Here is a 56,850-nt window from a genome sequence, read left to right as displayed (position 1 = left end):
CCAGGCGTCCCGTCGAGGGGCCGCCAGAAGGTCTCCCGGCGGCGTCGGGCGCGGCTGCGGGCACGGGAGGGGCGTTCTCCGGCGGAGCTGACGTCGCCTGCGGCGGCTGTATCTGTGTCATACGAGGAATCTCGCGGTGGGGTGGGGAGGCGGACCATCCGGCAGGCTTCGGTGGCACCCCCGCCGACCGGCCGGGACCACCCCGCCGACCGACGGACCGGGGCGGACGGGCTCGGAGGTGGCGGTCGACGGCGGACAGGAGGTCCTGGCAGGCGGCCGCCGAGGCGGGTTCGCCGAGGGCGGTCGACTGCGGAGCCCCGTCGACGCGGGAGATCGCGGCCGTGATCCCGACGGCGGAGGCCACCGACCCCACGGGACGGGCACGGCGGGCGCCGGCCGCCGAGCCCCGCCCGCCGGCCTGCCGACCGGCCGGAGCGCACCCCCCGAACGGCTGGAGCCGACCCGCCGGGTGTCCACCGTCGGTGGGTGATCACGTCACCGCGTACCCTGCCCGGCGTACGGTCGACGTCAGGCGAACCCTCACAAGCACGCGGGGCCCCCGAATGCGCGGGTCGCCGGGCGACGGGACAGCGCAGACGACAGTGTGAGGCGGGACGCCGGTGATCCGGGTGGTGGTGGTGGACGACGAGGCCCTGGTGCGGTCCGGTTTCCAGATGATCCTGAACGCGTCGGACGGCATCGTGGTCGTGGCGACCGCCGAAGGCGCGCGGGCGGCCGAGGTGATCCGGCGCGAGCGGCCGGACGTCGTGCTCCTCGACATCCGCATGCCGGACGTGGACGGCCTGACCGTCCTGCGGCAGGTCCGGGAGCTGCCCGAACCCCCGCACGTGGCCATGCTGACCACCTTCGACACCGACGAGTACGTCCTCACCGCGCTGCGCTCGGGAGCCTCCGGCTTCCTCCTCAAGGACACCGAGCCCGAGCAGCTCGCCCAGCTGGTCCGCACCCTGGCCGCGGGCGGCGTCGTCATGTCGCCGAAGGCGTCACGCGCGCTGCTCCGCGGCCACCCGGGTGCCGGAGCGCCCCAGGACGCGGACGTCTCGCGCGTCGGCCTGCTCAGCGACCGGGAACGCGACGTCCTCGTCCTGGTCGCCGAAGGACTCTCCAACGCCGACATCGGCACCCGCCTCCACCTCAGCGCGGGCACCGTCAAGGACCACGTCAGCTCCATCCTGACCAAGCTGCGGGTCTCCAGCCGCGTCCAGGCCGCGCTCCTCGCCGAGCGCGCCGGACTGCTCACCCGCCACGACGACGGCACGGCACGGGGCGACGGACGATGAGCACGGGCCGGGCCTGGTGGCGGCGCGTACCGCCCTGGGCCGTCGACACGGGCCTCGTGGCGCTGGCCGCGCTCGACGCCTGGATCAACCTCCTGGGCGAGGGCACGCCCGTGATGTGGGCCTGCGCCGCCGCGGGCTCCGCCGGCCTGATCCTGCGCCGGCGCCTCCCGCTGGCCGTGTTCCTGCTGACCCTGCCCATGACCCTGTTCATGGACGTGGCGGTCGCGCCGATCGCCGCCCTCTACACCCTCGCCGCCTCCACCCGCAACCGCCCGCTGCTCGCCGGCTGCGCCCTGCTGAACGCCACCGCGGCCACCCTCCTGTGGCCGTTGTCCGACGCGTTCGACGGCGACCGGACCTGGACGCTCGTCCAGTTCGTCTACACGCTGGCCACGGCCTTCGCCCCCGTGCTGTTCGGCCAGCTCGTGCAGGCCAGGCACGACGTGGCCCGCCGGCTCGTCGAGGTCAGGGAGGCCCGGGAGCACGAACGCGCCCTGTACGCCCAGACCGTCCTCGCCCGCGAACGGGCCCAGCTGGCCCGGGAGATGCACGACGTCGTCTCCCACCAGGTCAGTCTGATCGCCGTCCAGGCCGGAGCCCTGCAGATGGCCGCGAAGGACCCCCAGGCCCGCGAGGCCGCCCGCACCATCCGCACCCTGAGCGCGAACACCCTTGACGAGCTCCGCCACATGGTCACCCTGCTCCGCGCCTCCGGCGGCAGGACGACCGAACTCACGCCCCAGCCCACCCTCGCCGACCTCCGGCAGCTCGTCGCCAACAGCGGCATCGAGACCACCCTGACGGGAGAGCTGCCGGCCGACATCAGCACGACCGCCCAGCGCACCGTCTACCGCACGGTCCAGGAAGCCCTCACCAACGTGCGCAAACACGCCCCCGGAGCGCGCGCCGACGTCCGCCTCTGGCACGACGCGGACCACTTCGGCGTCACCGTCACCAACACCGCCCCCACCCGCCCGACGGTCCCCCTCCCCAGCGCCCGCCACGGCCTCATCGGCCTGAAGGAACGCGCCGAACTCCTCGACGGCACCCTCACCGCCGAACCCACCCCCGAGGGCGGCTACACGATCGAACTGCGAGCCCCCGCCCGACCCGCCTGACGCTGCTGCCGTCGCGCCCGGCGGCTCATGCCTCCCGTCGTGCCGTCACCAGGCCCGTCTCGTACGCGGCGATGACCGCCTGGGCCCGGTCGCGAACCCCCAGCTTGGCGAAGAGGCCGGTGATGTGGTTCTTCACGGTGGAGGCGCTCACTCCGAGACGGTCGGCGATCTCCGTGTTGTCCGAGCCCCCGGCGATCAGCCGCCACACCTCCCGCTCGCGCGGGGTGAGCCCGTCGGTGCCGGAGGGCGCAGGGGGCGCCGTCCGGTGGCCGGGGGCCGTGACGTGCGTGGAGATGAGCCGGGTCAGGAGGCGTGGGGCGAGAATCGCCTCGCCGTCGCGGACCACGCGCAGGGCGGCGACGAGGTCCTCGGGCGAGATGTCCTTGGGCAGGAAGCCGCACGCGCCGGCCCTCAGGGCTCCCACGACGTGTTCGTCCATGTCGAAGGTGCTCAGGGCCAGAACCCGGCAGTCCGGCAGTTCGGCGGTGAGCCGCTCGGTGGCCGCGATGCCGTCCAGTACCGGCATGCGGATGTCCATGACGACCACGTCGGGTCGGTGCTCGTGCGCGAGGCGGACCGCCTCGGCACCGTCCGCGGCCTCGGCAACGACCTCGAAACCCGGTTCGGGGGCGAGCATCAGGGCGAGGCCGTGGCGGACGAGGGGCTGGTCGTCGGCGATGAGGACCTTCACGGTCGCGCTCACGCGTACTCCTCCTGACGGTCGGTGGGCAGGGGCAGCCGGGCGCGCACGGCGAACCCCTCGCCCTCCGGTCCGGTCTGCAGGGTGCCGCCGTGGAGGGCGACGCGTTCACGCATCCCCATGAGCCCGTAGCCGGATCCGCGCGCGACGAGACGGCCGGGACGGGGACCGTCGTCGGTGACGGCGACCCGCACCTCGTGGACGGCGAAGGTGAGCCGTACGTCGACGTGCGCGCCGTCGCCCGCGTGCCTGCGGGCGTTGGTGAGCGCCTCCTGGACGATGCGGAAGACGGTGAGCGATACGCCGGGCGGCAGCGAGCACGGGTCACCCTCGGTGGTGAGGGTGGTGGGGAGGCCCGCGCGGCGACTGTCCTCGACGATGCGGTCGAGGTCGCCGACGCCCGGCTGCGGTGCGGTCGACTCCCCCTCGTCGCTCTCGTCGCCGGCCCGCAGCACGTCGAGCAGGTGGCGCATCTCACGCAGGGCGGTGCGACCGGAGCCTTCAAGGGTGACGAGTGCCTCGCGGGCCGTGTCCGGGGACCGGTCCAGGTTGGCCCGGGCGCCCCCGGCGAGCAACTGCATGGTGGTCAGGTGGTGGGCGACGATGTCGTGCAGCTCCCGGGCGATACGACGCCGTTCGTCCGCGACGGACCGCTCGGCGAGCAACCGCCGCTGGGTCTCGGTGTTGCGCTGCCAGCGGCCGACGGTGACGGCGGCGCCCACCACGAACAACGCGGACGCGACGTTGGCGGCGAACTCCGTCGGGGACGGGGCGGGGAGTCCCGGATGCACGAACTGGAGCACCGCGACGCAGCCGGCCACCGCCACCGCGCCGACCGCGGCGTTGTGGTGACGTACGGCCGTGTAGAGGGCGACGACGGTGGCGGCACCGTAGTGCTGCCCCAGGGAGCTGAACCAGTTGAGCGACAGGTTGACCGCGAGGACGCACGCGAGGACGCCCAGGGGTGCGCGACGGCGTGCCAGGAGGAACAGCGAGGCGACGACCACGACCAGGCACCCGGCCACGGGCACGTGGCCCTGGTCCATCTGGCTGGTGATGGTGAAGCCCACGAGATCGAGGGCCGCCGCCCCGGCGGCGACGAGTCCGTCGTGCTGACTCCACACTCCCCGCGTACGCCGTCCGCCCTCCGTCCCGGCCGCACGGGGACGTGTCCCCGTCGCGCGGCCCGGAAGCCCGGCTCCGGACTCGCCCGCCTCGTCCCGTGACCGGCCGGGGCACGGTTCGTCCGCGCGCCGTTCCACATCCGCCCCCCGTGCACATCCACGCTTCCCTCGGGCCGCCGCGGCGGCCCGGTGATCTGCGGTTCCTCCACCGAGTCTCCCATGGTGCCGGGGCGGTGGGGACACCGCGTCGGGCCCGGGAGGGAGCGACGACTGGGAGCGGGCTCCCAGAGACCCGGCGGTCCGGGGCCGTGCTCCCAGCGGGTTTCTCGTCCACTGCTCCGAGGTGCGGGCCTGGCGCCGCTGATGTGCTGGACATGTGCCGGGACCGCCCGGCACGGGGGCCGGCTCGGACGTCCACGGTCGTGCGGCCCCCGTTCACCCGTACCCTTCCGGAGGCTTTCCGTGATCCGTGCCCTGACCGGATTCTCGACCCGCAGACCATGGCGGGTCATCGCCGTGTGGGCGGTGGTCGGCGTCTTCGTGGCGCTCATGGGCCAGGTGCTCGTCTTCCGCGTCACGCACACCGACAGCGCCGGCTTCCTGCCCCGGGAGTACGACGCGGCCGCGGCGCTGCGGATCGCCCGGGAGAAGTTCGGCGCGGAGCCCGACGCCGACGCCGTGACGGTGCTGGTGGCCCGGCGCGACGGCAAGCCTCTGCGGGACGCGGACAAGAAGCGCGTTCAGGAGGTGGCGCGTGAACTGAGCGCCACGCGCGTGGAGATGCCGTGGACGGACGAGCAGATACCGGGGCTCTCCGAGGACTACTCCCAGACACCCCGCGTCGCACCCGCGATGACCGCTCCCGACGGGTCGTTCGCCCTGCTCGGCGCACGGCTGCTGGGCAACTCCACCGACCCCGGCATGCACTCCCTGTACCGGGCATTCCAGGACCGTGCCCAGCAGGAGTTCGGCGAAGCCGGGCTGCGCACGGGGTTCACCGGGGGCCTGGCGGACACGGTGGACCGCGCCGACGCGGAGAAGACCACGCAGACGGTGGTCGGTCTGGCGATGGTCTGTCTGATCGTGCTGATCAACGTATTCGTGTTCCGCAGTGTCCTGGCCGCGATCGTCCCGCTGGTCGCGGTGTCCGTGGTGGGCGGCGCCGCCGCCGGCACGGTCGTGGGAGCGGCCCTGCTGACCGGTTTCGAGCTGGACCCCGGCACCCCGAGCATGATCGGAACCGTCCTGATCGGCATCGGCGTCGACTACTTCCTCTTCCTGCTGTTCCGATTCCGTGAGGAACTGCGACGCCGCCCGCAGGAGCACCACCGCCTGGTCGCCGCGGACGTGGCCGCACGGGTGGGCACCGCGGTGACCTCGGCGGCGCTGACGATCGTGGCGGCCTTCGCGACGCTCGGCGTGGCGACGTTCGGCCAGTTCCGGGTACTCGGCCCCTCGGTGGCGGTGTCGGTGCTGGTGATGCTGGTGGCGAGCCTGACCCTGATGCCGGCGCTGCTGGCGGTGACCGGGCGGAAGATGTTCTGGCCGTCGCGGGCTCTCGCGAAGGCCGAGCGGACCGGGTCGGCGGGCCGTACCGGCGAGCTGGTGGCGCGCCGGCCCCTGCTGGTGCTCGTCGCGTCGCTCGCCCTGCTCGGCTCGCTCGCGGTCGGCGTGGCGGGCGTCCGCATGGACTTCGGCACCGGCGGCACCCCACGCGACACGGCGGCCGCCGCGACGGCGCGGGAGATCGCCGGCGCCCTGCCGCCGGGGGTGTCCGACCCGACGACGGTGTACGTCACAGCCGACGACGGACGGGCTCTGGACCCCGCCGCGCTGGGCGGCCTGCACCGGGCCGTGTCCAAGGCGGCCGGAGTGGGCAGGGTGGCGGCTCCCGTGTTCGACGCCGAGGGGACCGCCGCCCGGCTGGACGCCTATCTGACCGTGGACGCCCAGTCGCAGCACGCCCGGGACATCGTGGTGGGGCCCCTGCGCCAGGCCGTGCGGGACGCGACGCCTGCCGGACTCACCGCGCACGTGGGCGGCACGGCGGCCGTCTTCGCCGATGTGGAGACGGCAGTCGACCGGGACCTGCGCACGGTGTTCCCGGTGGCCGCGGCACTGATCGCGCTGATCCTGATGGTGCTGCTGCGCAGCCTGGCGGCCCCGGTGGTGCTGCTGCTCGCGGTCGGCCTGTGCTTCGCGGCGACGTTCGGCGCCTCCACCCTGGTCTTCCAGCACATCGGCGGAGAGCCCGGCGTGAACTTCGTCCTGCCGTTGGTGCTGTTCCTGTTCGTCGTGGCCCTGGGCACCGACTACAACATCCTCATCAGCGACCGTCTGCGCGAGGAGATGGCGCGTGGGGGCCCGGCCCGCGCCGCCGTTGCCCGCGCTGTACGGCACACGGCTCCGGCCGTCGCCACGGCCGGCGTGGTCCTCGCCGCGTCCTTCGGCAGCCTCGCGGTGAACGCCGATCCCTCCACCCGTCAGCTGGGCTTCGCCACGGCTCTGGGCATCCTCCTGTCCGCCTTCGTCGTGTCGCTTCTGCTGGTCCCGGCGGCCGCGGCGCTGCTGGGCCGGGGCATGTGGTGGCCGGTGCGCGGAGCACGAGGCCGGCGGGACGAGACCTGACCCACGGCCCGGCGCCGAGCCGGACCCCTCCGCGGCTCCACGCGCCCGCGAAGGGGAAGGCGAGACTGTGCGGGACAGCCTGCCGTCCCCGGGGACCGCGCGGTCGCGTAGGCGCACCGACGGACGGAGCCGCCCGGGAGCGGGCGGCTCGCGTTCAATCGCCGTGACCGGTGCCGCCGCTTCCGAAGCCTCCGCTGGAGATGCCGCCCCACTTGCGCTTCTCCTCACCGGGAGGGGCGAGCGACGCCTCGCCGCAGTTCCGCAGGTTGTAGGGCAGGAGGCGGTGTTCCCCGTCGGTGTGCGGCATCTCGGAGGGCTCGCGGTACTCGTACACCTCACCGGGAAGTCGGTCGGTCTCCGGCCGGTGCGGCTGGCTCTCCGGGTCCGGAGGGGGAAGTTCCCGCCGCGAAACCCGGATGCCGAGGGCGAAGGCGCCGATGAGCACGGCGACCAGGACGAGGCCGCCGATCACTTGGGCGAGACCGGACTGCCAGACGCCTGCGCCGAGTTGCCGCTCTGCGAGGGCGAGGGTGTGGGTGCTCATGAGGTGTCCCCCTTCGTCGGACCGTCGCCGGCGGGGCGAGGACCCGGTCGGGTGGTGCTCGGTCGGAAAGCGCACGGGGCCAGGGGAGGGCCGGCGCGGAGGCGCGGCGGGGCCGCGCGACGGGTGCTGCGGTGTGCCGGTGGTGGACCGTGTCGCCCTCCGGCTTCGGTCGGCCCCACGGGTGTCGCGGGAGCCGGTCGACCGGCGCCCTGTCATCGTCTCGCCGCCCGACAGGGGAGGCGAGTCGCATCGTTCGTGCGTCGTTGCCGCCGCCCGTACCCGTGCCTCCCCTCCGCTTCGGCCGGCGTCGTGCGCCCGCTGCCGCGCCTTCCGGCGGGACTGGGCAGATTCCGTAACGGGCGGTACATTCGATCCCTGAAACTCACTGATCTGAAACGTGGCAAGCCGGAGGAAGCGGCCTCGACGACGGCCGTCCGCCTCGGTGGTCCCACGCCGCAGAAGGGGAAAGCCATGAGCGCCACGCTGGCCGACGAGATCCGCGGTCGGCTCGGAGAGCTGAGTCCGGCGGAGCGCAAGGTCGCGCGGGTGCTGCTGGCGGGGTATCCGGCCGCGGTCTTCGAGACGGTCGCCACGATCGCGGAGCGGGCGGGCGTGTCGGCACCCACGGTGCTGCGGTGCGCGTCCCGGCTCGGCTACCGGGGCTTCCCCGATCTCCAGGCCGCCCTCCGCTCCGAGCTCGACGCCCGCAACGCCTCGCCGATCACGCTCTACACGGCCGCGGAGACGTCGAGGCAGGAGCGGACGGAGGCTCCGCAGGACGCCGCCGCCACCCAGCTCGGCAAGCGCTCCTCGCTCGTGCGGCAGGCCGTCGCCCGGACCTTCGACGAGGTGGCCGCCCACGAGTTCGAGGACGCCGTCGGCCTCCTCGCCGACCCCCGCCGTCGCGTGCACCTGGCGGGCGGACGCTTCACGCATCTGATGGCCGAGTACCTGGGCCTGCACCTGATGCAGTTCCGCGACCAGGTGGGCGTCCTGCCGCACAAGGACGTCGAGCGGACATCCTTCCTCACGCAGATCGCCCGACGCGACGTCACCGTCCTGTTCGACTACCGGCGTTACGAGGCCGACAAGACGCTGATCGCCGAACTGGCCCGGGAGCGGGGCGGCAAGGTCATCGTGTTCACCGACCCGTGGCTCTCCCCTGCCGCCGCCCACGCGGACGTCGTGCTCATCACCCAGGTCTCCTCGGACTCCCCCTACGACAGCCTCGTACCGGCCCTCGCGGTCGTCGAGGCGCTCGTCGCCGCCGTCCTCGACCGGATCGGCGGCAGCGGTCACGAGCGCATGAAGGAAGCGGAGAGGATCGCCCGGCGCACCGGTCTGCTGTGAACGGACCGCGCGCCGCGGTCCGTTCGGCGCCGCGAGAGGAGCCGGCCCCGTCCTGGGACCGGCTCCGTGTCGTTCGGCCGGTCAGCGCGGCGCGATGTCGATCCGCAGGTCCACGAGGGTCAGGGCGGTGAGGGCGTCGTCGGTGAACGCGGCGAAGCCGGGTGCCTTGGTGAAGGTCACGGTGAACCGCGGTCCGGTCTCGTAGGTCGTCGCGGTCGCGCTGTTCTGCGCGCGGGTCGCGGCGAGAGCCCGCGCGGTGGTCCGGAAGACGTACGGGACGCCGTCGGGGTTGGCCGCTGAGTGGAAGACGTCGGCGCCGGCGGGGACGGGCGCCGTGCCGACGGGGCTCAGGGGCTGCTTGGCGGGGTGGACGCGCGGGGTCCAGGTGCGGGCGTCGTACCGGTCGCCGTCGGTGAGGTAGCTGTACCGGGCGCGGCGCAGGGTCCAGCCGTTCGCGGAGTCGTGCGCGCGGGCGTCGCGCAGGTCGAGGACGGCGACGCCGTTCGGGCCGAGGACGCTCAGACGCTCGTGCGGGGTGCCGGGGCGGTCGACGACGAGGGCGGTGTTCTCCTCCAGTGCGTAGACGCGGTCGTGGCCGGTGTCGGAGGCGAGGCGCAGGGCCCGGCCCTCGCGTCCGTAGGCGCCGGTGTGGGTGTCGATGAGCCCCGACCTGAGGAAGCCGAAGCCGCCCTCGGGGAGGTGGCCGAGGCGGGTCGGATCGTCGAAGTAGCCGGGTGTGCTGCCGTCCCGGAGCCCCTCGTACGATTCGCCGCCGGTGACCATGTCGGGGCCGGAGGCGATCTGGGCGCCCGCGGAGGACCCGGCGACGACGGCGCCGCGGGCGAGCTTGGCGCGGATGGCGGCCAGGACCTTGGAGTCCTTGTGCTCCTCTCCGCGCAGGAGGGTGGTGACGTAGCGGTACTGGTCGCCGCCACCGAAGAAGAAGCCGGTCATCGACTCGACCTGGGCGACGACGGCGTCGGAGTCGGCGTTGGCGACGTGGTCGGTGTCGAGGGGGATCCATTGGGCGTCCGCGGCACCGTGCCGCTTGAACACGTCGGCGTAGTAGGCGCCGTTGCAGGCGGAGTTGCTGCAGCGGTCGGGGTCGCCGGCGTGGGGGTCCCGGCTCTCGGGAACGGAGGCGGCCGTGATGATTCCGATGCGGGCGCCGGAACCGCCGGCGCGCTTGACGATCTCGCCGTAGACCTGGGTGTTGCTCTCCTTCAGGGCCCCGCCGACGAGCACGAGGGAGCCCGTGCGGGTCGGTTCCGGCCCGGGTCCGGCATGCGCGGCGGAGGCGCCGGCGAGGAGGGTGACGGCGAGGGCGCCGGCGAGGACGCTGCGACGGGCGGGGACGGGCGGAACGCGCATGGGTGCCTCCGGTCGGTTGAGGGGTGGTGGGGTCGTTCTGCCTGCCGGGCGGACCGGACCCGTACAGGTCCGCCCGACGCGGCCGGTGTCGGCGGGGAGAACGGCGGCCCCGTGTGCCGGGGCCGTTCAGCTGCCGCCGGCCTCCCCGAGGGAGGCGATCAGGTCGGCGAGGAGGGCGATGCGCTGGGGGACGCTGGTGACGTCGAGCCACTCCTGGGGGGTGTGGTCGGCCCCTCCGACGGGTCCCAGGCCGTCGAGGACGGGGACTCCCGCGCCGGCGATGAGGTTGGCGTCGCCGACTCCGCCGGTGGCGGCGGCGCCCAGCTCGATGCCGGCCGCGTGCGCGGCGCGGCACGCGTGGTCGAACATGCGCCGGGAGGCGGGGGTGTCCTCCATGGGCGGGCAGAGGTCGAGCTGTTCGACCTCGACGGTGACTCCGGGGACGCCGGGCTGGTCGGCGAGTTCGCGGATGGCCCGGGTGACGCGCCGGATGTCGACGGTCGTGGCGGCGCGGACCTCGATGCGCAGTTCCGCCTGGGGGCAGACGATGTTGGCGCGGGTTCCGGCCCGCACGACGCCGACGTTGACCGTCACGTCGTCCCAGTGGCCGTTGAGGGCCTGGAGGGCCACGGTGAGGTGGGCGGCGGCGAGGGCGGCGTTGGCTCCGCGCTCGGGTTCGATGCCGGCGTGTGCGGCCCGGCCGGTGACGGTGAGGCGGAAGTCGGCGACGCCCTTGCGGGCGATGACGAGGTCGCCGTTCTCCCGGGCGCATTCGAGGCCGAGCCCGAAGTGCGCGCCCGTGGCCGTCGCCTCGATCAGCGGCCGGCTGGCGGGCGAGCCGATCTCCTCGTCGGGGGTGGCGAGCAGGACCAGCTCGTCGTACGCGTCGACGCCGCACGCACCGAGGATCTCCAGGGCCGTGAGTCCGGCGAGCAGGCCGCCCTTGTCGTCGCTGACGCCGGGGCCGTACGCCGTGGAGCCCTCGATCCGGAAGGGGCGGGCGGCCGCGGTGCCGTCCTCGAAGACGGTGTCCATGTGGCCGGCGAGGAGGATCCTGCGGCCTCCCTCCGACGCGGGGAGTCCGCCGCGCTTGCGGCCGACGAGCGCGTCGCCGGTCCTGTGTCCGTCGGGCGCGGCCGGGAAGCGGACGCGTTCCACGTCGAAGCCGAGCCGTGCGAGCCGGCGTTCGATCCAGTCGGCGACCCGGTCGACGCCGTCGGCGCTGTAGGAACCGGAGTCGATGGAGACGAGCTCCTCCAGGTCGCGCAGGTAGTCGGCACGACGGGCGCGGGCCAGGTCCAGGAGGTCGTCGAGCCTGTCCCGGCGGCGGGTGGGGGTGCTCACAGGACCTTGGACAGGAAGGCGCGGGTGCGGTCCTGCTCCGGGTCGACGAGCACGCGGCGAGGGTCGCCCGCCTCCACGACGATTCCCTCGTCCATGAAGACGGCGGTGTCTCCGACCTCCCGGGCGAAGCCGATCTCGTGGGTGACGACGACCATGGTCATGCCGTCGGCGGCGAGCTGCCGCATGACGTCGAGGACGTCTCCGACGAGCTCGGGGTCGAGGGCGGAGGTCGGCTCGTCGAAGAGCATCAGCTTGGGCTTCATGGCCAGGGCACGGGCGATGGCGACGCGCTGCTGCTGTCCGCCGGACAGCTGGGCCGGGTAGTGGTGCCCCCGGTCTCCGAGACCGACCCGCTCCAGGAGTGCCTGGGCCTGTTCGCGGGCCTCGCTCCGTGGCACCGAACCGACCCTGACGGGGGCCTCCGTCACGTTCTCGACGGCGGTCATGTGCGGGAAGAGGTTGAAGCGCTGGAAGACCATGCCGATGTCGCGGCGGCGGTCGGCGACCTCGCGTTCGCGCAGCTCGTGGAGCTTGTCGCCCTGCTGGCGGTAGCCGACGAGCTCGCCGTCGACGGTGAGCCTGCCGCCGTCGACCTTCTCCAGGTGGTTGATGCAGCGCAGGAAGGTGGACTTGCCCGAGCCGGAGGGGCCCAGGAGGCAGCAGACCTGCCCCCGTTCGACCGTGAGGTCGATGCCCTTGAGGACCTCCAGCTTCCCGAAGTGCTTGCGTACGCCTTCGGCGCGCACCATGGGGGTGCTCATCGGTTCTGCTCCTTGCTGTTCTTGCCGAGCCGCTGCGCCGTTCCGCCGAGCAGGCGCCGGAAGGGCGAGACGTGTCCGGCGCGGGTGGTCCCGCGGCCGTAGCGCCGCTCCAGCCACGCCTGGGGCACGCTGAGGAGGGTGACCAGGGCCAGGTACCAGATGCTGGCCACGACCAGCATGGGGATGACCTGGTAGTTCTGCGCGTACACGTCCTGGATGTTCGACATCAGGTCGTGGGCGGAGATGACCGAGACGAGCGCGGTCATCTTGAGCATGTTGATGGTCTCGTTGCCCATCGGCGGGATGATGACGCGCATGGCCTGGGGCAGCACGATCCGGCGCATGGTGAGCGCGGGCCGCATGCCCAGCGAGTGCGCGGCCTCCGCCTGGCCGGGGTCGACGGACTGGATGCCGGCGCGGACGATCTCCGAGGCGTAGGCCGCCTCGTTCAGGCCGAGGGCCAGGAGGGCGGCGATCGCCGGTGTCAGCAGGGCGTTGGTCTCGGTCTGGAAGAACGTGACGCCGGTGAAGGGGATCCCGATCTTGACGTAGGTGTAGAGCGCGGCGGCGTAGCCCCAGAAGATGATCTGGACGAGCAGCGGGGTGCCGCGGAAGACCCAGACGAAGGCGCTGGCCAGGCCGTACAGCACGGGGCTGGACGAGAGCCGCATGACGGCGATCAGCGTGCCGAGGGCCAGGCCGAGCAGCATGGCCGCGGCGGTGAGCCAGAGCGTCGTCGCGAGACCGTCGAAGATGAGGTCGGCGAAGAGGTAGTCACCGACCACGTCCCAGCGGAGGTTGTCGTTCCTGGCGAGGGAGCCGACCAGTCCGACGAGGGCGAGGACCGAGGCGACGGCCGCGATCCAGCGCGCGTAGTTGCGGACGGGGACGATCTCGAGTTCCCCGGCGGGGGGCCGGTCCGTGGCGGTGGGGCCCAGCGGGACCTTGGTGGTGCCGGTCATCTTCAGTCCACCGCCGCGTTCCTGGTGGCTTCCTTCACCGCGATCGACGCGACGCCGTACTTGTCGCAGATCGTGGTCAGGGTGCCGTCGTCGATGAGGGCCTGCAGCGCCTTCTGGACGGCGTCCGTCAGCTCGGGGAGCTGCTTGCTGACGGCGATGCCGTTGGGCGAGGCGTTGTAGCCCCCCGGGGCGGCGGGGTCCTCGACGAGGTCGAACGCCTTGCCGCCGTCGGCCGTCTTGGCGACCCAGCCGGCGGCCGGCTTGGTCAGCACCTGGGCGACGACCTTGCCGGAGCGCAGCGCGAGCTGGGCGTCGGAGTCCTTGGGGAAGGTCTGGACGTCCATCTTCCCCGTGCCCGCCTTCGCGCAGGCGTCCTGGTGGGACTTCAGCAGGTCGAGCTGGTTGGTCGCGGCCTGGACGGCGATGCTCTTCCCGCACAGGTCGTCGAGGGTGGCGACCTTCGCCGGGTTGCCGTCGGCGACGAGGATGCCGGAGCCGGACTGGGAGTAGTCCACGAAGTCGACGACCTTCTGGCGCTCCTTGTTGTCCGTGATGGCGGACATCGCCACGTCGAACTTGCCGGCCTGGAGGGCGGGGACGATGCCGTCGAACTTCTGCGGGGAGAAGGCGAAGGTCACGCCGAGCTTGGCGCCGAGTGCCTGGCCGAGGTCGTAGTCCAGACCGGTCAGCGCGGTCTCCCCCTCCTTCACGTACATCTCGAAGGGCGGGTAGGGCACGTCCGTCGCGACGCGCACCTTGCCCGCCTTCTTGATCTTCTCGGGGAGCAGGTCGTGCAGCTTCTGGTCCTTCACGATCTGCTTACCGCCGATGACGACCTTCTCCGACGGGGCGGCGGGCTCGTCGCCGCCGCAGGCGGACAGGGACAGGAGCATGGCCGCCGCGACGGCGGCGGCGGCCGCGGGGCGTGCGATAGGAGCGTTCATCGCCTGGAACCTCTCGGTGGCTGTCTGCCGGCGGATTCTGACCGCCAGGCACTGCTGCGAAATTACAGATGAACCCATGCGATGGCTAGATGTAAGCCTCATTACGTTCACGTAACGCGAGCTTCAGCCTCACCGCTGGCACGATTTGAGCGCTTTCGGCCCGTATTCGGGGCTCGATCATGGCGAGATGGGTGCGGTTCCGGTCTTACATCTTCTCCACCAAGGACATTACTTGTATGTTCCGCTACCAACCCCGCAGCCCTCGCCCGAGGGCCGCGGCATCGAGTTCGCCCCCCTCGCAGGAGTGCATATGACACACCGCTCCCTCACGCCGCCCGCGGCAGCCGCCGTCGTCCTCACCGCGATGGCCTCCGTACTGGTGGCGCATCAGCCGGCGCAGGCGGCGGCCGACCGCATCCGGCTCGGCAGCGCGTCCGACGTCAGCCGCAGCATGTGGAACGGTCCGGCGTTCACGATGAACGGAGCCGGCGGCATCGTGACGGCCTCGATGAGCCGGGCCGTCGACGAGATCCGCGGCGGCACCGGGAGCCTCGACGTGGTCGTCCTGGCCGGGTCCGCGCCGACGTCGGGCAGCAGGACTCCGGAGTGCGACACGATCACGGGGCTGCCCGGCGTCAACTCCTGTACGACGTGGACGCTCACGACGGCGGGCGACGGCGACAACAGCCAGATGAACACCGACGTCCGCAACGCCGAGTTCGTCTACTTCGCCGGTGGCGACCAGTGCCGCTACGCCGCGTGGAAGGGAACCGCCCTGGAGACCTCCGTCGAGGCGGTCGTCGCCAAGGGCGGAGGCTCCGGCGGCGGCAGCGCGGGCCACCACATCAACAGCCCGATCGTCTACGACGCCTGCAACGGCAGCGTCACCAGCGCGGAAGCCCTCGCCAACCCCTACGACCGATACGTCAGCTTCACCACCGGCATGTTCACATGGGCGAACTACGGGGCCGTCATCAACGACTCCCACTTCGTGACCCGCGACCGCATGGGCCGCACCATGTCCTTCCTGGCGCGCGCCGTGAAGGACGGCCTCGCGCCCGGAGGCTCCGCCTGGGGCGTCGGGGTGGAGGAGGGCGGCGGGTCCCTGTTCCTCGACCGCAACGGCATGGCGACGCAGTACGGCAAGGACGCCTACGTCGTCCTCGCCGACCACCAGCCAGAGCAGGCCGTGGAGAGGAAGCCGCTCACCTACAGCGGCTTCAAGATCTGGCGCCTGACGCCGGGCTCCACCTTCGACTTCAGGAACCGCCCCACCTGCGGCTACTACCTGCGCAGCGTCACGAACGGCGTGACCGACGCCAACCTCTACAACGGGACGCCCGTGACCGACTGCGGCACCCAGGGCGGCGGGTCCACGGTCGCGGAGAGCGAGCCCAACGACACGCGCGACACGGCCGACGACGCCACCGCGCTCGCCTCGCCCGGCACCCTCACGGGCAGCATGAAGTCGACCAGCGACCGCGACTACTTCAAGGTCTCGGCGGCGGCCGGCCAGACCGTCTCGGTGAACTGCGCCGTTCCCACCGCCTACGACGCCGACGTGTACTGGCTCGACGCGAACGGCGGCACCCTGACCCGGTCCGTGAACGACGGGGCGGGCACCGACGAGTCACTGTCGTTCACCAGGACCGCGAGCGGAACGGGCACCTACTACCTCGACGTGGAGGCATACAGCGGCTCCGGCACGGCCGCCTACTCCTGCACCCTCACCAGAAGCTGAGGCGGTCGACGCCCGCGGGGCCCTCGCACCCGCGCCCGGACCCCGCGGGCGTCCCGCGCCGCACACGACGGAGAAGCTTGGCCGCCGTGGGATACACGTCGTTGGTGCTCTGGGAGCGGTTCACGTCGCCCTGGGGGGGGCAGGTACTCGTAGCCGCCGCGCGGGTGCCCCAGGATTTCCAGCGCCCGATAGGCGACGACCTCGTTGGCGTTCGTGTTCGCCGAGGTGCCCGCGCCGCCCTGGAAGACGTCCACGACGAACTGGTCGTGGAGGCGGCCCGCACGGATCTCCCGGCATGCCGCCACGATGGAACGGGCCCGTTCCTCGGGAAGGGTCCCCAGTTCCAGGTGGGCCGGCGCGGCCGCCTCCTTCACCGCGGCCAGCGGGACGACGAGTTCGGGATGCGACGACCGTGAGGACGAGTGCGCCCCCACAGCGGTACGCCTCCGGTCGGGGCCGGGGCGCCGTCCCCCCCGGCGGTCACCGGGGCACCTCCACGGCTGTGACGACCAGGTTGTTCTGGTAACCGCCCTCGTCGGGCAGGTAGGGACCGGCGCACGTGACGAGGTTCAGTACCGCGGGCCCGTCCCGGTCGAAGACCGCGCTGCTGACCAGGGCCGCCTTGCCGAGGGTGCGGCGGGCGGTGACCTCGTACGTGAGGGTGGTGCCGTCGTCGCGCGCCACCCGCACCCGGTCGCCCTGCCGGACCTCGGTCAGGCCGAACAGCACACCGAGGCCCAGGCCCTTCGCGTCGACGTGCCCCACGACGACCGAGGAGCCCCGATCGGCGCCCGGAGCGGGCGAGTAGCGGTACCAGCCGACCCGGTCCGGATCCTTCGGGACCTCCATCTGCCCGTCGCCGGCGACGCCCACCGGGTCGATCGGGGCCCGGAGGCCCAGCCGGGGGATCACGAGCTCGCGCGGCGCCGGGACGACGGACGCGGCCGGGGCCGGGGCGGCCGGAGCGACGGGGACCGCGGCGGTACGGGAAGGGGTGGGGCTCGCGGACCGCTCCGTCTCCGGCGCAGCGGTGACGGCCGGCGTGGCCCCGAAGTCCCCGGTACCGGCGGAACGGTCGGCCCGGGCGCCGGCCAGGAGGAGCGCCGCCGCGGTGAGGACGATGCCGAGCAGAGCCATGACGACACCGAGGAGGGTGCGGCGCTGCGCGCGGGCCGTGCCCATGTCCGGCCTTTCCGGTGAGGCGGTCGTCCGGTGCGGTCGGCCACGGAGGCTGTCGGCACCGGACGACCGATGGGGGGCGGGGACGGTGCTAGCGGCTCAGGCGGCGTCGCCGCGGCGGCGCAGCAGGTAGCCGGAGGCGCCCAGCGCGACGAGTGCGCCGAGGGACAGGGCGGCCGGCACGCCGTCGTTCTGCACGACCGCGGCCTCCCCGGTCTCCCCGGCGGGTACGCCGCTGGGCGCGGAGTGCATGCCGGTGATGCTCTGGGTCTTGAGCGCGAGGTTCTTGTCGGTGGCGCTGCCCCAGGCGTAGACGACGGTGTTGGCGCCCTCGGCCAGGTCCAGGGTCGCCGGTCCGATCGCCACCGTATCCGTACCGGCCAGGACGACGTCGGCGGAGACCGACCCGGCCGCCACCTCGCCCTTCGCCTCCTTCGGGTTCTCCAGGTTCTTGAAGACCGCGGTGCCGTCGGCGCGGACGTCCACCGCGGGGGCGGCGGCGACGTGGCGGACGGTCACCCGGGCCTTGCCGGCGGGAACCTTGGACGTGTCGTTGACGAAGGCGTCGAGTGCGGGCTTGCCGTCGGCGGTCAGATGGGCGACCAGCGTGGCGTCGGCCCCGGCGGGGACCTCGACCGTCTTCTCGATGGCCGGGGTGCCCTCCGGGCCCTCGCCGTCCTTGAAGATCTTGATGTCGTACGAACCCGGCTCCAGCTTCATCGGATCGGTGAGCGTGCCCGGGGCGAAGTCGGGGAGCAACTCCTTGTCACCCGCGTAGACGTCCACGGTCAGGCCGGGAACGCCGTGGAACACCGACACCGTGGCCTGCTCGCCGGCAGCCTGCGGCTGGGCGAACGCGGGAGCGGCGGCGGTGGCGGTCAGGACGGCGGCGATGCCGGCGGCGAGAACGGCACCAGCAGAACGAGTGTTCATGACGTTGATTCCGATCATCCGGTCGAGGAGGTCTCGATCCTCTGGTTGAGGAGGCATTCCGCCGGCCCCCGCCGATCGGTTGCACCCGCGCTCGAAATTCGTCGCCGCAGCGGGCCGCCTCACCCCCCGGGAAGGACGACAGCGGGGACACGGTCGGACCGCGCGTCACCGCACTCCTCATCCGGGAGGCGAGGTGGGCCGAGGAGAGCCCTACCGGGCAGACGGGTAGCCGAAGAGCGGAAGGTCCGCGGTGAGGGCGTCGGAGAGCAACGTCGTACCGAGTTCGTTGGGGTGGAAGGACTGCTGGCTCATCGGGGGGTTGATGCCCGGAAAGCCGCCCTGCTCGCCCTCGCCACGGGTGGGCTTGGGAATGCCCGCGTTGACCGCCTCCGGGTTCCCGCACACCCCTCTCGCTCCGAATCGCTCGATCGGATCGGTGAAGTGGACGTCCAGCCGGTCGGGTCCCTCCCGGAGGTCCGTGACGACGGCGGCGACGCGGTCGCGCAGGTGGACGGTGATCGCGCCCATCCACCCGACCTCGCCCTCCTCCGGATTGAGGAGGGCTGTCTGGCCGGGCTGGGAGGTCTCCTTGCAGGCGGCGGTGAACAGCTTCACGTAGCCCATCACGACGATCTTGGCGTGGGGTGCGGCCCTGGCGATCTGCTGCAGGGCGGTCTTCACGGAGGGTGCCACCTTGTGGGTGATCCGCTCCCTCGTCTCCGCGTCCAGCAGCGGATCCTCGTGACAGCGCGGCCTCAGGAAACACGTGGTGAAGATGTCCGTGAACCCCGCGTCGTTTCCTCCGATGGACAGCAGCACCAGGGTCGTGTTCGCGTCGAGGAAGCCCTTGTCGAGCTGCGGAGGCTCGCGGTACTGCCCCTCGGCCGCCAGCCCGAAGGCGTTGCGCACCGGTTCCTGCCCGGGGGCGGCCGTCGGCAGGAGCATCTGGGTACGGGCGCCGCTGCATGCCAGGAGGTGTGCGTCGACGTCCGGATCCCAGACGTCCGTGCGGTAGCCGAGGGTATGCCGGCTGCCGGGCAGACGCGTCTTGCGCGCCCAGGCGGCGTACGAGCGGTGGCAGGCGTTGCGGTAGTCGGTCAGCCCCATGCGGTCGGATTCGGGGTAGTACTTCGATCCGTCGATCGGCGACGCGCCTTCGCCGGCCGCGAAGGAATCGCCCAGGGTCACGACCTGGTGCCGGGGCTTGCCCGGCAACGGCTGGAAGGCGATCGCGTCGAAGGCGATGTCCTCCTTGCCGTCGGGCGCACCCCCGGTGATCGAGGTCAGTTCGACACGCGGTCGCCCCGTGAACCGGAAGGCCCCCAGCGGCACCCAGCGGTTCTCCTCCGTGCGCTGGAGCAGCGTACGGCGCTTGGGGCCGTCCGCCGTGTGGACGGTGTACGCCGCCTGCTGCGTGTGGGCTCCGTGGTTCGGCATGTGGACCATGACGCGGGCCCAACCGTTCAGCTCCCGCCCGAGTTCCCAGCGCCCGGTCACCTTCAGGCGGTCGCCGAGAGCCCCGGATCGGCTGTGCGTGAACCAGAAGTGACCTCCGAAACCTCCGCCGATCTGGTGGAGGTCGACCTTGGAGAGGAAACCCCCCGTTTCGGCGTCCTTGGCGAAGTCGAAGGCGAACGTGCCGTCACTGCGCCGCGGGCATGCGGCGGGCGTGACGGCCGGCACGTCGGCGGGGACGTCGTCCACGACGAGGACGCCCTGGGGAAGGTCCTCGATCTGGCAGTTCGGTCGGTGGACGGACACGTCGGGCGGGTTGGCGTGCTGGCCCGCGTCGAAGCGGATCTTCTCGTTGCCGCACTCCCTGGCGCAGTCGTCCTTCCACTCCACCGACTCGTGCCACCAGCACTTCAGGTCGTACTTCCCGGTCGCGGGGTTGACGTGGCCGCAGTGGCTGGCGGGTTCGGGCTCCTCCCCGGGTTCCGTGGGCATCACATCCGGGTCGTCGGGCACGAACGTGCGACGCTGGTCACAGTCGTTGGCCTCCACCAGGCAGAACAGCAGCCGTGGAGGCTTGACCGCGGCGCGCTGCTCCTTGGTGTTCCACCAGGCGGGCTGGAACCCGGCTCCGGTAGGCGTGGCCTTGCCGATGGAATGCGCTGCCCAGCCCAGGACCTTCTCCGGATAGGGCCACTCCTGGGGGTGCGAGGCGTCACTGGGCCGCCCGTCGAGGAACGGCCGGCGGTTCACCGGGTAGTGGGCGTTGGCCGGGTTGTTGATCCAGCCGAGCCCCCACGGCTCGCCCGGTCCCTTCTTCGGGTGGAAGCCGCTGTTGTACGCCCAGATCGCCATGAACCAGTTCTCCATCCGGGAGGGGTCCCCGTCATGGACCTTCATCCCGTACGCGGCCTGCTCGTTCCACTTCTCCGCGAGGATGCGTGCCCCCGCGGCGAGGTTCGCGGCGTAGTCCACGGCGATGGCGCGCTGCTGGTCGGGCGGCAGGGCGACCTCGTCGGGTTTGGTGCGGCCGGCCATCCGCATGCCGTCGGTGACCTGGGTGATGCCATAGCCGCAGTCGGCGCGCGACCACTTCACCTTCCACTGGTTCTCGTCGCCGGCGACCTTGGACGGGATGCCGTAGTAGTTGCCGATGAGGGGATTGCCGGCCAGCCCCTCCACCGTGTGGCGGGACGCCTGCCACATGTTGGACTCCTGGGCCGTGATGCCGAGCAGGATCTGTGCCGGAATCCGCCCGCCGCCCGCGAGGGGGACGGGCGGGAACATGCGGTGCGGTGCGTACGCGGGCAGGCCCGAGCCCTTCCAGTTCGCCGGCCGCTCCAGGTCGAGACGCCCCTGGGCGAGCATGTCGGCGGCCCACTCGACCTGGTGCGGGGTCGGCTGGTAGACCTGCGTTCGGACGTCGCCCCGGGGGACGGAGCAGGTGCGGTCGAGGTCGACGGGGTCGTGGGGGTCCTCGACGGCACGCGGACCGGCCACGAGGTGCGCGCCGGGGAGGGGCGACGGCGCATGTCCCTGTTCCGGGTGGGCGGGCAGGCGCCGCTCCGCCGAGACGCCGGCCACTCCCTTCCGCCCGGTGCGTGCGGTCACCGTCGTGATGCGCGGCCCGTCGGCTCCCCGGCGCCCCGTCCCGTACTCCGTGTCGACGACGGCGAGCGCGCCGGTCGAGGAGGCGGCCGCCGTGGCCGGCACGGCGAGCCAGGACGCGGTCGCCGGCAGAGAACGAGTCGGCTCCCCCGGACCGCCGGTCGTTCTCAGGATGCCCCTCTCGCCGGGAAGGCCCGTCAGGAACACCCGGCCGCCGGCCGCCGGCGAGAGACCCAGGCGATCGGTCGCGCCGACGGCGTAGGAGCGGGTGCCGCCGTCGTGGTGGCGACGGACGCGCACCTGGTCGTGCGTGTGGTCCATGAACCACACGCCGCCCTCGCCGTCGGGGTGGAGCTCGAAGGGTGTGCCCGTCGCCCGGGCCAGGGTGTGCAGCGATCCGTCGGGGTCGACCCGAACGACCCGGGACGCGTCGGCGGCCACCAGCCCGTGAGGGGTCGGCACGGCGGACGTGACCTGTCCGGCCACCGTGACGGGATCCCCGAGGGTGGCCGTTGCGGTGTCCAGGCTCATCAGGCGGGTCTGGCCGAGGTCGCTGTCGCCCGCCTGCGTGAGCACGGCCTCTTCGCCGGCGCCGCAACCCGGATTGTGGTACGCCAGAGTCGTCCGCACCGGCAGCTTCCGCACGGCACCGGTCTCCAGATCCACGACCGCCGAGAACCCGCCGCGCAGGAAGAGCTCGGCCCGGTTGGTGAAGGCCCGAGGGGCATAGACGACCACGAGCCTGCGCCCGGAGGCCGTCAGGCAGGCGTTGCCGATCCACTGGTCGGTCTCGATGCCCGGCTCCGAGAGCGAGGTGACGGCGCGCCAGGCGTGCCCTTCGGACTCCCGGGCGCCGAGGACATGGAAGCCGTCCGCGTCGCCCACGGTGGTCCAGGCGAGGTCACCGCCGGACTCCTTCCGCTCCGCTGTTCCCGGCCGCGGGCTGTTCTGCGGCGCGGGCTCGGGGATCGTGGGGGCGACGAGTCCGACGGCGACAGCGCAGGCGAGGGCAGCGCCGAGCAACCGCATGGAGACCTCCCGGGACGAACACCATGAACCCTGGCAACGCTACGGAGCGTCACCACAGCTGGCCATCACCCGCACGGGTGGCCAGGTGGCGAGACCTCGCCATGCACCCGGCGGCGCGCCCCTTCGACGGGCGACCGCCACCCGTCGGTGCGTCAGAAGTCCCACTGCATGTGGTTGGGGACGATATAGGGAACCCCCCACTGCTGCGCCCGGGCCCCGTTGGCCCGCGAACCGTCGGCGATCTCCAGGGCTTTGCCGCTGTGGAAGTTGTAGATCATCGTCCGCCGGTGACTGGCGTACGGGAAGTCCCAGATCTGGGAGGCGACGTTGGCGCACGTCCACTGCTGTGCGCGAGCGCCGTCGGCCCGCGAGAAGTCCGCGATCTCCAGACACTTGCCGCTCTCGACGTTGATCAGACGGTAGTTGTGGCGCTCCTGCTGCCACTCGTCGTACCAGACGCCCCTCAGCTCCCACCGCCAGGACTGGTGCCGCACGCCCACGCAGTCCCACTGCTGAGCGCGGGCGCCGTCGGCGTGCGAACCGTCCGGGATCTCCAGGCACTTGCCCGTTCCCACGTTCACCAACCGGCCGACGTGGCCGTCGGGAGGGAAGATCGCGGGCAGTCGACCAGCGGCTGCCGCCGGGCTCGGCTCGGCCGGTTCGGCGGTCGCGGGGGTGACGGCGACCGCGGCGAAGAACGCGGCGCCGGTGAGCACGCGGAGGAAGCGGGACAGCCGCGCACGATGCGACATGGTGACTCCTGGTGACGGCGACAAGATCGGCACGGTGAACGTACTGGTGGGACGAGGCACGGGTCATCGGCCATCCGTGTGAGCCGCGGGCCCCCATGACCTGGGCCTCACAGGTGCGGCACGAGGACGCCCGCGACTCCGGCAGCGACAGCGACCGCCACGGTCAACTGTGTGAGGGACATGCTCGACTCCGACCTCGGTTCGGGAAGGTCCGGGGCCGTCCGCGGGCCCTCGGCCGGCGCCATCTCGTGATGCGTGGGAACGCCGCGGTGCCAGAACAGGCAGATCCTCTTCCATTGGTCCCGCTCCGCCTCCGGACCGGGGCGCCGTTCCTCGCCGAGCACCGCCAGGAGGTCGCCGCGGTGCAGATCGAAGGCCACCCGGACGTGCTGGCCGTAGACCACCGCGGCGTTCAGGGCGCCTCGGTAGGACGCCCAGGCCAGCAGGCCACCGCCCCACAGGCAGATCAACAGCAGGGCTGACGGGCCGCCCTGCACGGCCACGTAGCCGGCGCCGACCACGGCGAAGACGCAGGAGAGGAGGGCACGTACCAGGAGCGCGGACAGCTCCGCCCGCGCGGTCGCCAGCGCTCCGCCCAGCCCTCCCGGGAGCAGCGGGAACAGCCGGGGCCACACGAGCACGGCGTCGATTCCGTAGCGCAGCTGCGGGTACAGCTCCGCGGACGTGAGGATGTTCCCCAGGCGGGTGGGCCTCACCTCGTGCAGTCGTGTCGTCGGCGGGTAGAGGTGGTGCGTCGGTTCACCGGCCTGTCTCAGGAGCCGCAGCCGGTGGCAGCGGCGTCCGATCCGGCCGAGCGACCGATCGGCGATACGGCCCCAGTACCCCTCCGCGCACCGCAGCAGGGCGGTCTGAGCGGAGTCGAGGAACGCGGAGACGAGCAGGACTCCGGCCAGGAAGCCTGCCGCCAGAAGCGCCTTGACCTCGATGGGCTGGGACTTCCAGGCACGCAGCAGGGCGCCGGGGGGCCGCTCTCCGCCGAGCGCCGCGACGACGACCAGCAGGAAGCAGAAGACCAGGCTGGGCAGCAGCGCGACACGGACGAACCGGCGGCCCGCCACCTGGGCGGCTTCGCCCAGCGTCATCGTGAACATCGCTCACCCCGCCCTCATGACCAGCGGATGCGGCCCGTCCTCCGGCCCCGCTCCGGAGCAGACAGGCGGGAAGTCGGGGTCGTAGGCGGTCAGCGTGGTGAGCCGGCCGCAGCGGCAGACGACCCGCGCGACCGGGGTGGCGTAGCTACCGGCGAGCGTGGCGTCCGAAGGCGACGGAGCGTCGCCGCGCAGCGTGCCACGGGCCGACAGAGTGACCAGGTACGCGGAGACGGTGTGCCGTTCCAGCACGCCCAGCGTGCGTCCGCGGTCATGGACCAGCGCACCGTACGGATTGAGAGCCAGCAGGTCGAGACCGTCTCCGGTGCACAACGCCGACATGGTCATCGGTGCGGGCAACAGCACGGCCGGCGGGAGCCCGACGTCCAGGTCCTCGGACCTGCCGAGGGCCGTGGGCCGGCCCTCCGCGTCCACCGTCATGACGTAGCCGTGGTCCGGTGCCGCGTCGGACGCGAGGGTGACGGGAGTCAGGGGTACTTCTTCGAGCGTCATCGCCAGTCTCCTACGAGGGTGAACGGGGCCCAGAAGAACGGGGCGGCGAAAGCGCGCGCCGAGTAGTCGGCGGCGGGCAACCGGCCCTGCTGGAACCGGACCTGGCGCCTCAGGTCGACGAGGGCCTCGCGCTCGCGGGTGCCGTGCGCCGCGTCCGGCAGCAGCCGCGCGATCTCCTCCAGGGCACCTGCCGTGTCACCGGCCCGTAGGCGCAGTCGAGCGAGGTCGTGCCCCAGCCGCGCGGCGAGGGACAGGTTCGCCGGCAGGTCCCTGATCCGCTCGCACTGTGCGAGGGCGTCGCGGAAGCTCATCACGCGTACCTCGCTCCTCGCCGCGGACAGAGCCTTCCCGACGGGGCGGCCGCGACCGAGCTCCCGGTAGAGGGCTGCCATCAGCAGCGCGGTGGACAGGTCGTTGACCGCCCACTGGCTGACGACCACCGCTCTGGCACCGGCGTACAGCAGGGCTCTGGTGAGGCCGATCAGTTCGTTGCCCTTCCGGTGCCGCTGGGCCCCGGTGTCGCAGCCGCTCACGACGACCAGGGAGGCGTCGAGCCGCACGGAGAGGAAGTCCTCGACGGTCAGCCGGCCGTCTGCCAGACGGACCGCCGACCCGGAGGGCTGTGCCCGGTCGACGCCGTAGTGGCAGGCGAGGTGGAGCACGTCGTACCGCTCCGATCCCAGCCTCTCCAGCAGTCGACGGCGGGTCGCGGAACCGCCGGTGTGCACCTCGACCCGGGGCAGCAGGGCGCCGATGAGATGCGCCTCGGCCCGGGCATGCGGCAGGTCGCCGTCGGGATCGGCCAGGATCAGCGCCTGTCGCACCGCGCCTTCCGGGGCCTGGCCGAGCCGGTGCCGCAGCAGGGAGGCGCTGGGCGTGACGCAGAGCGGATTGCGCTCGCCGAGCGGGGTCCCCGCCACCTCCACCGCGTGCAGGGGAAGGTCGTGCAGCGTCCCGTCAGGCACCAGCCACAAGGTCTCTCCGGGGGCGCAGTGGCCTGCCACCGCCCGCATCAACGGCTGCAGCGGCTCCCCCCAACGGTCCGGCCCATCAGGCGCGGGGAGGCTGAGCAGATCCGGGTTCTCGTCCAGCGGCACCGCGAGAAGCGTCGGCGCCGGCCGGTCGGCGCGCACCATCAGCACGAGCATCCGCGAACCGCGGCGGACGAGCTCGCAGAGCACGACGCCCGACGGCAGCACCGCCCGCAGTTCCTCGAAGGTGGCGGGGGCTCCACGCCGGTGCCGGACGTATGCCGCGCCGAGCGGCCCCGATGCCTCCAGTTCCGCCCAGACGGCTTCGCGGGCCGCGCGGTACCGCCGCTCATGGGCGGGATGGATGTCCAGGTGCGCACCGGTCCGCCTTCCCGGGTGCGGGAGGACGCCCTCGTGGACCCGTCCTTCGTCCGTGCCCCGCTCCCGGTCGCGCAACGCCGCCAACCGGCCGGGGAGTTCGGGGGAGACAGCGGAGCCGAACACCTCCAGCAGCAGTCGGGACCGACAGCGTTCGGCCAGCTCGACGGCGTCGGTCGGCTTCAGCTGGGGAGCCTTCCCGTCGACGACGAGCTCGATCAGCCGTGTGCAGGAGGGGGTGAGGTCCAGGTCGACCCGTGTGTCGCCGTCACCGACGCGTTCCCGCATCCGCTCGACGACGTCCGCGACGGCCAGGAGTCCGGCGGAGAGCTCCTCCCAGCGGCGGCCCGTCTCGGCGAGCCGGGAAAGCAGCTGATGGGCGTCCGCCTCGATCGGAAGGTCGCCCAGGGAGCGGGCGGCGTCGACGACCTCCTCGCCGATGGCCCGCGCGGTGGAGGGCGCGCTCCTCTCGCACAGCCGCGCCCGCTGCAGCGCCTGGCGGAGATCATGGGCGGCGGGAAGCTCGTAGCGGTCCAGGACCGTGGTGTACATGCTCCGCCACCGGGCCTGAGCGGGCAGAGCCGGTCCGTGCAGGTCCGCGATGCCGGCGAAGCGCTGCTCGACCAGTCGCACGAACGCGATCTCCTGGTGAAGGTGGCTACCGAACGGCAGCCACGTCGGCAACTCGTCGAAGAGTCCCTTGGCGCACCGCAGGTCGAGCGGCATCATGCGGGCGGCGGCCCGACCGGACTCCCGGTCTCCCGCCGCCGCCTCCAGTACCAGGGCCAGACACGTCACCGCCCTGGGCAGGTTCGGTCGCGTGGTGACCTTCCGCAGCTCGTCCCGGGCCTCCTCCGGCCGTCGCAGGTCGAAGACGAGCACATCGGCGGCGAGGCAGCGAGCGGCGGCCTCGTTGCCGGCGAGCCCAGCGGCGGCGTACAGCTCGGCGGCGGAACGGCGGTTGCGGAGCGCGTAGTCGAACTCGCCGGAGGAACAGCTCACTTCCGCCCGGGCCATCGCGGTCATCGCCGTGACGACGAGCGACGTGCGCAGCAGGTCCCGCCGCCCGACGGGATCCAGGCCGAGGCGCTGGTGACTCAGCCGGCGCAGCGACTCGGCGGCCGCCTCGGCGGCGCTGATCCACGGCTCCCCCTCGGAAGCGGGCACGGCGGTCACGGGCCGCCAGAGCACCGGCACCAGCTCGTATCCCTTGCGGGCGGAGAGCACCTCACGGTGACGCAGCCACAGTTCCCACAGCGCCAGATCGGGCTGGTGCGGCGGGCGTGTCGTCGATGCCCACCACCGCTCCCTGGCGATCGCGGTCAGGCCCAGGGGGAACCGGTCGCGGGCGATCCGCGTCGTCAGGAGGGCGACCGCGGCATCGGCGCGCAGGGCCCAGTCGCCGGTTCGCGCCGCGACGAGGGCGAAGCCGATCTCGAGGACGGTCATGACCGTCGCAGCGGGCAGGAGCACGACCGCGTCAGGCTGGACCACGGCGAGCAGTGCCGGAGTCCAGCCGTAGCAGAACCAGGTCCGGAGGCGCCCTGAGCAGCGTACCCAGCGGGAGGACGCTCCCCGCACCTGCGGCCACGTGCGGTACTCGTCCAGGCAGCCGAGGAGTGTGATCACGGCGGCCGCCACCGCGCACAGGACCACGTCCCCGGCGGAAGCCGTCGCACCGCCCCACGGCAGCAGCACCGCGAGCCCGGTCCCGGTGAGCAGCGACGCGGCCTCGGTGCGAGCCCGCCGGCGCCTCACCGCCCGGCTGATCGCGCGCATGCGGCGTTCGCCGATTCCCGCACGCGCCAGGATGAGCACGGCGAGGAGCAACTGCGGTACGCCGGAGGCCGATCCGTGGTCCGGCCGCACCGATGAGACCACGATCAGGAGCGGGACGGCGGCCGCGGCCATCCGGACCGCGCGCCACCAGCGGTCGTGCAGCTCGGTCGCCTGGGCCTGAATGTCCCCGTAGCGCCGGAACCGGGCCCGGCCGGGCAACCGCATCGCGCACATCCCCCCGCGTGGAAGTAGACCGACGACCAGGCTAGGGGGGCCTCGGCCGCCGGAACCGGCCGCACGAAGGCTGTCACCCGATCGAGGGGACCGCGGGTTCCCTTCTTCCGCGCACCGCCTGTCGGGGGCCGCTGAACGGGGCTCCGACCGGCTCGTTCAGCCCAGGAAGCTCAGCCGTACCTGGCGCCGCGGGTTGTCCTTGTTGGTGTCCGCCAACCTCCGTTAGGACAACCCCGACCCTACCGCCGGCATTCATGCGTTCAACTCCAGGTACAGCCTGGCATCGGACCAACCGACCACGTAGAAGGCGCCCTTGTGAGCCATAAACCCCTTGAGTGTTCTAGGACCTGTCTCATAATTGATCTTGTGGTGGGTCGTGGGTAGCTGACGGATGCGGCGTGGGAGCGGATAGTGCCCCTGCTGCCGGGTGTTGATGATCGTGGGCGGCCGTGGAGGGATCACCGGCAGGTGATCAAACGGGGTGTTGTGGCGGTTGTGGACCGGTGCTCCGTGGCGTGACCTGCCGGAACGCTACGGGCCGTGGCAGACGGCCTATGAACGGTTTGCTCGCCGGGAGGCGGACGACACCTGGGCCCGCCTGCTCGAACAGGTCCAGGTCCGTGACGACTCCGTCGGAGCTGAAGTGGACCGTGTCGGTCGACTCCACGGTCAGCCGAGCTCACCAGCACGCCGCCGGCGCCCGCAAAAGGGGGCAGCGCCGGGGGACGAACTGGAAGATCCGGCACGTCCATCGGTGAAGATGGAGGTTGAGGGGGGCATGCCAGAAGGTCACCCGTCACAGCTGAGGCTGCGCTGCGAAGACGCACCAGATGGGCAGCTTTGCCCCACAGTGCCCGTCCGTCGGCTTTCGCGATCCTCCGACTCGCCATCCTCACGCCTCGTATGCTCCTCTCATGATCAAGCTGATGTACCGCGGAGGGGCGGCCAACCTGCAACTCTTGGCGGAAGAGATCCGGGAATCCCCAGAACTGAGCCAGCATTGCACGGCCGAAGTCACACACCGAGAGACGCAGAGCGATTCACTGCATCACGGGCAGTTGGCGGACATCGTCATCTCGGTAGCGGCAGGAGTTGCTACCAATGGCCTGTACGACGCGATCCGAGCTCTCGTTGACCGAGCCCGTGACCGCGGCTCTGTAGAATCCGTCGATCCAATCGAACACGAGAATGATGAGTAGCTACAGCAGAGAATAGGATTCCCAATGAGCTCTCCGGTCCTGCACAGCACAACTGGCGCTCAATTAAATCTAAGAAGCCACCTCCTATTTCACGACAATATCCGCGACAATCCCAATGATCCAGTCACGTCGCTCATGTCGTGGAACTTGATCCATGCGCACGAGACGAGCCACTGGGCTCGATTCCACGGCTCTACCATTGGCGTGCTTCTCACTTTTCTACGTGCTACCCGGGACTCTCTGGCCGACTATTCGATCCGTAACCTCGACGGTAACGACCGAGCCATTTTCGAGAAGCACCGCAACGATGGAATTCCCCTCTTCGCTTGGAATCGTAAGGCGAGCGCCTATTCACTCGGAAGCGAAATAGCTGACCACTGCCTCACATGGCTGTCCCTGCATCGCACCTACTCAATCCTCCTCGGCTTCGAGCCTCTCAACTGGTCCAAAATAAACCAGGAAGCAATGCAGGACTCGCTAACCCTGGCTTTGCACACGACCTGGAGGCAATGGGCCGGAAGGGGTATGTTGCCTCTGAGGAATGAAGAAAATGCTCACGTGCATAGTTTCGAACCCCTCCTTGGAGGCGACGAGCCGATCACAACGCGACTCCTCCTTGAGTGCGCGGGCCTACTGGACGAGGGCTACCTCTTCCGCGGACCTTATCCAGAAATCATGGATCGAGGACTCCAGAGAATGTGGGACATAAATAGGAGAGGGGAATACGGGAAACCCTACCGCCTCGCAGAGTCCATGGCAGGCCGAAGCCTCTCTCATTCTGAAGTTCTGACTCTTATCGACTTCGCCTTGAACCCTCCAGTACCTGGCCTACACAAGGGCGTACGCACCATTGACTGGCGCGAACTCTACCCGCCATATCGATTCCTCTTCGCGGCGGCAGAAATGGCAGAGCGTCGCGCCTATAGGCATTCAGAGGCAGTCAATACACGGCCCACGATTGACCACGTCAGCGACTTCTTCAGCACGGTCACTCGAGTGAGTGATGTCCGCGTGGGGTCGATCGATTGCCAACTGACGGAGGACTCAGACCTGCGTGACGTCGCGGACCCCAGACGCCCCTTTGCGCGAAGGATGATGGGCATCCCACTCCTCTCAGCCGATCGACTTCACAGAGAGCGACGCGCGGATGTCAGATCAATATCCCACTTCGGCTCCTTGTTGATCGACACTGACGGATATCGCCTGCTGGACGCAGAGGCTCCGGACTACCCATGGTGGTTCTTCCCACCTCTGAAAGTCATCAACGACGGAGTGTACGGCTGGCCTGCCAATCGCCTTACTCTCGACGAGGCCACTGACCTACTCATCGGTTCTGCCATCTCATCGGCATACGACGACGTCGTGAATGGGGTCGGCCCTCTAGCCCGCGATCACCTACCAGCGGCACCATTTCGAAATCCTGATGAAACCGCAGCGCTGAACGACATGGCCCGATATCACCTAGGAGTAAATATCGGATGGACGTAAAGTCCAACGATGTCGTCACAACGACGCACTGCCTGCGTTGAACCTACTCCGCCGCCGAACGGGACATGGGTCCGTCACGACCCTGAGTCGTTTTGACGGTGTCAACATGTAACGCCTCGGACGCCTCGTCGAACAGGGCAGGGCCAGTTCGCGGATGTGAGCACTCCGTCGGCCGCCGGGAGCGTACTGCCCGTCCAGGCGGTGACAGGATGCGGGATCCGGTGTGGTGCGGGGGCCGTTCGGTCCCGCACCACACGTCCCGAGGAGCATCACGTCGTCCCCACCTATCCGCGCAGCCCGCGAGCCAGCCACTGGAGCACCGTCCCGTAGCCACTGAGTTCTTTCAGAGTGGCCACTGATCGAGTGACGCGGGCCGAGTCAGGATGTGGACCGCAACGCACAAGGCTCCCGCGCCGTTGAGGGAGGTGTCGAAGTCTCAACCCATCGGCACAGGAGCCCTGTTGGTTCCCCATCCTGCCGCACTCGACCTGCCTCATGCTCTGGTCGAGTGGGTATCCATGCTCATCGTCACCCGTGAGGGTGACCGGCGCTGCAAGCTGCCGCCCCATCAGCGTGCCCTCGTGGGCCTGGTCTACCTGCGCCGGCACGACACGCTGGCGCAGATCGCCGCAGGCTTCGGCATATCCGTCGGCACCGCCCACGCCTACGTCAAGGCCGTCATCCAGCACCTGTCCGTCCAGGCACCGGGCCTCTTGCGGGTCCTGCGCGAGGACGATCCGGAGTTCGTCCTGCTCGACGGGACGCTGGCCGAGTGCGACCGCGTCGGCGACAGCCGGGCGGACTTCTCCCAGAAGCACCGCCGCCACGGCGTGAACGTGCAGGTCGTAGCGGTTCCCGCGGGCAGGCTGCTGTGGATCTCGCCCACGCTGCCCGGCCGCACCCACGACCTGACCGCGGCCCGCACCCACCGCATCATCCGGATCTGCGAACGCCAGGGCGTCCCCGTCCTCGCCGATCGCGCCTACATCGGCGCCGGCCCCTGGGTGACCACACCAGTCAAACGGCTCCCGAACCGGGACCTAACCACGACCCAACGAACGATCAACCGCGCCCTGTCCGCGGCGCGGGCACCAGTCGAACAACGGGTAGGACGTCGTGGAAGGCGCACTCGTCAGGGTGCAGTAAAAGGTGAACTCGTCTGTTTCGGCGCGGACTCCGTAGTCGGAGCGGACGCTGGACCGGGTCGGCGGCAGGATGCGGGTGCCGCACCACGGGCAGCGGTCGAGAATGAAGACGTCCTCGGGGTGGCTGGCCTCGCGCTGCTCGTCGAAGGCGTCCTTGGCCGCCTGAAACTTGTTCGGGGTGGTGGTGTCGCCGACCCACAGGCCGATGGTAATGGGCTCGCCACCGAGGCCGAGTCCGGGTTCGGTGCGGCGAAGGTGTTCCAGAGCACAGATCGTGGTGGCGGCGCGCTGGAACTGCTGGGTGGTGAGCAGACTGAGGGTGTAGCGGCTGAGCACGGTGGTCCCGCCGCCTTCGCCGCGGATCCGGCGCAGGGCGATGGTGAAGGCGGCCAGGAGCAGATACGCCTCGGTCTTGCCACCACCGGTGGGGAACCAGATCAGATCGGTGGTCTCGCGCTCGCGGTGTCCGGGGTCGGCGACGCCGTCGAGGGCGAGGAGGAAGAAGGCGAGCTGGAAGGGGCGCCAGGTGGCCTCGGGGCAGACGGGCGGGTCGAGGGCCACGGTGTCCGCGCGGTGGCGCCGCTGACCGGCCTGGTCGGGAGCGGAGTGCCGCATCTGCAGCAGCATGGCGCGCTGGGCGATGCGGAAGGCGTCGAGGAGTTCGGGGCGGTCGGGGTCGCACAGGGTGCGCCGGCCTCGATGCGGGTGACCGCTTTGCGTACCCGGTCGAGGATCCCCTCCGCGGCTTCCCGGCCCCATGGCGGCACCTCGACAGAGCGCTGGCCCACGTACCAGGCGTGGTACGCGGCGGCGAACTCGGGAAGCTCCACGCGGAGTTGGTCCCTGCCGACGGCCGGGTCGGCCAGGTGGGAGATGGTGAGCGCGGGGGCGTCGAGCGGGCCGCCGGCCCGGATGGCGGGTACCTCGGCGTGTGGCAGGGCTTCGCAGATGAGGCGTTCAACACCGCCGTCCTCGCCGTGGTCTTCGCGGACCGCGCAGCCGTGGCCGACGGCATGGGTGACGACGTGCCGGTATTGGAGGCGCAGTTCGCGTTCCTCGGGATCGCGGCTGGCGAGCCGGACGCTGGGATAGGGCAGCACGGCGCCATCGGCGGGGCGGACGCTGAGCTGGCACTGGAACAGCATGTCGTCCCAGTCCGGCGCCTTGTCGTCGGCAGGGTCGTGGGGTTTGTCGTTGACCAGGGCCACGGTGATGAGGGTGCCCGCGCCGTAGGAACGGCGGGTCAGCTGGATCTTCGCGCGGCCGTCGAAGACGGGCACCTCCTCCCGGTCGGGGCCGATCGTGTGTGTCTGGACCTGAGGGGGATGCGCTGCCAGCGCCGCCCGCGCCCGGGTTCGTTCCGCTGCGTCTCGTAGCGGGCGGCGGCGCAGCTCACCTCGCCGTCCACGGCATCGGTGTAGAAGCTGATACCGAGGGACGCGGGTAGCCAGCTGTTGGTCTCGGGCACGGGGTCGGGGGCCGGGTCAACGTCGGGGGCGTCCTGCTCGGCACCGGGTGCCTCGGGGTCATCGGCGGCGAGGTCGAGCCAGCGCTGACGGTCCGCCTGTTGCGGGTAGAGCGTGCCCATCAGGTACTGCCGGTCCGGCGGGGCGTCGAGTACCTCGTCGTCACCGCCGGCGGGGCCGACGAGCTGGCGGGTGAGGTAGTCGACCAGCTCCTGGCGCGGGTCCATCTGCGGGTTCCTTGTGCAGCAGGGCCATAGCCCGCTCCTCGACCGAAGCGTCGGCGAGGGGGTCCAAGGCCCGCAGTTCCTCCTCCACTGCCTCGCCGCGCAGTTCGGCCCGCTTGAACGGCGCGAACGGGTCGACTCCCTGCCATGGGCCGGTGCCGAAGTACCCGACCGCGCCGAGGAGCCTGCGATAGAAGTAGCTCTCCGCCCACAAGAACGGGGCGTCGTACCAGGAGTGCCCGAAGTATTCCTTCCCCCAGTCCGCCCAGCGCTCACGATCGTGATCCGCGGCAGCGAGAGGTTCGATGACTCCGTTGGTGGTCTCGTCCAGCAGCGCGTCGGGGCCTCGTGCTGTCGGCGGCCGTACGGGAAGGCATCTCGCACCTGCCGGATGAGGGCAGGGTGGCGCTTGGCCAGCACACCCCAGGCGAACGAGCCGGGCTCGTTGCTCAGGATGACCGGGGCCCCGGTCGCATCGCCCGAGACGCGGGAGGTCTTCTCTGTCATGGTGTCCAAGCCCTTCGCATGTCGATCACGTGGCCGTGGCCCCCAGGGACGTGCTCGTTGTCAGTCCAGCCCGCCGGTGGCTTCGAGATGAGCGAGGAAGGTGGCCACGAGGCGGGGGCGGGGTACGTGGGGGACGAGCGCGTCGGGCAGATCGGCTTCCAGGCCCCACTCCGTGTTGAAGGTGACGCTGCTGCCGTCCGGGACGACGCTCCACAGCCACTTGACGAACTCCGCTGCGGCAAGGGCCGTGCAGTCCTCGACGGCGATGCCTTCCGGGGACAGCTTGGCCATGCCCTCCAGGTCGTCTTCGCCGACCGTGATGCCGAAGTGCATGACGGACCCGCGCACGGGACCTTCGTCCCCCTCGTCGATACGGACGAACGTGTCCGGCTTCCGTTCGCGCAGCCTGGCCTCGATCCTCTCGTAGGTCAGGCCCCACGTGGAACCCTCGCCCGGTCCGAAGACGTACATGGTGCGAAGTTCGGCCAGTTCGGACGCGTCCACGCGCTCGCTCCCTCATCGTGTGCTGCCCTTGGTCAGGGTACGTATCGGGCATAGCCCTTGACGCCGTAGGCCGCCATCATCACGCGCCAGTAGGCCACGGAATCAGCGTTGTTGGTGACCGTCTCCACGCCCCGCATCTCCTTGTTGCGCGGGTCGTTGAGAGCGGCGTTGTACTTCGTGAGCTCCTTGCGGTCCTTGTCGTACAGGAAGTCCTTCTTGCCGGACTGGTGGTTCGCACGGAGTTCGTCGAGCGAGCGGTAGCACGGCTTGTTCGGGTTGTTGACGTACTTGGCCTCGATCGCCATGCCGTCGCGGTCACGGAAGCCGTCGACCATCAGGGTGCTGTTGGCGCTGATGCCGAGCGGGATGGGGACCTCGTACTCGGGGTATCCGGCGACCCGCCTTTGGTAAGCGACCTCGGCGGGCTTCCCGCCGGACACGTCTCCGGCACGCAGCGAGTTCAACCACGTCTGGAAGTTCTGCTGCTCGGGGACGGTGAGGGGCGGGAAGCGCGGGTCCGGCGGCGTCGGCGGAGCCATCGGCTGCATACGGGGTCCGTTCGGCGGCCGGTATCCCACGGGGACCACGAGGGGCACCCGGATCAGCGGCGCGAGGAAGGGCGGCAGGGACGGAAGGGGCAGGAAGCCGCCCGCGTCCGGCTGCGGCATGGGGACCTTGGCCTGTGAGCTGTCGAGCGCCGGCGGGATGTTGCCCAGGCGCGCGATGCGCATGTCGCCGGCGACGAGCTCGTGCAGGCCGCCGTCGTGTCCCTCGCCGCCGAACTGCGGTCGTTCCCAGATGGCGAGCGGCTCTCCGAAGAGAGGGCTTTCCTCGTCCGGGATCCGCTTCAGCGCCGTTTCGATGTGATCCGCGTACGCGTCGCAGGCGTGGGCGATCATCCGGCAGGCGGACGGCAGGTTCGCCATCAGGGTCTCGTCCTCGCCGACCTCGGAGGGAGGCGGGGTCTTGCCGACGAACACGGTGAAGAAGGTCTGGACAGCCGCGGCGGTCTCGCCGAGCTGCTGAGCGGTCGCGGTACGCCAGGCGCTTTCAGAGTCCCAGTAGGCGTCGTCCAGGATGCCCGCCGCCGAACGCCAGGCGTCGGCCGTCTTGCGGAGCTTGTCCCGCTGACCGTGGAAGCGCGAGCTGAGCAGGTACTGGTCGGTCCAGCTGGTCTCGCCGACGACCTCGGGCAGATCCTCGGCGTTGTGGCTGGTGCGCGGATTGCAGTCCGGCCTCGCCGGCTGTGCCCCGATGTCAGGCCCCACGCTCTGGCCGAGCAGGGACGCAGCGATCGCGCTCTCCTGCTTGAGGAAGTCTTCGGTGGCCTTGAGCATGGCGCCCGCACCGTTCGCCATCACCTGGTGAGCGAGGCCGGCTGCCTCGAAGACAGTCTTCACCGCCGGCTTATACACGGCGGCGAAGGCCCGGCCGGCGTTGTCGTCACCCGCCATCCCGCCATGAGCGCTGAGCTCCGTGAACAGCAGACCCAGCATGTCGTAGATCAGGTCCCGCAGCCGCACCATGGACCACGAGGCGTTCACGTAGTTCCCCGCCTTGTGCTGAAGATTCAAGACTCCCCCGCGCCCTCGGCCACCAGGCTGTTCGATGGACCGTACACGTTGGCGACGGGAGGAGCTCCGCCGCACCGGGCACGTGGAGCATCTGTGGCCGATTCCTGCCGGAAGTGGGCTTGACCGCTGCCATGGTGGGAATCCGATGTGCTGTCAAGCTGTCGGAGCTTCGACTCGTTACCGGACCGGGGTGCCCGAGTGCCGACAGCGTCACTCCCGTCGGCCGGGGCCGGCAACGCCGGGGCCAGCACGATCCAGGCGGCCTTGGCACCACGTTCCGTGACGTGGAACCCCCACTGCCCCTGGGCCAGCTCGTTCACGATGCGCAGGCCCCGGCCACGCTCCACGAGCAACCCGCCCGGCTCGGCCGGTTCGGCGTCCGACAGCGACGTGGCACCGCTGTAGAGGCCCGCGGGGAGCAGAGGGTTCCCATCATGGATCTCGCAGATGTACCTCCCGGCGGCCGAGCGGACGTGCACCTCGTAGGGGCCGTACGCGTGCTCGTGCGCGTTCGCCACGAGCTCCGAGACGGCCAGGACGCCGTCACAGACGACGTCCCCGGACAGCCCCAGGTCCTTGAAGACACGTCGCAGGACCACGCGGGCTTCGCCTGTCGGGTTGGGAGTGCGGTCGGTCCAGCGGTACACGAGGCCGAGAGCGGCGGATGGCGCGCTGATCATCGGGCGACGGACCTCCTGTGGGTGACAGCGATGGCCTACTCCCGGGGCTGCGACGTGGTCGCGGAAGTGCGGCCGGTACGCGGCTGAGAGGCATACGGCCGTAGGAAGCACCTGGCTTCGGGCACGGGACCCCGGAAGGATCGTGGCTCAAGCACCGGCCACGAGGCCGGTCGCGAGTCACGCGCTGCTCATGGGCGTTTATGAGCGCAGGGGGTGCGAGCGGGCGACAGGGCGCCCCAGCGAGACCGCCGACCCGCCGCCGGCCTTCGCCTCCGCCCCTCTGATCACTGGGAGTATGGGAAGGTGAGTGCTGACGTGTTGGGACGCTGGGTGCCGGATCGTCCCGAGGATGTGGCTGCGATCTTCGCCCAGGCGGACTTCCCGTGGTGGATCGCCGGTGGCTACGCGATCGAACTTGCGGTCGGCCGCGAGCTGCGCGCGCACGGCGATCTCGATGTCCTCGTCCTCCGGCGCGACCAGGCCCTCGTACGTCAACTGTTGGCCGACTGGGACCTGTACGTGGCGGAGCCGCCCGGCCAGGGGGAGCTTCGACCGTGGCGACCTGGAGAGGTTCTTCAGCAGCCGCTCCACGACATCTGGTGCCGCCACACACCCAAGGCGCCCTGGTCGGTGCAGCTCATGCTGGACGAGGCCGAGGGCACCCAGTGGATCTCGCGGCGTGACCCGGCGATCCGCCTCCCGATCGACCGCCTCGGACGCACGACCGAGACGGGCATCCCGTATCTCGCGCCCGAGGTCCAGCTCTTCTACAAGGCGAAGGCGACCCGGGACAAGGACGAGACCGACTTCGAAGCGGTGCTGCCGCTGCTCGATGCTCCGGCACGCGCCTGGCTGGCGGACGCGATCAGCGTGATCGCGCCCGATCACCCCTGGCTCGGGCGGCTCCCGCCGGTCAGCCGAACGTGAGCAGCGGGACGTCGTAGAGGTCGGGGTTCCGGGGCCGGGTCATGGTGGGCGACGTGACCTCCACGACCATCAGTTCGCTGAGGAACTGGACCTTGGCGCTGAGGAGGTGGCTCGTCCTGCCGTCGGCCGACTGGGCCTTCAGGCCGGCGGAGACGTGGATGTGCGGGAGTATCCCGCCGGTGGCCGGGTCGTGAGCGAGGGTGCCGGCGCCGAACGCCTCGACGTTGATGACGTACGTCTTCGCCCAGACCGGTGCGTCCGGGTCGGCGAGCTTCTCGCAGGCGCCTACGATCTCGGCCTCCGCGAAGGCGCCGATGAACGAGGGGATGTAGCCCTGCCGTACGCCGTTGTCCCGGCAGAAGGTGGACAGCGCCTCGAAGAAGTCCTCCCCGTGGTCGAAGGTGACGCCGAAGGTACGGCCTACGGTCAGCTCGTGAGCACGCATGTGCGGGTGTCTCCTGAAGAGGTGGGGTCAGCGGGCGAAGGCGGTGGTGAAGGTCTCTCGGACCGCCGCCCCGTCGGCGCCCTGGGCGAGCAGGGCCTGCAGCAGGAGCCGGGCCTGGTACGAGCCGAGGTCGCCGGCGCCGATGAGTCCTCGTCCGAGGAGGTCCTTCTCGGAGCCGGGGAAGCCGTACGTGTCGGACAGGACGGGGCCGTTGCCGATGCGGGAGGCGAGGACCACGGGGATGCGGGACGCGAGCTTGGTGAGCCCTTCGACGAGACGCTCCGGGACGTGGCCGACGCCGAACGCCGCGACCACGAGCCCGTCGCAGCTGCCGTCCCACAGGTCGAGCAGTGCACCGTCGTCGCCGAGGGTGACGACGTAGAGGCCGACACGCGCCTCACGGTCGGGGGCGCCGACCAGCGGTCCGCGGGGCGGTAGGCCGCCCGCCATCCGCACCCGGTTCTCCGCGACCCTCGCGATCGGTCCGCACGACGGGGAGGTGAAGGCGGCTGGGCTGGTGGTGTGGGACTTGCGGACGGTCCGGGCCGAGTGGATCTCGTCGCCGAGGACGACGAGGCAGCCGGCGCCCCGGAGTCCAGGGTCGGCGGCGGCCAGGACAGCGGCGTAGAGGTTGGCCGGACCGTCGGCGCCGGGGAGGGTGGGGTTGCGCATCGCGCCGGTGACGACGACCGGCTGCTCGTGGCCGTGGTAGAGGTCGAGGAGGAAGGCGGTCTCCTCGATGGTGTCGGTGCCCTGGGTGATGACGACGCCGTCGACGTCCCCGGTCTCCAGCTCCGCCGCGATCGCGGCCGACAGCGCGGTGAGGTCCTCGAAGGTCAGGGAGGCGCCGGGCAGACGTCGGAAGTCCCGCACCTTGAGGCCGATGCCGCTCGTGGCCAGGGCGGGTACGGCGGCGAGGAGTTCGTGGGCGGAGAGCGCTAGTACGACGCCTCCGGTGGCGGGATCGGTGGTCATGGCGATCGTGCCGCCGAGGGAGAAGACCGCCACGTTCCTGACCGACTCCGTCATGCCCCCTGCTCCCCTGTCCGGACGCCGCCGAGCGCGGCCTCGCGAGGGGTCCAGGCAGGCTATCGGGTCGGTGCCGTCCGGGTACGCGGAATGATCACCAACTGTTCGGCCACGAAGCGGCAGGCGGCCTCCAGCCCTTCGAGGCCCAGAAGCCGGCTGCGCGGCCGGGCCAGCCGCTCCGTGCCGGCGGCCGACAACTGCGCGCACCGGCGTCCGAGCCAGGAGGCGTCGAGACCGAGGTACTCCGCCGTTGCCGCGAGGCGCTGTCCGGCCTGCTCGGCCGCCGTGGCCGAGTGGTGGCCGCCGTGGCCGGTCACGTCGGCGAACGTCCGCAAAGCCCCCGGCCGCGCGGTGACCGCGAGATGGGACGCCCCCTCGGTCCGTACCCAAGAGGCGATGACAGCTCGGCGCCCGTGAGAGAGGACGAAACCGTCGGTGTGTGCGAAGCCTCCGTCGTCCGTCACCCAGGTACGGATACCGAAGGACTCCATGAGCGCGATGGCGAGGAACATCAGGACGCGCTCGTACGCCGGCGAGGAGGCGACCGCCGTCTCGGGGACGCAGAACCCCCGGCCGCTGGTACTGCCTGGACGCCGGGGCGCCATTCGTCCGAGGTAGCGGTACTTGTGCCGGAAGAGCAGCCAGGTGGAGGCCTCCTCGCCGCGCTGTTCCCTGGTCCAGAAGACGGGCGCGTCGCCCAGGTGGTCACGGTGACCCAGGATGTACCGGGCTGCGGTCTCCGAGCCGATCAGCATCGTGGACACTTCGGTCAGGCCGTGGTCGGAGGCGAGCGGCGAGCCTGGGGAAGCGGTGAGCGAAGCCAGCGAGGTGTGCAGGGCCTGGTCGTCGCCGAGCAGGGCCGCCTCGAATCCCGACATGGCCCACAGGATGCCGTAAGTCAGGTCGTCCAGTTCGTACGCGGTCGGGACGTCGACCGGGTCGGAGGCGGTGCCGCGTACGCCGCTCGGCCTGGCGTCGGTGACGAACTGCCGGACCGCCCCGTCGACCGTGCGGTTCGCGACGATGAGCGCGCGCATCGGCATGGTGCGCCAGGCGTCCAGCTCCGGGCGGGAGTCGAGTCGCAGGCTGTCCCCGAGGAAGGAGGCCGCGGGAAGGGTCAGCACGGGAATCGCCGTCGTCGGGACGGACCGGCCGGCGGGTAACAGGAGCTGGCTTGGGCCTTCGGGCAGCGCCACGTACCCACGGGCTCCGGTGTCCGCCGTTCCTAGCCAGCTCGTGGCATCTGGGGTGTGCGGATTGGCCATGGGGAGGAGCCCGAGCAGTTCCTCCGGAACTCCCAACGCATCGGTCCATTGGACGAACTGCCGTCGGTCGCGGATCTGTTTGAGCCCGCGCTCGAGTCTGCTGACCTCGGCCTGGTCGATGCTGACCATCCGCGCCACGCCGGCCTGGGAGAGGCCCGTATGCTTCCTGAACAGCTTGACGACGGTGCCGAGTTCCCATGCGGCCACGGCTCGCCGGACCGTCGGATCACGCCAGAAAACCGGGGCGGCCCGTCGGGCGGCCGACCCGTCCTGGCACGAGGCGCATCGCGTACCGGCGTTGAAGCGACTGAGAAGGGCACCGCAGCGCGTACACCGCCGCTGTCCACTGTCGACCATGGTCGGCATTCTCCCTCGCTCTGCGACCGCCCGGACACGTTCCGCTGCTGGGGCTCATAAACACTCATAGGCGTAGGTCTTCGTGGCGGCCATCGTGGTGGAGCACCACCGACCGGAGCCGCCTGCCGCGACTCCCCGGACGTGAGGATCCGACCTGTGACCTCCTTGACCCTGCCGCCCCGGCCCCCCGGTTCGCCGCCATTGGCCCACGCCTGGCAGACGCTGGCGGACGGGCTGCTGACCCAGCGGCTCCATCCTGCCGTCACCGAGAAGAAGGCGCTGCCCGACGTGCCGGGCGCCGATGTCTCCGTGCTGGCCCAGCGCCCGTCTCTGCTGCCGGCAACCGACGGGTCCGCGATGGCGCTGCTGGAGGCCGCCAGGCTCGGCTTCTGGTGGGAGCTGCCCCAGCGGCACGGAACGGAGTCGCGGAACCAGCGCGGGGCGCTCCACCGCGCCGCCGACACCGCCGCCCAGAACATCCTCGCGGAGCAGTCCGGGATGGCCTGGTCCGACGCCGTGACCGCTGTCAGCGGCGCCGCCGCGTGGTGGGTGGGCTTCTTCACGGTCATCCGCCACCGCGGGGTACACCACATCACGCTGGAGCCGCACCCGAGCCCGCTCCATGAGCAGGCCCTGGGTACCGCGGTGAGCGTCGTGGCCCACGGCATGGCCACGCGGGTGCTGGAGGCGGCATTGCGTGACTCCGACGACGACCCGGACGTCCGCGCCGCGTACTGCCGGGCCATCGAGGCCGAAATCTGCGCCGAGCCCGAGCTGCCCCGCCTCATCGACGAGTTGGCGGAGCTGCGGCTGGTGGACCTGGTGTCCACCGCGGCGCGCTGGCGAGGCCGCTTCACCAAGTACGCAGGCGGCACGGGGGCGGGGCAGGTCGAATGAACCACCGCTATCCGTTCATCGTCATCGAGGGGCTCGACGGCACCGGCAAGACGACGCTGCGCAAGGGCCTGTTCCGGCTCTGGGAGGGGCTCTACGGCGTCACCCCGCTGTGCATGCTCACGACCAACTTCCTCGCCGCCGACCAGGCCGCCGCCATCGTCACGGGCAAGTACCAGCCGAACGCCGGGAACCGTGACGCCTACCTGTCCGCTGTCGTGGCGGACAAGCGAGCCACGCTGGATCGTCTCGTGCTCCCCCAGCGGCCGGCACGGCCCGTGATCGCGGATCGCTGGCTCCTCAGCGAGCTGGCCTTCTTCGCCGTAAAGCACGACATGAGGGTGTCGGAGACGTACGAGGTGCTAGCCGCGCAGCTCACCGTGGCCCCGGATCTCACGCTCGTCCTGGACCTGGAGACCGACGCCTCGATGAGCCGGGCGCAGGCCCGGCAGGGTGATGCCGTCCGGGCCGACTGGGACGTGCGCGACGTCCAGAGCCGGGTTCGCGAGACCTACGAGGCCGTGGTCTCGAAACCCGACGAGTTCCCGCTCCTCGGCGACGTGGTCCGCCTGGACGCCCGTCGGCCCCGGTCCGAGGTGTTGCTCGCCGCCTGGGACGTACTGCGTGAACGGCAGCTGGTGCCGCCGGTCGCCGCCCGCGCGGAAGGAGGAGAGACCCATGGCTGACGGCACGAAGGCGGTGCATCTGCGCAAGGCCCTCGCCGGCAGCGAACGGAAGCACCCGCTCCTGGCGATCGGTGCGGTCAACGCGCTCGCCGCGCATGTCGCGGCGGAATCGGGCTTCGACGCCCTGTGGGTGAGCGGTCTGGAGGTGTCCGCGGCCTCCGGGCTGCCGGACGCCAACGTCCTGGGCCCCCGGGACCTGTCCGACGTGGTCGCTTCGCTCGGCCGTGTCACCGAACTGCCCGTCATCGTGGACATCGACAACGCGGGCGGCTCGGGGCGCACGGCGGAGCGGTTCGCGTACGACCTGATGCGCGCCGGAGCCGCGGCGGTGTGTGTCGAGGACAGCGCGTACCCGAAGTGCAACAGCTTCGCGGCCCACCGGGCCCAGAACCTCGCCGACCAGGACCTGCTGTGCGAGCAGGTGGGGCGTATACGGAAGGTCGCCGGTGACGGCCTCATGGTCGTGGCCCGCACCGAGGCCCTTATCGTCGGCGAGGACATCGCCACGGCGATCGCCCGCGCCGAGGCGTATGCCGAGGCCGGAGCGGATGCGATCCTCATCCATTCCAAGGACGCGACCGGTGAGCAGGCGCGGGCCATCGGACGTGCATGGCGTCACGGCGTGCCGCTGGTCAGCGTGCCCACGGCGTTCCCCGACCTGAGCGCCGCCGAACTCGGCGAGGCTGGCTTCAGCCTCTGCATCTACGCGAACCAGCTCAGCCGTGCCGCCCTCGCGGGTATGCGCGCCGCCGCTCGTCAGTTCCGGCGTGGAGGGAGTTTCCGCTCCACCGTCGCGGGGTCTCTGGCGGAGGTCGGCGACCTGATGCGCGTCGGCGAGCCGGAGGCGCTGTCGTGCCTCTGACACCCGAACTGCCTCGGATCAGCGTCTCCGTGAAGGCGGCGATCGTGCGCGACGGCGCCGTCCTCCTGCTGTCGTACGACGACGAGGCCGGGTTCCACTACAACCTCCCCGGCGGCAAGGCCCAGGTCGGCGAGGACCTGCGCCAGGCCGTGAACCGCAAGGTCGCACAGGAGACGGGCCTCCAGGTCGTGGCCCGGCGTCTGCTGTGTGTCGTCGAGTACGTCCCCGATTCGTGGCAGGGCGAGTTCGGAGACGTACAGAAGGTTCAGTTCAACTTCCTCGCCGAGCAGGTGGACGACGCAGAGCCGCGCATGCCGGAACCACCGGACCCCATCCAGGTGGGCTTCGAGTGGGTTCCGCTGGAGCGTCTGAGGGACGTGTACCTGCTGCCCCGGATCAACCGCCCGCTGTCGGCGGCGTTGAACGGTGAGCTCGCCGACCCCTTCGTGGACAGTTGGTGACCTTCATGGATCCGATGCTGAAGGATCTGCGGGAATGGCTGCTACGGGAGCACGCCGGGACGGTCTGTGCCGACCGGCTCCGCGTGATCGCCGACGAGCTCGCCGACCTGACTGCCCGCGGTCTGCAAGGCGCTGTGGTGGAACTCGGTTGCTACAGGGGCGCGATGGCCCTCTGGATCCGTAGCGTGCTCGAATCGCTGGGCGACCACGACCGCGAGATCCACGTCTACGACTCCTTCCAGGGCATGCCCGCACCCGGCGCCGAGGACTCGGACCATCTGGCGGCGGGCGAGCTCCGGTCGTCCCCGGACGACGTACGCGCCACGCACACGACCTGGGGCAGGCCGGCACCGGTCATCCATCCGGGGTGGTTCGACGAGACCCTTCCCAAGGAGCTGCCCGATGACATCGCGTTCGCCTACCTGGACGGCGACTTCTACGACTCGATCCTCGCGGGCCTCACGCACTGCGTCACCCGCCTGGTGCCGACCGGCGTGTTGCTCGTCGACGACTACGCGGACACGGCGGTCAATCCGCGGGCCTGGGACGGGCTCCCGGGAGTGAAGCGCGCATGCGACGTGTACTTCGGCGCACCAGCGTCCGTGACCGTCGTCGTCGGCGAGGGCGATCTCGCCTTCGGCCGTTACGAGAAGCCGGAGTTCCCCGGATGAGCGCTGTCCTGGTGCTACGCGGGGCGGCGGACGCGAGCGCGATCCGCCGCGCCCTGCCCGATGTCCTCGTACACGAGTTGCCGAACCTGGACTCGCCTATGCCCACCGACACGGCCGTGCTCGTCCTGCGCTCCGGCATCCGTGTCGGCGAGAGGGAGCTGAACGCGCTCCCCCACCTGCGGCACGTCGTACGGGCCGGGCTCCGGCATCGACCACATCGACGTGAGTGCCCTCCGGCACCGTGGCATCACTCTGCACCGCAACGCCGAAGCCGGCGCGGGCGCCGTGGGCGAGTGGGTCCTCGCTGCTGCCCTCGCCCTGGCCCGGCGTATCCCTTTGGGGCAGCACGCGCTGCTGCTCGGCCAGCACGAGAAGCAGGCGTGTATGGGGGCGTCACTCGGCACCCTCGCCGCGGGCATCTGGGGCGCGGGCCCGGTGGGGCTGGCCGCCGACTGGGCCCTCGCCCCCTTCGTGGGCCGCACGGCCTTCGCCGCGTGGCCATCGAACCCTCCCGGTCTGCGGGAACTGTCGGCGACAGCCCTCATGGAGCAGTCGCAGGTACACGTGATCGCTCTGCCGCTGCGCCCCACGACCGAACAGCTCATCGGCGAGGACTTCCTCGCTCGCGTCGCTCCGCTGCGGCCTCTGCTGATCTGCGCCGGGCGGCTGGAGACCCTCGACGTCGCCGCCTGCCTGCGGGCACTGGCGGACGGAAGGCTCTCGGGCCTTGCACTCGATCCGGTCGAGCGGGAGCACCTGCCGCTCCTCACCGGCTCCACGACGCCGCTCAACCTCCTGGCCTCACCCCACATCGGGGCCCAGCGCTCCGACGTGCGCGGCGCGCTCAATCGATGGGCCGTCGATCTCCTCAAGGAGATCACCGCTGACGACAAGATCCTGATCGAAGGAGGCCACCGGTGAACCCATCGGCACGACTGCGCCGGGAGATCGCCGACAAGGTCGCCCAGGCGCTGGTCGCTTCCGGCGAGGCCGGCGAGGTCTGGCTGGAGGGAGCCCTCGCCTGCGGCTTCGCCCACGCGGCAAGCGACATCGACCTGCGTGGCATCGTGGACGGCGCCCATCCGGCGTGGGAGTCGCGCATCGTGGACGGCGTCCGTGTCGACCTCCAGGCGGCGGGGCCGCAGCGGGCGGAGGAGCTCCGGCACCTGCTCCGCTCCTTCGACGTGCGCCGCAACGACCTCGGATCGTTCCGCCGGGTACGCGCCTCGATGCACGACCTCATGTGTCTGCGCACCGCCCTCTCATACGGCTCCGAGGGCTGGGATCCGGTGCTCGACTCCGGGGATTGCCAGGGCTACCGACGCTGGGCGGTCGCCGACCAGGCCGAGGTCGCTGCGAGTCTCGCGGAGGACCTGACCGGCCTCGTCGAGGACGGCCTGGCCGAATCGGCCGGCGTCGTGTGCCGGAAGCTGGAGACCTACCTCACCGCGCTCGGCTGCGCGGCGGCCGGCCACCTGGTCCTCGGCGACAAGTGGCTGCCGCTGCTTGCCGACGCGCAGCCCCGCCCGTCGATCGACCCGGCTCGCGCAGAGACGTGGGAGTGGTTCCGTCCGGTTCAGCAAGCCGTGACGAGAGCGCTTCTGAACTGCTGGCCCGTCGACGACCCGCTGCAGAAGCCACCCAGTCTGGGTGCCCCTGACGCCGGCTGGCTGCCCCAGCGGTACGCCGACGGGTGGTTCCTTCGCCGTGGCGACGTCCACATCCCCATCACCGGCGGACAGCTTCTCGGGTGGCTGTCCACGGTCTCCACCGATGGCGCGTAGACCGCGCCTCTCCTCCTCGGGAGTCCTCTGATGCCCGTCACCCGCACCGCCTCCATCGACCTGGAGAGTCTCTACGCCCCGCTGTCGAGCACCGGGCCGGACACGGCCGTCTCCGTCATTCTCAAGCTCCGCGGGGAGACCAGCGACATCGACTGCCTGTACTGCTTCGAGAAGCGCAAGGAGTCACCGGGTGGCGCCCAGATCAGCGCGGCACAGGTCCACCGCCTCGGTTCGGTCTTCTCCGGGCGTCCGCTCAGCGTCGAACTCCACGGCGGGGAGCCCCTGACCGCCGGCCGGGAACGGCTCGCGGAGATCCTGGACGCGCTCGCCGCACAGCCGAACGTCATCCGCGTGAGCCTTCAGACCAACGGCCTCCAGCTCGACGACGCCTGACTGGACCTGTTCGAGCAGCACTGCCCCCAGCTGGAGATCGGCCTCTCCCTCGATGGAGACGCACTGGGGAACTCGTGGCGCGTCGGTTACGACGGCCAGCCAACGTACCCCCGAGTGGTCGAAGCCCTGGAACTTCTCGGCCGTCGGGAACGCCGCGTCGGCGTCATCTGCGCCGTCACCCCGTACGTCCTCGGCCGGGCCTCCGAGGTCATGGAGCACCTCGCCTCCTTTCCCGCCGTGACAACGGTCAGCCTGGTGCCGTGCTTCGACGCGGCGGTCACCCGTTCGACCACAGTGGCGGGATCCCGTACGCCGACCAGCCGGGCACTCCAGCGACGGGCCGTCGGCCCCACCGGCCCGGCCTGGGCCGTCACGCCGCGTCAGTACGCCGACTTCGTGCTGGAGGCCGCTCACCACTGGGTCGCCGACGGCCTGTTCTGCCTCTTCAAGCTGGAGCCCGTCGTCTCCGTCATCCGCCGCCTGCGGGGTCTGCAGACCCGTTCCTGTCACTTCTCCGACTTGAAGTGCGACCACGTCCTCACCCTCTACCCCGATGACTGCCTGGGAAGCTGCGACGAACTGCCCTGGCCGCAGGCCGGCCTCACCGCGCTCGGTGACGTAGGCGCTGAGGCGGACGTGGCAGGCGCCCAGGGCGCCTCTCCGCTGCTTCAGCAGGCACGCTCCCTGGTCGCGAAGTACACGACCTGCGACTACCGCGACACCTGCGGCGCGGGCTGCCCGGCGGTCCGCCTCCGCTTCGCCGCCGCGGGCGACGAGGACGCGTACTGCGACCACCGCATGCGCCTGATCGACGGCGTCGCCACCCTGCTCGCCCAGCCGGATCTCCCGCCCGGCGCCTCCTGTTCCCGGCTGCACTGGCGTCCTGTCCGCCCCAACGACATGCACCACGTCATGGCGTTCCTGGCCCGCTGGGATGAACCCGCCGTACCACGCTCGCCAGCACGCCTCCAGGTAAGCGCCCACGGCAACATCAACACGGTCGGCCTCCCCGGCATCCACGAGGCGGACGATCTCGACCCGCGACACCCCCAGTGGTACGAGGGCATCGAGCCGGGCGTCCGCCCGATCGTCGACGCGCTCACCGCGGGCTGGAACACCGTCACCTATGACAGCTGCCAGGGCCACGCCTACGCTGACCTCCCCGGAGCCGAGCCCCGGTTCCTCTCGGTCGGCGTCCTACCGCGCGACCGCACCGAGCACGCGCGAACAGCCGCGCGCCTGTGCCGTGCCGCCAGCCGAGCCGAGTCCTCCCTACCCGGAGCGTGTTCGCTGGTCCTCGGCCGCAACGAGCTCACGTGCCGCACCACTGGCCGGGTGTATCCGACGCTCGACCTCCATCTCGTACCCTCTGCCGGCACCACGCCTGCCGAGTACTTCGAGGACCTCGCCGAGGCCGTGCTCGTACTCACGGAGACCCTGGCCGAAGCCGCGTCTGCCCCGCCGTCCGCCCTCTGTGCCTGCGCGGGCGAAGCCCACTCCAGCGCTGGAGGCGAGCAGTGATCCACATCGCCGAGACGCTGTCCATCCGGACCGTGGAGAGCTTCCTCAAGCCGAACGAGATCGAGCGCCTCAACGACGTCATGGACGACGCGCTCGGCTCCCTCGGGCGCGACCGGTACGGCGCGGGCCGCCATACGACCATCCACGAGATCCCCGGTCACTCCCCCGCCGAGGCGCAGGACGTCTACGAGCCGGCCGGCCGGATCGAGATGACCGACATCCCGTACGAGGCGACCGCCCTCCTCGACCAGGCCCTCAAGCTCCACATGGCCGCCATCACGCACACCCTGCCGTCGGTCACCGGCCACCGGCCGTGGATCTACCTCGAGTACGGCGCCGGCCAGTACATCACCCCGCATGCGGACGGCATCGCCCCCGATCCCTTCACCCGTCCCCGCCAGATCGCCGCCGCGACGGTCACGCTCACGGACATCCAGGACACGGGCGGGGCGTTCTACGTGGAGACCACGGGCAGCGGCGCCGTCTGGACCACCGACGAGGCGCCGACCGGGTCGGGTTACGCCCCGGGGATGCGCTTCGCACACGACGGGGCGGACATGTCCTCTCCCTGGTTTCGCGGCATGCCGCGCACGCGATGGAGCGTCGCCCCCTCTCCGGGAACGCTCGTGGTCTTCGGCAGCCAGCTCGTCCACGGCACCGAACCGGTCCGCGTCGGCCGCGTTCGCAAGTTCCTGACGCTCTTCGTCTCCGAGTAAGGAGCCATGCATCCGTGACCGGCCCCCGCGGCCCGCCCGCACCAGCCCTTCGCCCCGACCCACCGCCCCTACCCGAGGAGAGAGAGCGAGCAGTGGCAGACGACAAGACGTTCGACGAGTTCCTGGAGGCGGTCGCGTCCCTGCGTGACAGCGACCCCGTGCGCACCACCGCGCACACTTCCAACGCGGCCACCGAGACCTGGCTGGCCGCCACGGTGCAGCCCGACGCCGCTGAGCCCACCACCGAGTCCTGACCCGCCACGGGGCCGGGCAGGTCCCGGTCCGGCCCCGTTCCACTCCCGGAGCCCCCAGATGAGCGCTCTCTCCCCGGAAGCCCTGGTCGCCCTCGACGGTATCGCCGACCACCAGCGCCAACGGACCAGCCGGATCGCCTCCGTACTCGGCAACCGCCTCGGCGCGTCCGCACTCGACTACGCCGTCGCCCACCACCTGCTCGAAGGCGCCGAACACGCGGCGCGCGCCCGGGACGCAGACCGCCTCGCCTGGTACCGCCGTACGACGGTCCGAGACCTGACCCACCTCTCGGCCGGCCCGCACATCGTGCTCAGCCCGCGCCCCGCGGACCTGCTCCGCTCGGAGATCTCCGAAACCGCGTACTACCTCATCGGCCCCCGACACCGACCCTGCCCCACCCGAGGCCCATCGCCTCGTTCGTACCGCCCTTGCCTCCGCGACCGAGCACGGCTTCGGCACCCTGCTCACCCAGCACGCCCCCGTCATTTGCCTGCTCAACCGCCGCCGACTCGACGAGACCCTCCACAGCTGGGCCCTCACCCGCCTCCCGGGCACCGTCTTCACCGACTACACCGCCCACCCCGAGGTCCTGGCCCGCGACCTGATCCACGAGGCCGGCCACAACTGGCTCAACGACGCCCTGGCCGCACACGACGTGCGTCTCCCCGCCGACGTCACCTTCTTCTCCCCCTGGCGAGGAACCCCTCGTCCCGTCTACGGTTTCCTGCACGCCTGCTGGGCCTTCTCCCTCACAGTGCTGTACGCGCGGCGGGCCTGCTTCGGCGCCACGGGTGCTGTGGCTTGCTTCCTTGACACCCACCTGCGCCAACAGGCGGGCCGGTTCATCTCCGTACTCGATTCGCTCGCGGGGGCACTCTCGTTCGTTCCCACTGAAGCAATCCGTGATCGCATCAACCGGGCCGTGGGCAGGGTCGTGTCACCGGCGTAACCGCCATCGGTTGTTCCAGCAATGCCTCCAGCTCGACTGGCCACGGGCCCCGTTCCCAGGGGAACGGGGCCCGGACCGCGTCACGCCGCCAGGGACCAATGAACGTTCTCCGAGAATGAATCGAGAACGACAAGCTGAGGCTGGACGAACACCACCGCCACTCCAGACCGAGTCGTCATGCGACTCGTATGAATACGCACCGCGACGCGCACCCGGCCACCGGGAGGAACTACCTCAGCCGACAGCGCTCGCACTGCCTCGGAAAAGTCCCAGGATTCCGAGGTCAGTCGGAATACACCAAGGTCTTCCACTCCTGCGATACTGAGCATCAGCGACACTGCAGGGCGCGAGCCGGTGCCTGCCCGTGCCTTGACCATCTCGTCGCAAGTCCTTGTGCGCCCGTTAGCCTTGCCAGCCTCCGACCGAGTCAAAGCCGCGGAACCCGCCTGGTCCATTTCGACGGTAGCGAGCCCTCGCCGCCGGAGCGTGTTACAGACAAATGCAGACGGACCGGTGAGTGTCGCTTCGACGGCGCTCCGGCCCAGAATCACCTCGGCGGCTCCGTCCTGCCCCTGCGCTTCCCTCATCCTTCCTCCGAGAAGGGCGGCCAGGTCCGCAGCCTTCGCCGCGTCAATGGTCAGGATCGCCCATGTGGGCTCGTCGGTCGACCAGCCGTGCTGGTGGGCAATATGCAACTCGCCTGCGATCAGTTCGGTATCCGTGTTCGACATCTGGTGGCTCCTGGCGCTCGCTCGACTAAGGAACGCCAGGATGCGCCCGATACCGGGGCTTGACAGTGCCGCCCGATCCCTCCGAGACCTCAGGTAGCCATAGTCCGGAATGATCCGCTCAGGCTCAGTGGGTTCTGCTCGGAACCGTGCAGGATTCCCGGCACCCACCGCACCGGGGCCGATGCCGAGAACACCGTCACCCTGACCCCGAAATCCAGCAGAATCTCCTTACGGGCTTGGACATCCGGGGCCTTCATCCATCGGTCCTCCACCGTTTCGCCAGTGGGGCGCTGCACCATGCCGGGCGGTCGCTGAGGCTCGCTCTCCAGCTCCTTCAGCTCGCGGGAGAGCTCGATGTAGCGCTCGCGGTACCACTCGGCGTCGTCGGGCTGGTCGTAGAGGCCGGCCTCACGGTCGGCGCGCAGGCGCTGCTGGCTGGCCTTGACCTCGGCAATGCGGTCGGCGATGCCGTTTCCGGAATCGTAGACCGTCTCGACGATCGCACCGTGCCCAAACTTCTCCAGGAACCAGCCCTCGACCAGGGCGTCGAGATTCGCGACGCGCATATTGGGAGCCGGGCGGCAATGCTGTGCGCTCTTCCAGCCCTTGTTCCGGGCGGTGCACGCGTAGCGGGGCGGAGCATCGGCGGACGTCTGGGTGAAGAGACGGTTGTGGCACTGGCCGCACAGCGCCACTTCCGTCAGGAGGTACGACCGGTTGGTCTTGCGACCCCGATACGGGGTGTCCCTGGCACGAAGCACCTCCTTCAAAGCGTTGTGCGTGGTGCGGTTCCACAACCCCTCGCACAGGCGAACCGGGTTTCCCGTCCGGTCGATGACGGGCTTGCCCTGGTGGACGAGGTAGCCCATGGCCGCCTCAGACAGCAACATGTTGCGCAGGCTCGTGGGATACCAGGGGGCGCCCACCGGCCGGCTTGCCGGACATGACGGCAAGGTGATCGGTCGGCGACAGCTCGCCAAGACGGTTGAGGCGAGCGGCCTCACTGCTCACCGACACGTTCTCGGGGTCGGCGAGGATGCGGCGGGCGACGGTCCGCAGGACTTCGGCCGCATGCGGGTGGAGCTCGACGCGGTCGACCCTGCCGTTCGGGACAGCACGGACGTACTGGAAGCCGTACGACGGCTTGCCCTTCGGGCGGCCCGCGGCGCGTATCTTCTTGGTCGCGTCGCGGTTGCGCCGCTGGATGGCGCGCAGTTCCATCTGCGCACCCCATGCCTCCATCGTGAAACGGTTCTCGTCGTTCGGGTCGTCGAGGTTCCAGACGCCTTCGTGCCCGTAGGTGACGAGGAGCTTCCCCTCGTCGCGCATCTTGTAGCCGGTGTTCAGGCAGTCGACCACGTTGCGGCCGAGCCGGTCGACCGCTGCGGCCACGAGCCCGTCGTACCTCCCCCGCTCGTCGCGGAGCCACGGACCGAGCTTCGGACGGGTCATCGGGTCGGTGGCGCCGGACACCTCCCAGTCGTCCGCCCAGTCGATGATGTGCCCGCCTACGGCTGCGACAGCCGTCAGCACGTCCTCCCGCTGCCGTTCGGGCGAGGTCGTGGCGGCCTTGACCCGCGACAGCCGACGTACTCCGAGCAGGCACTTTCTGCAGCCGTCGTACGGCCGCTCAATCTCGTCCATGGTGGTACCGCGCATCTTTCTCCCGTTTCGCCGGAGCGTAAGGAGATTTGGCGGCCACACCCAGGACGATCTTGATCGGCTCCCGATCAGCCCAGGAAGCTCAACCGCACTTGACGGTTGTCTTTGTCTTTATTTGTGTCGACCAGGCAGACCGACTGCCAGGTGCCCAGGCTGAGGCGGCCGCCCAGGACGGGGAGGGTGGCGTGGGGCGGGAGGAAGGCGGGGAGGACGTGGTCGCGGCCGTGGCCGGGGGTGCCGTGGCGGTGCTGCCAGCGGTCGTCGGCGGGGAGCAGGTGGTGGAGGGTGGCGAGGAGGTCGCTGTCGCTGCCGGAGCCGGTCTCCAGGACCGCGAGGCCGGCCGTGGCGTGCGGGACGAAGAGGTTGAGGAGGCCGTCGCGGCCCGCGGCCGTCTCCGTCAGGAACTCCTCGCAGGCGCGGGTGAGGTCGGTGACCGTCTCGCGGGAGCCGGTGGTGAGGTCGAGGACGCGGGTGGTGAAGGAGTGTGACATGGGGTCATCCTGCCGTCCGCGGTGCAGGATCGCCCGTCCACGCTCCGAGACGGCGTTGACCGTGTCGGCGGCCGGTCGCTACCTTCGCGCCATGTTGCGTACAGCCCTGCTCACCACGCGCGGTCACATCGACCTGCTGCGGGTGGCCTCCGCCACCTGTTCCCGCGGCTGCTGACGCCTTCTCTCCGCCGGCCCCCCTCCGCTCGGCCGGTCCTGCTCCGACGCTGACGCCTTGATCCGTCTCGCCGTGCGCGCGTGTGCCTTCCGCGTGCGGTGACGTCGAGGCGTGTCCGCGCCCCTTTCCCGCCTTCCTCCCTTCCGGAGTCTTCATGGCCGTCGGTCACGCGCCCCCTCCTTCTACCCTTCCGCCGGACATATCCGCCATTCCGGATATCGAGTCCCTCACTCCCTCCTCCCGGTCCGGCCGGCTGCCCGGCGTGCCGCGCTGGCTGCGGCGGACCGTCGGGCCGCTGCTGCTCCTGCTGGTGTGGCAGGTGTCCAGCGCCACGGGGGTGCTCGCGCCCGAGGTGCTCGCCTCGCCCGGGACGATCGCGCGGTCCGCCGCCGCACTCGTCGCGGACGGGACCCTGCCGACCGCGATGGGCGTGTCGCTCCGGCGGGTGGCGGCCGGGCTGCTGATCGGCGGGGCGATCGGGGTCACGCTCGCCCTGCTGTCCGGGCTCTCCCGGCTCGGCGAGGACCTCGTCGACGCCACCGTGCAGATGCTGCGGACCGTGCCCTGGGTCGGACTGATCCCGCTGCTGATCATCTGGCTGGGCATCGGCGAGGCGCCGAAGGTCGCCCTGATCGCGCTGGGCACCGCCTTCCACCTGTATCTGAACGTGTACGCCGGAATCCGCGGCGTCGACGCCCAACTCGTGGAAGCCGGACAGTCGTTGGGGCTCGGACGGTGGGGCCTCGTGCGGCACGTCGTGCTGCCCGGCGCGCTGCCGGGGGCGATGACGGGGCTGCGGTACGCGCTCGCCACCGCCTGGCTGGCGCTCGTCTTCGGGGAGTCCATCAACGCCGACGCCGGGATCGGCTTCCTGATGAACCAGGCGCGCGAGTTCTTCCGTACCGACGTGATCGTGGTCTGCCTCGTCGTGTACGCCTTCCTCGGCCTGCTCGCCGACGCCGTCGTCCGCACTCTCGAGAGGCTGCTGCTGCAATGGCGACCGACCTTCACCGGACAGTGACCGTCCGTGGACTGACCCGGTCCTTCGACGGCCGGCCGGTCGTCGACGGGCTCGATCTGACCCTGGAACCGGGGCAGTTCACCGCGCTGCTCGGGCACAGCGGATGCGGCAAGTCCACCCTGCTGCGGGTGCTCGCCGGGCTCGACCGGGAGATCTCCGGCACCGTGCTCGTGCCGCGCCGCCGCGCGGTCGCCTTCCAGGCCCCTCGGCTGATGCCGTGGAAGCGGGTCTGGCGCAATGTGCTCCTCGGCCTGCCGGGCCGCCCGGAACGGGCCGTCGCCGACCGCGCCCTGGAGGAGGTCGGACTCGCCCACCGGGCCGCCGTGTGGCCCAAGACCCTCTCCGGCGGAGAGGCCCAACGGGCTTCGCTCGCCCGGGCCTTGGTGCGCGATCCGGACCTGTTGCTGCTCGACGAGCCGTTCGGCGCGCTCGACGCGCTGACCCGGATCAAGGCCCAGCGGCTCGTCGCCGAGCTGTGGCGGCGGCGCGGCTGCACCGTCCTCCTGGTCACCCACGACGTGGACGAGGCGCTGCTCCTCGCGGACCGCGCGCTGGTGATGCGCGACGGCGTCATCGCGTACGACACGCCGGTCGGCCTCGACCGCCCCCGCTCCCCCGCCGACCCCGCCTTCGCCGCCCTCCGCGGTCGCCTCCTCGCCGAACTCGGCGTCGAGCAGACCGCGTTCGCCGGCACGACACACCCCTAGGAGCCTCCCTTGACGTCCCTCCGACACACCCTCGCCGCCGCGCTGCTCCTGCCGCTCACGCTGCTCGCCGCCACCGCCTGCTCCCCCGCCTCGGGCGCCGACGCCGGCGGGAGCACCGACGGCAAGGGCGATCTCGTCCTGAACGTGGGCGACCAGAAGGGCGGCGCCGAGGCGGTCCTGCGCGCCGCCGGAGAGCTCGACGACCTTCCCTACCGGGTGAAATGGTCCACCTTCACCTCCGGTCCGCCACTCCTCGAAGCCGTCCACGCGGGCGCCGTCGACCTCGGCGGCGTCGGCAACACCCCGCCGGTCTTCGCCGCCGGCGCCGGCTCGAAGATCACCGTGATCGCCGCGACCCACGGCGACTCGGCGGGCGAGGCGATCCTCGTCCCGAAGGACTCGCCGCTCCGCTCCCCCCGCGACCTGAAGGGAAGGAAGATCGCGGTGGCGCAGGGAAGTTCGGCGCACTTCCAGCTGATCGGCTCGCTGGAGAAGGCCGGGCTGACGCTGAAGGACGTCCAGGTCACGCTGTTGCAGCCGGCCGACGCGCTCGCCGCCTTCACCAGCGGGAAGGTCGACGCCTGGGCGGTCTGGGACCCGTACACCTCCCAGGTGCTGCACAGCGGTGCCGGCCGGGTCCTCACCGACGGGCGCGGGGTCGTGAACGGCCTCGGCTTCCAGGTCGCCGCGCCCGCCGCGCTCGCCGACGCGGAGAAGGCGAAGGCCGTCGGCGACTTCGTCGAACGGCTGCGGCGCGCCCAGGACTGGGTGTTCGGTCACCCGGAGGAGTGGGCGAAGGTCTGGGCGAAGGAGACGGGGCTGCCGTACGAGGTGGCGCTCGCCGCCGTGAAGCGCAGCAACGGCACCCGTATCCCGGTCGCCCTCGACGCGGCGGCGATCGCCTCCGAGCAGAAGATCGCCGACACCTTCGCCGGGCTCGGCCTCATCCCGAACCGGTTCCGCTTCGCCGACTTCGTGGACAACCGCTTCGACAAGGACCTGCCGCCGTCCACCACCCCGGCGCGCTCCTACGGAAAGGACGACTGACCCATGACGGTCCACCTGCACTGGTTCCTGCCCACCGGCGGCGACGGGCGCACCCTCGTCGACCGGCACGCCTACACCGACGGCGGGATCACCCGGAACCGCGCGGGCGCGGGCGCCGGGGTCCGCGCACCCGACGTCGAGTACCTGGCGCAGATCGCCAAGGCGGCCGAGCGGCTCGGCTTCGAGGCCGTGCTGACGCCGACCGGCACCTGGTGCGAGGACGCCTGGCTGACGACGGTCGCGCTCGCGCAGCACACGGAGCGGCTGAAGTTCCTGGTGGCGTTCCGGCCGGGCGTGCTCTCCCCGGTGCTCGCCGCCCAGATGGCCGCGACCTACCAGCGGATCACCCGTGGGCGGCTGCTGCTCAACGTGGTGACCGGCGGCGACTCCGTCGAGCAGCGGCGGTTCGGCGACCACCTGGACCACGACCAGCGGTACGCGCGGACCGCCGAGTTCCTGTCGGTCGTGCGGGGCGTGTGGAGCGGCCGGCCGTACGACTTCCAGGGCGAGCACTACCAGGTGGTGGGCGGGCTGACCGCGCTGCCGCCGGACCCGCTGCCGGAGCTCTTCTTCGGCGGCTCCTCCGCGGCGGCCGGACCGGTCGCCGCCGAGCACGCGGACGTGTACCTGACCTGGGGCGAGCCGCCGTGGCAGGTGAAGGAGAAGATCGACTGGATCCGCGGGCTCGCCGAGGAACGCGGCCGGACCGTGCGCTTCGGCATCCGGCTGCACACCCTCTCGCGCGACACCTCCCGCGAGGCGTGGGCGACCGCCGACCGGCTGCTCGCCGACCTGGACGCCGAGACGGTGGCGGCGGCACAGGCGGCGCTCGGCCGCAGCGAGTCGGTGGGGCAGCAGCGGATGCTCGCCCTGCACGGGGGCGGGTCGCTGGACCGGGACCGGCTGGAGATCGCGCCCAACCTGTGGGCGGGCGTGGGGCTGGTGCGGGGCGGGGCCGGCACGGCGCTCGTCGGCAGCCACGCGGAGGTGGCCGACCGCATCGAGGAGTACCACGACCTGGGCGTGGAGCACTTCGTGCTCTCCGGCTACCCGCATCTGGAGGAGGCGTACTGGTTCGGCGAGGGCGTCACCCCACTGCTGGCCGGGCGCGGGCTGCTGAGCACGGTGCCGGCGTCTCCGCTGCTCGCCGGCGTGGCGGCGGGGATCGGGGGTGGGCGCTAGGCGACGG

Annotated in this window: 51 protein-coding genes and 5 pseudogenes (1 of these 56 only partly in view); 26 read left to right on the top strand and 30 right to left on the bottom strand. The window is 71.0% G+C overall.

Annotated elements, in window-relative coordinates; translation table 11 throughout:
* A protein-coding gene (locus IF73_RS0122690) for a DUF418 domain-containing protein (RefSeq protein ID WP_031011011.1) crosses the window boundary here: on the bottom strand, positions 1-121 show its beginning. Its footprint begins 1,136 nt before the window's first position; only the first 121 of its 1,257 coding nucleotides appear in the window; it begins with the start codon at positions 119-121; the stop codon falls past the left edge of the window.
* 499 nt (positions 122-620) lie between these two features.
* On the opposite strand from IF73_RS0122690, the gene IF73_RS0122685 reads away from it, so the two are divergent.
* Positions 621-1,301: a response regulator gene (locus tag IF73_RS0122685; protein ID WP_031011008.1), complete on the top strand. Its 681-nt coding sequence runs from the start codon at positions 621-623 to the stop codon at positions 1,299-1,301.
* Positions 1,298-2,419 carry a sensor histidine kinase gene (locus tag IF73_RS0122680; protein WP_031011006.1) on the top strand — a complete coding sequence of 374 codons (1,122 nt, stop codon included), beginning with the start codon at positions 1,298-1,300 and terminating at the stop codon, positions 2,417-2,419. The genes IF73_RS0122685 and IF73_RS0122680 overlap by 4 nt, the downstream gene beginning before the upstream one ends.
* A 25-nt stretch (positions 2,420-2,444) precedes the next feature.
* Here IF73_RS0122680 and IF73_RS0122675 read toward each other — a convergent pair whose 3' ends face one another.
* Positions 2,445-3,122 carry a response regulator gene (locus IF73_RS0122675; RefSeq protein WP_031011004.1) on the bottom strand — a complete coding sequence of 226 codons (678 nt, stop codon included), beginning with the start codon at positions 3,120-3,122 and terminating at the stop codon, positions 2,445-2,447.
* Complete coding sequence (locus IF73_RS0122670) at positions 3,119-4,243, bottom strand: sensor histidine kinase (protein ID WP_107049315.1); 1,125 nt, start codon at positions 4,241-4,243, stop codon at positions 3,119-3,121. The genes IF73_RS0122675 and IF73_RS0122670 overlap by 4 nt, the downstream gene beginning before the upstream one ends.
* Before the next feature lie 462 nt (positions 4,244-4,705).
* On the opposite strand from IF73_RS0122670, the gene IF73_RS0122665 reads away from it, so the two are divergent.
* Complete coding sequence (locus IF73_RS0122665) at positions 4,706-6,871, top strand: MMPL family transporter (RefSeq protein WP_051717161.1); 2,166 nt, start codon at positions 4,706-4,708, stop codon at positions 6,869-6,871.
* A gap of 154 nt (positions 6,872-7,025) precedes the next feature.
* On the opposite strand, the gene IF73_RS0122660 is transcribed toward IF73_RS0122665, so the two are convergent.
* The gene (locus IF73_RS0122660; protein WP_031010998.1) at positions 7,026-7,415 is read right to left on the bottom strand and encodes a DUF6479 family protein; all 390 of its coding nucleotides are present in this window, start codon (positions 7,413-7,415) and stop codon (positions 7,026-7,028) included.
* A 471-nt stretch (positions 7,416-7,886) separates the two neighbouring features.
* Between IF73_RS0122660 and IF73_RS0122655 the strand changes: the two genes are divergently transcribed.
* Positions 7,887-8,765, top strand: a complete 879-nt coding sequence (locus IF73_RS0122655; protein WP_031010997.1) for a MurR/RpiR family transcriptional regulator — start codon at positions 7,887-7,889, stop codon at positions 8,763-8,765.
* Between the two features lie 81 nt (positions 8,766-8,846).
* On the opposite strand, the gene IF73_RS0122650 is transcribed toward IF73_RS0122655, so the two are convergent.
* From IF73_RS0122650 to IF73_RS0122630, 5 genes are all read right to left on the bottom strand, one after another.
* A complete protein-coding gene (locus IF73_RS0122650) occupies positions 8,847-10,136 on the bottom strand; it encodes a cyanophycinase (RefSeq protein ID WP_031010995.1) in 1,290 nt (429 codons plus the stop codon).
* Positions 10,137-10,262: 126 nt separating this feature from the next.
* Positions 10,263-11,480, bottom strand: a complete 1,218-nt coding sequence (locus IF73_RS0122645) for a M20 family metallopeptidase (RefSeq protein WP_031010994.1) — start codon at positions 11,478-11,480, stop codon at positions 10,263-10,265.
* Positions 11,477-12,241 carry an amino acid ABC transporter ATP-binding protein gene (locus IF73_RS0122640; RefSeq protein WP_031010993.1) on the bottom strand — a complete coding sequence of 255 codons (765 nt, stop codon included), beginning with the start codon at positions 12,239-12,241 and terminating at the stop codon, positions 11,477-11,479. Before IF73_RS0122640 ends, IF73_RS0122645 begins: the two co-directional genes overlap by 4 nt.
* On the bottom strand, positions 12,238-13,203 hold the full coding sequence (locus tag IF73_RS0122635) for an amino acid ABC transporter permease (protein WP_031010991.1): 966 nt from the start codon (positions 13,201-13,203) through the stop codon (positions 12,238-12,240). Before IF73_RS0122635 ends, IF73_RS0122640 begins: the two co-directional genes overlap by 4 nt.
* Before the next feature lie 2 nt (positions 13,204-13,205).
* Positions 13,206-14,147, bottom strand: a complete 942-nt coding sequence (locus tag IF73_RS0122630; protein ID WP_031010988.1) for an ABC transporter substrate-binding protein — start codon at positions 14,145-14,147, stop codon at positions 13,206-13,208.
* A 310-nt stretch (positions 14,148-14,457) separates the two neighbouring features.
* Between IF73_RS0122630 and IF73_RS0122625 the strand changes: the two genes are divergently transcribed.
* A complete protein-coding gene (locus tag IF73_RS0122625) occupies positions 14,458-15,888 on the top strand; it encodes a pre-peptidase C-terminal domain-containing protein (RefSeq protein WP_234338314.1) in 1,431 nt (476 codons plus the stop codon).
* 73 nt (positions 15,889-15,961) lie between these two features.
* Here the strand turns inward: IF73_RS0122625 and IF73_RS39740 are convergent.
* The 8 genes and pseudogenes from IF73_RS39740 to IF73_RS0122585 all read right to left on the bottom strand — a co-directional run.
* Positions 15,962-16,298: pseudogene (locus tag IF73_RS39740) on the bottom strand (lyase family protein); the annotation flags it as partial.
* A 70-nt stretch (positions 16,299-16,368) separates the two neighbouring features.
* Positions 16,369-17,070 carry a class F sortase gene (locus IF73_RS42170; RefSeq protein ID WP_051717159.1) on the bottom strand — a complete coding sequence of 234 codons (702 nt, stop codon included), beginning with the start codon at positions 17,068-17,070 and terminating at the stop codon, positions 16,369-16,371.
* 96 nt (positions 17,071-17,166) lie between these two features.
* On the bottom strand, positions 17,167-18,000 hold the full coding sequence (locus IF73_RS0122610; RefSeq protein WP_031010980.1) for a DUF4397 domain-containing protein: 834 nt from the start codon (positions 17,998-18,000) through the stop codon (positions 17,167-17,169).
* Between the two features lie 210 nt (positions 18,001-18,210).
* On the bottom strand, positions 18,211-22,089 hold the full coding sequence (locus tag IF73_RS37965) for an SGNH/GDSL hydrolase family protein (protein ID WP_031010978.1): 3,879 nt from the start codon (positions 22,087-22,089) through the stop codon (positions 18,211-18,213).
* Between the two features lie 152 nt (positions 22,090-22,241).
* A complete protein-coding gene (locus IF73_RS0122600) occupies positions 22,242-22,841 on the bottom strand; it encodes an RICIN domain-containing protein (protein ID WP_031010976.1) in 600 nt (199 codons plus the stop codon).
* Positions 22,842-22,948: 107 nt separating this feature from the next.
* Positions 22,949-23,953 carry a hypothetical protein gene (locus IF73_RS0122595; protein ID WP_031010974.1) on the bottom strand — a complete coding sequence of 335 codons (1,005 nt, stop codon included), beginning with the start codon at positions 23,951-23,953 and terminating at the stop codon, positions 22,949-22,951.
* Positions 23,954-23,956: 3 nt separating this feature from the next.
* Complete coding sequence (locus IF73_RS0122590; RefSeq protein ID WP_031010971.1) at positions 23,957-24,463, bottom strand: hypothetical protein; 507 nt, start codon at positions 24,461-24,463, stop codon at positions 23,957-23,959.
* Positions 24,460-27,816, bottom strand: coding sequence for a CHAT domain-containing protein (locus tag IF73_RS0122585; protein WP_031010969.1), 3,357 nt, complete (start codon positions 27,814-27,816; stop codon positions 24,460-24,462). The genes IF73_RS0122590 and IF73_RS0122585 overlap by 4 nt, the downstream gene beginning before the upstream one ends.
* Positions 27,817-28,209: 393 nt before the next feature.
* Here IF73_RS0122585 and IF73_RS41140 point away from each other — a divergent pair.
* The 4 genes and pseudogenes from IF73_RS41140 to IF73_RS39730 form a co-directional block, all read left to right on the top strand.
* Positions 28,210-28,580 (top strand): annotated as a pseudogene (locus tag IF73_RS41140) (IS5 family transposase); the annotation flags it as partial.
* 159 nt (positions 28,581-28,739) lie between these two features.
* Positions 28,740-29,024, top strand: a complete 285-nt coding sequence (locus IF73_RS41560; protein WP_199806706.1) for a hypothetical protein — start codon at positions 28,740-28,742, stop codon at positions 29,022-29,024.
* Positions 29,025-29,228: 204 nt separating this feature from the next.
* A complete protein-coding gene (locus IF73_RS41135) occupies positions 29,229-30,512 on the top strand; it encodes a hypothetical protein (RefSeq protein WP_158822106.1) in 1,284 nt (427 codons plus the stop codon).
* Positions 30,513-30,973: 461 nt separating this feature from the next.
* Positions 30,974-31,627, top strand: a pseudogene (locus IF73_RS39730) (transposase family protein); the annotation flags it as partial.
* On the opposite strand, the gene IF73_RS42165 reads toward IF73_RS39730, so the two are convergent.
* From IF73_RS42165 to IF73_RS38815, 6 genes and pseudogenes are all read right to left on the bottom strand, one after another.
* On the bottom strand, positions 31,553-32,272 hold the full coding sequence (locus IF73_RS42165) for a hypothetical protein (protein ID WP_234338317.1): 720 nt from the start codon (positions 32,270-32,272) through the stop codon (positions 31,553-31,555). The pseudogene IF73_RS39730 and the gene IF73_RS42165 overlap by 75 nt on opposite strands.
* Positions 32,273-32,900: 628 nt before the next feature.
* Positions 32,901-33,350: a hypothetical protein gene (locus tag IF73_RS42160; RefSeq protein WP_234338313.1), complete on the bottom strand. Its 450-nt coding sequence runs from the start codon at positions 33,348-33,350 to the stop codon at positions 32,901-32,903.
* Positions 33,351-33,363: 13 nt separating this feature from the next.
* Positions 33,364-33,854, bottom strand: a pseudogene (locus IF73_RS39725) (hypothetical protein); the annotation flags it as partial.
* 60 nt (positions 33,855-33,914) lie between these two features.
* Complete coding sequence (locus IF73_RS0122570; RefSeq protein WP_031010965.1) at positions 33,915-34,358, bottom strand: hypothetical protein; 444 nt, start codon at positions 34,356-34,358, stop codon at positions 33,915-33,917.
* A 32-nt stretch (positions 34,359-34,390) separates the two neighbouring features.
* Positions 34,391-35,932, bottom strand: coding sequence for a restriction endonuclease fold toxin-2 domain-containing protein (locus IF73_RS42155; protein WP_234338312.1), 1,542 nt, complete (start codon positions 35,930-35,932; stop codon positions 34,391-34,393).
* Entirely contained in the window at positions 35,929-36,612 is a 684-nt protein-coding gene (locus IF73_RS38815; protein WP_051717158.1) for an ATP-binding protein, read from the bottom strand. The genes IF73_RS42155 and IF73_RS38815 overlap by 4 nt, the downstream gene beginning before the upstream one ends.
* Positions 36,613-36,915: 303 nt before the next feature.
* On the opposite strand from IF73_RS38815, the gene IF73_RS0122555 reads away from it, so the two are divergent.
* Positions 36,916-37,539, top strand: a complete 624-nt coding sequence (locus tag IF73_RS0122555; protein ID WP_051717156.1) for a nucleotidyltransferase domain-containing protein — start codon at positions 36,916-36,918, stop codon at positions 37,537-37,539.
* Here the strand turns inward: IF73_RS0122555 and IF73_RS0122550 are convergent.
* The 3 genes from IF73_RS0122550 to IF73_RS0122540 are packed head-to-tail and all read right to left on the bottom strand — an operon-like array spanning position 37,526 to position 40,635.
* On the bottom strand, positions 37,526-37,984 hold the full coding sequence (locus IF73_RS0122550) for a PPC domain-containing DNA-binding protein (RefSeq protein WP_031010954.1): 459 nt from the start codon (positions 37,982-37,984) through the stop codon (positions 37,526-37,528). The genes IF73_RS0122555 and IF73_RS0122550 overlap by 14 nt on opposite strands.
* 27 nt (positions 37,985-38,011) lie before the next feature.
* Positions 38,012-39,013 (bottom strand): asparaginase, encoded by a 1,002-nt coding sequence (locus tag IF73_RS0122545; RefSeq protein WP_037880101.1) that lies wholly within the window; start codon positions 39,011-39,013, stop codon positions 38,012-38,014.
* A 59-nt stretch (positions 39,014-39,072) separates the two neighbouring features.
* Positions 39,073-40,635: a helix-turn-helix domain-containing protein gene (locus IF73_RS0122540; RefSeq protein ID WP_158822104.1), complete on the bottom strand. Its 1,563-nt coding sequence runs from the start codon at positions 40,633-40,635 to the stop codon at positions 39,073-39,075.
* Between the two features lie 156 nt (positions 40,636-40,791).
* Here IF73_RS0122540 and IF73_RS41555 point away from each other — a divergent pair, with 156 nt between their 5' ends.
* The 12 genes and pseudogenes from IF73_RS41555 to IF73_RS42860 all read left to right on the top strand — a co-directional run.
* Positions 40,792-41,532 (top strand): hypothetical protein, encoded by a 741-nt coding sequence (locus IF73_RS41555; protein ID WP_199806702.1) that lies wholly within the window; start codon positions 40,792-40,794, stop codon positions 41,530-41,532.
* On the top strand, positions 41,529-42,215 hold the full coding sequence (locus IF73_RS0122530; protein ID WP_031010946.1) for a dTMP kinase: 687 nt from the start codon (positions 41,529-41,531) through the stop codon (positions 42,213-42,215). The genes IF73_RS41555 and IF73_RS0122530 overlap by 4 nt, the downstream gene beginning before the upstream one ends.
* Positions 42,208-43,077, top strand: coding sequence for an isocitrate lyase/phosphoenolpyruvate mutase family protein (locus tag IF73_RS0122525; protein WP_031010944.1), 870 nt, complete (start codon positions 42,208-42,210; stop codon positions 43,075-43,077). Before IF73_RS0122530 ends, IF73_RS0122525 begins: the two co-directional genes overlap by 8 nt.
* Entirely contained in the window at positions 43,068-43,538 is a 471-nt protein-coding gene (locus IF73_RS0122520; RefSeq protein WP_031010942.1) for an NUDIX domain-containing protein, read from the top strand. Before IF73_RS0122525 ends, IF73_RS0122520 begins: the two co-directional genes overlap by 10 nt.
* Before the next feature lie 5 nt (positions 43,539-43,543).
* Positions 43,544-44,209: a TylF/MycF/NovP-related O-methyltransferase gene (locus tag IF73_RS0122515; RefSeq protein WP_031010940.1), complete on the top strand. Its 666-nt coding sequence runs from the start codon at positions 43,544-43,546 to the stop codon at positions 44,207-44,209.
* A 222-nt stretch (positions 44,210-44,431) separates the two neighbouring features.
* On the top strand, positions 44,432-45,130 hold the full coding sequence (locus IF73_RS39135; RefSeq protein ID WP_199806701.1) for an NAD(P)-dependent oxidoreductase: 699 nt from the start codon (positions 44,432-44,434) through the stop codon (positions 45,128-45,130).
* Positions 45,127-45,993, top strand: a complete 867-nt coding sequence (locus tag IF73_RS0122505) for a hypothetical protein (RefSeq protein ID WP_051717149.1) — start codon at positions 45,127-45,129, stop codon at positions 45,991-45,993. Before IF73_RS39135 ends, IF73_RS0122505 begins: the two co-directional genes overlap by 4 nt.
* A gap of 30 nt (positions 45,994-46,023) precedes the next feature.
* Entirely contained in the window at positions 46,024-46,386 is a 363-nt protein-coding gene (locus IF73_RS41550; RefSeq protein ID WP_199806700.1) for a hypothetical protein, read from the top strand.
* A 114-nt stretch (positions 46,387-46,500) separates the two neighbouring features.
* On the top strand, positions 46,501-47,907 hold the full coding sequence (locus tag IF73_RS37945) for a radical SAM protein (RefSeq protein ID WP_199806699.1): 1,407 nt from the start codon (positions 46,501-46,503) through the stop codon (positions 47,905-47,907).
* The gene (locus tag IF73_RS0122495; protein WP_031010936.1) at positions 47,904-48,623 is read left to right on the top strand and encodes a 2OG-Fe(II) oxygenase; all 720 of its coding nucleotides are present in this window, start codon (positions 47,904-47,906) and stop codon (positions 48,621-48,623) included. The genes IF73_RS37945 and IF73_RS0122495 overlap by 4 nt, the downstream gene beginning before the upstream one ends.
* Positions 48,624-48,715: 92 nt before the next feature.
* A complete protein-coding gene (locus IF73_RS41130) occupies positions 48,716-48,877 on the top strand; it encodes a hypothetical protein (RefSeq protein ID WP_158822102.1) in 162 nt (53 codons plus the stop codon).
* Between the two features lie 416 nt (positions 48,878-49,293).
* Positions 49,294-49,827 (top strand): annotated as a pseudogene (locus IF73_RS42860) (aKG-HExxH-type peptide beta-hydroxylase); the annotation flags it as partial.
* Positions 49,828-49,907: 80 nt separating this feature from the next.
* Here the strand turns inward: IF73_RS42860 and IF73_RS0122480 are convergent.
* From IF73_RS0122480 to IF73_RS0122465, 4 genes are all read right to left on the bottom strand, one after another.
* Complete coding sequence (locus tag IF73_RS0122480; protein WP_031010933.1) at positions 49,908-50,558, bottom strand: hypothetical protein; 651 nt, start codon at positions 50,556-50,558, stop codon at positions 49,908-49,910.
* Positions 50,559-50,647: 89 nt separating this feature from the next.
* Positions 50,648-51,448, bottom strand: a complete 801-nt coding sequence (locus IF73_RS41540) for a hypothetical protein (protein ID WP_031010930.1) — start codon at positions 51,446-51,448, stop codon at positions 50,648-50,650.
* Positions 51,435-52,202, bottom strand: coding sequence for a recombinase family protein (locus IF73_RS41535; protein ID WP_234338311.1), 768 nt, complete (start codon positions 52,200-52,202; stop codon positions 51,435-51,437). Before IF73_RS41535 ends, IF73_RS41540 begins: the two co-directional genes overlap by 14 nt.
* A gap of 86 nt (positions 52,203-52,288) precedes the next feature.
* Positions 52,289-52,711 (bottom strand): secondary thiamine-phosphate synthase enzyme YjbQ, encoded by a 423-nt coding sequence (locus IF73_RS0122465; protein WP_031010927.1) that lies wholly within the window; start codon positions 52,709-52,711, stop codon positions 52,289-52,291.
* 329 nt (positions 52,712-53,040) lie between these two features.
* Between IF73_RS0122465 and IF73_RS0122460 the strand changes: the two genes are divergently transcribed.
* The 4 genes from IF73_RS0122460 to IF73_RS0122445 are packed head-to-tail and all read left to right on the top strand — an operon-like array spanning position 53,041 to position 56,843.
* On the top strand, positions 53,041-53,907 hold the full coding sequence (locus tag IF73_RS0122460; RefSeq protein WP_031010925.1) for an ABC transporter permease: 867 nt from the start codon (positions 53,041-53,043) through the stop codon (positions 53,905-53,907).
* A complete protein-coding gene (locus IF73_RS0122455) occupies positions 53,880-54,614 on the top strand; it encodes an ABC transporter ATP-binding protein (protein ID WP_037880098.1) in 735 nt (244 codons plus the stop codon). The genes IF73_RS0122460 and IF73_RS0122455 overlap by 28 nt, the downstream gene beginning before the upstream one ends.
* 9 nt (positions 54,615-54,623) lie before the next feature.
* Positions 54,624-55,661 (top strand): ABC transporter substrate-binding protein, encoded by a 1,038-nt coding sequence (locus IF73_RS0122450; RefSeq protein WP_031010921.1) that lies wholly within the window; start codon positions 54,624-54,626, stop codon positions 55,659-55,661.
* 3 nt (positions 55,662-55,664) lie between these two features.
* Complete coding sequence (locus IF73_RS0122445; protein ID WP_031010917.1) at positions 55,665-56,843, top strand: LLM class flavin-dependent oxidoreductase; 1,179 nt, start codon at positions 55,665-55,667, stop codon at positions 56,841-56,843.
* Positions 56,844-56,850: the final 7 nt, after the last annotated feature.

The sequence above is a fragment of the Streptomyces sp. NRRL F-5727 genome, assembly GCF_000719555.1.
Lineage (GTDB): Bacteria > Actinomycetota > Actinomycetes > Streptomycetales > Streptomycetaceae > Streptomyces.
This window is presented reverse-complemented; position numbering and strand designations above follow the sequence as displayed.

What these genes read in the sequence shown, in the direction of transcription:
- IF73_RS37965 (WP_031010978.1), bottom strand. Translation starts at nt 22,089, where the DNA reads ATGCGGTTGCTCGGCGCTGCCCTCGCCTGCGCTGTCGCCGTCGGACTC.
- IF73_RS0122640 (WP_031010993.1), bottom strand. Translation starts at nt 12,241, where the DNA reads ATGAGCACCCCCATGGTGCGCGCCGAAGGCGTACGCAAGCACTTCGGG.
- IF73_RS0122625 (WP_234338314.1), top strand. Translation starts at nt 14,458, where the DNA reads ATGACACACCGCTCCCTCACGCCGCCCGCGGCAGCCGCCGTCGTCCTC.
- IF73_RS0122655 (WP_031010997.1), top strand. Translation starts at nt 7,887, where the DNA reads ATGAGCGCCACGCTGGCCGACGAGATCCGCGGTCGGCTCGGAGAGCTG.
- IF73_RS0122585 (WP_031010969.1), bottom strand. Translation starts at nt 27,816, where the DNA reads ATGCGGTTGCCCGGCCGGGCCCGGTTCCGGCGCTACGGGGACATTCAG.
- IF73_RS0122610 (WP_031010980.1), bottom strand. Translation starts at nt 18,000, where the DNA reads ATGAACACTCGTTCTGCTGGTGCCGTTCTCGCCGCCGGCATCGCCGCC.
- IF73_RS0122650 (WP_031010995.1), bottom strand. Translation starts at nt 10,136, where the DNA reads ATGCGCGTTCCGCCCGTCCCCGCCCGTCGCAGCGTCCTCGCCGGCGCC.
- IF73_RS0122465 (WP_031010927.1), bottom strand. Translation starts at nt 52,711, where the DNA reads ATGTCACACTCCTTCACCACCCGCGTCCTCGACCTCACCACCGGCTCC.
- IF73_RS0122530 (WP_031010946.1), top strand. Translation starts at nt 41,529, where the DNA reads ATGAACCACCGCTATCCGTTCATCGTCATCGAGGGGCTCGACGGCACC.
- IF73_RS0122595 (WP_031010974.1), bottom strand. Translation starts at nt 23,953, where the DNA reads ATGTTCACGATGACGCTGGGCGAAGCCGCCCAGGTGGCGGGCCGCCGG.
- IF73_RS41550 (WP_199806700.1), top strand. Translation starts at nt 46,024, where the DNA reads ATGCCCGTCACCCGCACCGCCTCCATCGACCTGGAGAGTCTCTACGCC.
- IF73_RS0122630 (WP_031010988.1), bottom strand. Translation starts at nt 14,147, where the DNA reads ATGAACGCTCCTATCGCACGCCCCGCGGCCGCCGCCGCCGTCGCGGCG.
- IF73_RS42170 (WP_051717159.1), bottom strand. Translation starts at nt 17,070, where the DNA reads ATGGGCACGGCCCGCGCGCAGCGCCGCACCCTCCTCGGTGTCGTCATG.
- IF73_RS38815 (WP_051717158.1), bottom strand. Translation starts at nt 36,612, where the DNA reads ATGATCAGCGCGCCATCCGCCGCTCTCGGCCTCGTGTACCGCTGGACC.
- IF73_RS0122515 (WP_031010940.1), top strand. Translation starts at nt 43,544, where the DNA reads ATGGATCCGATGCTGAAGGATCTGCGGGAATGGCTGCTACGGGAGCAC.
- IF73_RS42165 (WP_234338317.1), bottom strand. Translation starts at nt 32,272, where the DNA reads ATGCGGCACTCCGCTCCCGACCAGGCCGGTCAGCGGCGCCACCGCGCG.
- IF73_RS0122680 (WP_031011006.1), top strand. Translation starts at nt 1,298, where the DNA reads ATGAGCACGGGCCGGGCCTGGTGGCGGCGCGTACCGCCCTGGGCCGTC.
- IF73_RS0122540 (WP_158822104.1), bottom strand. Translation starts at nt 40,635, where the DNA reads ATGGTCGACAGTGGACAGCGGCGGTGTACGCGCTGCGGTGCCCTTCTC.
- IF73_RS0122590 (WP_031010971.1), bottom strand. Translation starts at nt 24,463, where the DNA reads ATGACGCTCGAAGAAGTACCCCTGACTCCCGTCACCCTCGCGTCCGAC.
- IF73_RS0122600 (WP_031010976.1), bottom strand. Translation starts at nt 22,841, where the DNA reads ATGTCGCATCGTGCGCGGCTGTCCCGCTTCCTCCGCGTGCTCACCGGC.
- IF73_RS0122550 (WP_031010954.1), bottom strand. Translation starts at nt 37,984, where the DNA reads ATGCGTGCTCACGAGCTGACCGTAGGCCGTACCTTCGGCGTCACCTTC.
- IF73_RS41535 (WP_234338311.1), bottom strand. Translation starts at nt 52,202, where the DNA reads ATGGACGAGATTGAGCGGCCGTACGACGGCTGCAGAAAGTGCCTGCTC.
- IF73_RS41540 (WP_031010930.1), bottom strand. Translation starts at nt 51,448, where the DNA reads ATGTTGCTGTCTGAGGCGGCCATGGGCTACCTCGTCCACCAGGGCAAG.
- IF73_RS0122635 (WP_031010991.1), bottom strand. Translation starts at nt 13,203, where the DNA reads ATGACCGGCACCACCAAGGTCCCGCTGGGCCCCACCGCCACGGACCGG.
- IF73_RS0122460 (WP_031010925.1), top strand. Translation starts at nt 53,041, where the DNA reads ATGGCCGTCGGTCACGCGCCCCCTCCTTCTACCCTTCCGCCGGACATA.
- IF73_RS0122545 (WP_037880101.1), bottom strand. Translation starts at nt 39,013, where the DNA reads ATGACGGAGTCGGTCAGGAACGTGGCGGTCTTCTCCCTCGGCGGCACG.
- IF73_RS0122480 (WP_031010933.1), bottom strand. Translation starts at nt 50,558, where the DNA reads ATGTCGAACACGGATACCGAACTGATCGCAGGCGAGTTGCATATTGCC.
- IF73_RS0122660 (WP_031010998.1), bottom strand. Translation starts at nt 7,415, where the DNA reads ATGAGCACCCACACCCTCGCCCTCGCAGAGCGGCAACTCGGCGCAGGC.
- IF73_RS0122445 (WP_031010917.1), top strand. Translation starts at nt 55,665, where the DNA reads ATGACGGTCCACCTGCACTGGTTCCTGCCCACCGGCGGCGACGGGCGC.
- IF73_RS41560 (WP_199806706.1), top strand. Translation starts at nt 28,740, where the DNA reads ATGATCAAGCTGATGTACCGCGGAGGGGCGGCCAACCTGCAACTCTTG.
- IF73_RS0122525 (WP_031010944.1), top strand. Translation starts at nt 42,208, where the DNA reads ATGGCTGACGGCACGAAGGCGGTGCATCTGCGCAAGGCCCTCGCCGGC.
- IF73_RS42160 (WP_234338313.1), bottom strand. Translation starts at nt 33,350, where the DNA reads ATGGACCCGCGCCAGGAGCTGGTCGACTACCTCACCCGCCAGCTCGTC.
- IF73_RS0122455 (WP_037880098.1), top strand. Translation starts at nt 53,880, where the DNA reads ATGGCGACCGACCTTCACCGGACAGTGACCGTCCGTGGACTGACCCGG.